Here is a 57671-nt window from a genome sequence, read left to right on the forward strand (position 1 = left end):
GCCGGGACGTCGTCACCGGCTTGCGCTTCTGCAACGCCTGCGCGAGGGACCGGGCCGAGATCTCGGTGCCTTCCTCCAGGGCCCGGTCGCCGAGCACCACCGTCAACGGCACGGAGGTGATGCGATGCCGCTCCATCGCATCCGGCGGCAAGTAAGCCGTTGAATCGGTCACGATCGCGACATGGCGGGACATGACTGGGAGGTTATCGGGGGAGGCGGCTCGCTGACCGCGCGACCCCAGCGGATGATCAATTGCCTTACGGATCATGCCCTGTTCAGACGTGGCTCAGGTCCCGTTCTCCGGCCGTGTTCCCGGGCTCAGGCCGTGTTCTCGGGACGGGTGGACTCCTGCCAGGGTTCCTGCCGAGGCTCCCGCCGAGGCTTCTGCCAGGGCTGCTGCCACGAGTGGGGCTCCGTCCGTGACGCCGCCCCGAGCGAGGGCGAAGGCGAGGACGAGGAGGAGGACGGGGGTGACGCCGGCTCCCGGTCGGCCCCGGACCCCGTCCGCGGGCCCGCCCCAGGCCCCTCCCCCGCCTCGGCCCACGGCTGCTCCGCATCCGCCGTCGTCCAGTGCCGCAGCGCCCCGGCCTCCATCTCGATCTCTTGGCCCAGCGTGTCGAGATCGTCGTGTGCCAACCGCTGTGTCCGCTCCTGCACCGCCCAGCGCAGCGAGTCGGCGGAGTGGGTGATCCGCCCGGTGCGCTGCCGCAGCTCGGGCAGTAGGGCCGCGATCCGGGCCTTGTCGGGCTCCTGCTCCAGCCGCTTCAGATCAGCGTCCAGGTCCTGCGCATGGGCGCTCAGCCGCCGGAACAGGCCCAACGACTCCGAGAGCGAACGGTCTTGCGGGGCGGCCGCCTGGAGCGCCTGCTCGGTGGCGCGCATCGAGCCGCGCAGGGAGAGCCGCAGCTGGGCGAGCTCTCCGCCCGCACCCGGCTGGGCCAGCTGCCGGGCCCGGAGTCTGGTCTCCTCCACCGTGCGGCGGGCCTGGTGCACCGTGCGGTCGATGCCGCGCTTGGCCGCTCTGACCGTTCGAACGGCCGCGTAGACCCCCAGCAGCATGATCAGGACGAAAAGCGACAACAGGATCCAGATGGCTTCCATGTGCGCTCCTTGGGGCGGCGGTCACGGCACGGTGGCGGTCGTCCTCCCAGCGTAAACGCGCCGGGCGGGCCGGGGGTTCCTGACGAACCCCCAACCCGCCCGCGAGTGGGACCCACGACGCGCCATCAGGCCGGCACGATCCGGGCCCGCCATCAGACCGAACGGACCGGCCCGATCCGGACCCGGCATCAGACCGAACGGACCCGGACCCGCCATCAGGCCGGAGGGATCCTGGCCCGCTATCAGGCCGGAACGATGTTGACCAGCTTCGGCGCCCGCACGATCACCTTACGGATGCCCGCACCGTTCAGCGCCGCCACGACCGCCGGGTCGCCCAGCGCCAGCGCCTCCAGCTCCTCGTCCGAGACCGAGGGCGCGACCTCCAGCCGGGCCTTGACCTTGCCCTTGACCTGCACCACGCAGGTGACGGTCTCGTCCACGACATACGCCGGGTCGGCGACCGGGAAGGGCACGTGGACGACCGACGTGGAGTGGCCCAGCTTGCGCCACAGCTCCTCGGCGATATGCGGGGCCAGCGGCGCGATCAGCAGCACCAGGCCCTCGGCCACCGAGCGGGGCACCTCGCGCACCTTGGTGACGTGGTTGTTCAGCTCGGTGATCTTGGCGATGGCGGTGTTGAAGCGCAGGCCCTCCATGTCCTGCCGGACACCGTCGATCGCCTTGTGCAGGGCGCGCAGCGTCGCCTCGTCGGGCTCCGTGCCGACGACGGTGACCTCTCCGGTGGCCTCGTCGACGACATTGCGCCACAGCCGCTGGAGCAGCCGGTACTGGCCGACCACGGCCCGGGTGTCCCAGGGCCGCGAGACGTCCAGCGGGCCCATGGCCATCTCGTACAGGCGCAGGGTGTCGGCCCCGTAGTCGGCGCAGATCTCGTCCGGCGTGACGGCGTTCTTCAGGGACTTGCCCATCTTGCCCAGCTGACGGGTGACCTTCTCGCCCTGGTACCAGTACGCTCCGTCGCGCTCCTCGACCTCGGCGGCCGGGACGGCGATGCCGCGGCGGTCCCGGTAGACGTACGCCTGGATCATGCCCTGGTTGTACAGCTTGTGGAACGGCTCGGCCGAGGAGATGTGCCCCAGGTCGAACAGCACCTTGGACCAGAAGCGGGCGTACAGCAGGTGCAGTACGGCGTGCTCGGCGCCACCGACGTACAGGTCGACGCCGCCGTGCGGCCGGTCCTGGGCCGGTCCCATCCAGAAACGCTCGATGTCCGGGTCGACCAGCCGGTTCTCGTTGTGCGGGTCCAGGTAGCGCAGCTCGTACCAGCACGACCCGGCCCACTGGGGCATGGTGTTGGTCTCGCGGCGGTACGGGCGCGGGCCACGGCCGTCGCCCAGGTCCAGCACCACGTTGACCCAGTCCTCGTTCCGGGACAGCGGGGTCTCCGGGGAGGTGTCGGCGTCGTCGGGGTCGAAGGTGCGCGGCGAGTAGTCCTCGACCTCGGGCAGCTCCAGGGGCAGCATCGACTCGGGCAGCGCGTGGGCCACGCCGTCCTCGTCGTAGACGATGGGGAAGGGCTCTCCCCAGTAGCGCTGACGGCTGAACAGCCAGTCGCGCAGCCGGTAGTTGACGGTGCCCTCGCCGATGGAGCGGGCCTCCAGCCACTCGGTGATGCGCGCCTTGGCCTCGACGACGCCCAGCCCGTCCAGGGTGATGCCCTCACCCGCCGAGTTGACGATCTCGGCATCGTACGAGGCGAACGCGTCGTCCCAGGTCGACGGGTCGGTGCCGCGGTCGTCCGACGGCTGGACGACGCAGCGCATCGGCAGCTCGAAGGTGCGGGCGAAGGCGAAGTCACGGCTGTCGTGCGCCGGGACGGCCATGATCGCGCCGGTGCCGTAGCCCATCAGGACGTAGTCGGCGATGAAGACCGGGACCTGTTCGCCGCTGACCGGGTTGACCGCGTACGCGCCGGTGAAGACGCCGGTCTTCTCCTTGACCTCGGCCTGCCGCTCGACGTCCGACTTGGCCGCGGCCTGCTTGCGGTAGGCGTCGACGGCCTGGGCCGGGGTGGCGTGCCCGCCGGTCCACACGTCGTGGGTGCCCTCCGGCCAGGCGGCCGGAACGATGGCGTCGACCACGTCGTGCTCGGGCGCCAGCACCATGTAGGTCGCGCCGAACAGGGTGTCCTGGCGGGTGGTGAAGACCGTGATCTTCGCGTCGGAGTGGCCGGCGACGGGGAAGTCCACCCGGGCACCCTCGCTGCGGCCGATCCAGTTGCGCTGCTGGAGCTTGATCGCCTCGGGCCAGTCCAGCGCCTCCAGGTCCTCCAGCAGCCGGTCCCCGTAGGCGGTGATCCGCATGTTCCACTGGCGCAGCTTGGCCTTGAAGACCGGGAAGTTGCCGCGCTCGGAGCGGCCGTCGGCGGTGACCTCCTCGTTGGCCAGCACGGTGCCCAGGCCGGGACACCAGTTGACGGGCGCGTCCGAGGCGTAGGCCAGGCGGTACTGGCCCAGCAGGTCGGCGCGCTCGGCCTCGGTCAGCTCGGCCCAGGGGCGGCCGTCGGGGGTCGTGCGCTCACCGGAGGCGAACTGCTCGACCAGGGTGTCGATGGGACGCGCCCGCTTCGCCTCCGGGTCGTACCAGGAATTGAAGATCTGGAGGAAGATCCACTGGGTCCACTTGTAGTACTCCGGCTCGATCGTCGCGAAGGAGCGGCGCCGGTCGTGGCCCAGGCCCAGGCGGCGCAGCTGCCGCCGCATGTTGTCGATGTTGGCCTCGGTGCTGACCCGGGGGTGGGTGCCGGTCTGCACCGCGTACTGCTCGGCGGGCAGGCCGAAGGCGTCGAAGCCCAGGGTGTGCAGGACGTTGTGGCCCGTCATGCGGTGGTAGCGGGCGTACACATCGGTGGCGATGTAGCCCAGCGGATGGCCCACGTGCAGTCCCGCACCCGAGGGGTACGGGAACATGTCCATGACGAACTTCTTGGGCCGGGCGGCGGCCTCGGGGTCGCCGGCCAGGTCTCCGCTCGGGTTGGACGCCTCATACGTGCCGTTCGCGTCCCAGAAGTCCTGCCACCGGGCTTCGATGTCGGCGGCCAGGGCGGCCGTGTAGCGGTGCGGCGCGGCCACCTCGGCCGCGGCATTGGTCTCGCTCATGGTCCTCAAAGCTCCATCGGTCGTCTCTGCCTGCGGCAACGCAGCGGATCCCTCTCGCTTCCGAAACAAAAAGGCCCCTCGCACAGGAGGGGATGCCGCGCTGATGCCGACCGGAGCTGTTCTCGGTCGGTGCTGATCAGCGCGGCCCGCTAAGCAGAAGGCGTACGGCACGCATGGGGCCAGGTTACCGCAGGGCACCGACGGCCCGCACGGAGGTGACCTCCGTCACGCAACGCCAGAGGCGGGCCGTCCTTGTCGGACGACCCGCCTCTGTGATGTGGAGCTAAGGAGAATTGAACTCCTGACCTCCTGCATGCCATGCAGGCGCTCTACCAACTGAGCTATAGCCCCAGGTCTTGCTCCGCCCGGTTTCCCCGGCGGCGACGCCTACATTACACGGATGCCCCGGCCTTCCGCCAAATCGATTCCCCGGAGGCTGGGAGCGGGGCCCCGTTACGCCGTGGCGAACGAATAGAAACGCTTCAGCGTGCAGTGCTCGTCGAGCAGCCGACCGTAGATCGGCTCCCCTTCGAGCTCGCGGTAGGTCTCGATGGGATCGCCCCGGATGATCAGCGCCCGCGCGCACTCCGCACACCAGTACTGGTAGTCGGAGTTGAGCGGCTCCATGTCGCGGACGATCGGTGTGCCGGTGCCGCACCAGTCGCACTTCCGGCTGTGGGCTCCCATCTCACTCAGCTCCAGCTATGTCCGCAGGCCGTACACACGTAGGAAACACCGCCGTTGTCACCGAGGACCTGGGCCACGTGCGCGGAGCCGCAGGACGGGCACACCATGTCCGCCGGTGCCGCGCGGGACGGGTCCTCGATCGCATCGAGGATGCTCGTCGGCATCCCACCTGCCCTCCCCATCGGACGTATCGGCCCCGTCCCCCTCCGGGTGTCCGATTCTGCCACGGGACGACGCGCAGGTCAGCGGAGATTCCCCACTGGAATCTCACCAGACTCACCAATGTGCCGCGCAGTTGAGCCGCCGCCACCCGAACTCCGCCGCGTCCGGCGCGTCCTGCCGCCTTACGGCTACCAACATCCGCGCGTCCATAGGGCCATAGGACGTAGGCCGTAGCCGAACCGGATGGAGAGCCGCGGGCGCGGCGGATCCGAGGGGCGGACCGAAAACGCGCAGAACGCAGAGATCCCGCCTCCCCCAAGGGGAGACGGGATCGTGGATCTGTGGAGCTAAGGAGAATTGAACTCCTGACCTCCTGCATGCCATGCAGGCGCTCTACCAACTGAGCTATAGCCCCGCTCTTCTCTGCGCCGGAGCGCTTCGAACGAGTAGGAGCATAGCCGGTGACCTGCCGGAAAAGGAAATCGGCTCAGTCGTCGTCACCGAGGACCGGTTCGGGCAGCGAACCGGCGTTGTGCTCCAGCAGCCGCCAGCCCCGCACACCCTCGCCCAGAACGGACCAGCAGCAGTTGGACAGGCCGCCCAGCGCCTCCCAGTTCCTGGGCTCCAGACCGAGCAGCCGGCCGATGGTGGTGCGGATGGTGCCGCCGTGGCTGACCACCACGAGCGTGCCGTCGTCCGGCAGCTTGTCGGCGCTCTCCAGCACCACCGGGGCCGCCCGGTCGGCGACCTCGGCCTCCAGCTCACCGCCGCCGCGGCGGACCGGCTCGCCGCGCTTCCACGCCGCGTACTCCTCGCCGAAGCGCTCGATGATCTCCTCGTGGGTCAGCCCCTGCCACGCGCCCGCGTAGGTCTCCCGCAGCCCCGCGTCATGCGTGACCGACAGCCCCGTGACGGTGGACAGCTCGGCGGCCGTGGCCGCCGCCCGCTTCAGGTCGGAGGCGATGATCGCGTCCGGCTGCAGGGCGGCCAGCAGCCGGGCCGCACGGTGCGCCTGCGCGACACCGGTGTCGGTGAGCTCTATGTCCAGGGAGCCCTGGAAACGGCGCTCTATGTTCCAGGCCGTCTGGCCGTGGCGCCACAGGACGATGCGGCGGCCGCGGCCGCTCGAGGTGCCGTTCAGCTCAGCTCACCGCCCGCGCCGCCGTCCGCCGCGGCCTGCGACCGCGCGTACTCCTGCGCCTTGCCGCGGGTGGCTTCGGCGTCGGCCGGGAGCTCCAGCTGCGGGCAGTCCTTCCAGAGCCGCTCCAGGGCGTAGAACACCCGCTCCTCGCTGTGCTGGACGTGCACCACGATGTCCACGTAGTCCAGCAGCACCCAGCGGGCCTCACGGTCGCCCTCGCGGCGCACCGGCTTGGCGCCCAGGTCCTTGTTCAGCCGCTCCTCGATCTCGTCGACGATCGACTTGACCTGACGGTCGTTGGGCGCCGAGGCCAGCAGGAAGGCGTCGGTGATGGAGAGCACATCACTGACGTCGTACGCGATGATGTCGTGGGCGAGCTTGTCGGCGGCCGCCTGGGCGGCGGCGTTGATGAGCTCGAGGGAGCGGTCCGTGGCGGTCACAGGCAAGGCTTTCGGTCGGTGGTACCTCGAAGGTCTGGCTCCCCCCAGGGTCTCACGCCCCACCGTCACCCCGGGCGGCCGAGGAGCGGCCGCCCGGGGTGCCCGAGGTGAACGGCTCAGCCCGTGGCGTCGTAGTCCGGGCCGAGGAGGACCGTGATGTCCGCGTTGGCCGCGCCCTTGCCCTTCCGCACCGCGGTCGCGGGCAGCCCGAGCGTCTTGGCGACCTCTTTGGCCTGCTCCGCCTGCGCGGTGTCCGCGTAGGTCACCCGCGAGGCCGACTGCGGCGTACCGCCGCTCTCGGTGGCCGCGACGACCGTGAAGCCGCCGTTGACCAGCGCCACCCGCGCGGCGCTCGACGCGTCCTCGGGACCTCCGGCGTTGGTCACGCTGACCCGGGGCCCGGTGGTGTTGTCGGTGTTCTTGACCGTGCCGCCGAGGATGTCCTTGACCACCCGGTCGGTCGCCTGGCTGCTGAGCGTCCCGTCCGGCTGGACCGGCAGCATCGCGGTGTCGTACGCGCCGCTCTTGGCCCGCTCGGCCAGCTTGGCCAGCGACGCCCCGAGCTGCTGCTCGGACAGCGAGGGGTCGGGGATCTGGGCCAGCGACTCCACGGTGCTGGTGGCGCCCTCCGCATCGCTGGAGACCTTCTTCAGCGCCGCGTGCATGACCTGCCCGAACCGCGCGAGCTGCTTGGTCTGCGCCTCGCCGGACGCCCGGTAGGTGGCGTAGGCCACGGCCGCCTGGCCGCTCAGCATCTGGTCCTTGCCCCGCTTGACCAGCGGGTCCTCGCCCTTTTCCGAGCTGGGGACGGTCGCGTCGGTATCGAGGGTGATCCCGCCGACCAGCTCGACGAGGTTCTCCAAATACGGCGTGTCCAGCCGCCAGGTGCCCTGGATCTTCGAGCCCAGCAGGGTGCTCAGGGAGTCCCGGGTGGAGTCGGAGCCCTCGTCGGTCACCGACTTGCCGAGCGTGGTGGAGGCACCGTCCTCGGTGGCGACGGCCAGCGAGTTCGGCAGCAGGACGGTGGTGCCCTTCTGGGTGGTCTCGTTGTCCACCAGCAGGGCCGTGGAGGTGCGCCCGCCCTTGGTCTCGCGCAGATGGACGACGATCACATCGCGCTTCTGCGGACCGCCCGCGGCCGCCTGGTCCCCGGAGCCGCCGGACAGCCCCGGGAGCTTGCCCGCGTACCAGAGGTAGCCGACCCCGCCCGCGACGGCGAGGACCAGGACCACCACGAGCGCGACGAGGCGGTTGCGACCCTTACGGCGGCGCTCGTCACGGCGCTCGGAGCGGGTCTCGGCGAACTTCAGCCAGTCGATGACGTCGTCGGAGTCCTCGTTCTGCTCCTCGACGAAGGAGAACTGCTCGGTGCGGTACTCCCCCTCATCGGCCTCCCCGGTCCGCTTCGGCCCAGCGGGCCGCGACTCCTCCGCCGGGGGCGTCTCGGCCCCGGCGCCCAGCTGCTCCGGGCTCAGCTCCTCATAGGGGTTGGGCTCGCGCTGCGGGGGGACGGCCGGGGCGGCGGCCGGCGGGTAGTCGTAGCCGTAGCCCTGTTGCTGTTGCTGGGGAGCGTACGGGTCGTAACCGTGCGTCTGGGTGTACTGCTGCTGGGACTGCTGGTGGTGCTCCGGCTGGGCATAGGGGTCGTAGCCATACCCGTCGTACCCGTCGTGCTGTTGCTGCCCGTACTGGGGCTGCTGCTGGGCATACGGGTCGTAACTCTGCTGCTGTGCCGCCTGCGGCTGGTACACCGGACGCCCATAGGCGTCATAGCCGTAGATCTGCGGCTCCTGGCCGTACGGGTCGTGTGCGTACGGGTCGTACGAGTCCTGCCGGTCGTTCACCGCTACCCCTTCAGCAGTCGTGCCGGTACAGCTCGCGCTTGTCGATGTAACGCACCACGCCGTCCGGCACCAGGTACCAGACGGGATCGCCATGGGCGACCCGCGCCCGGCAGTCCGATGACGAGATCGCCAGCGCCGGGACCTCGACCAGCGACACCCCGCCCTCCGGGAGTCCCGGGTCGGCCAGTATGTGCCCGGGTCTGGTCACCCCGATGAAGTGGGCCAGCGAGAAGAGTTCTTCGGCGTCGCGCCAGGTGAGGATCTGGGCGAGGGCGTCGGCCCCGGTGATGAAGAACAGATCGGCGTCACCGTTGAGCGCGCGCAGCTCCCGGAGCGTGTCGGTGGTGTACGTGGGGCCACCGCGGTCGATGTCGATGCGGCTGACCGAGAACTGCGGGTTCGAGGCGGTCGCGATGACCGTCATCAGATAGCGGTCCTCGGCCGGTGAGACCTTCTTGTGGCTCTTCTGCCAGGGCTGACCGGTCGGCACGAACACCACCTCGTCGAGGTGGAACTGCGAGGCCACCTCGCTCGCCGCGACCAGGTGACCGTGGTGGATCGGGTCGAAGGTCCCGCCCATCACGCCGAGTCGCCGCTTGCCGGACCCTTGCTGCTCTTCCATGCGTGCAGACCCTACTGGGCCCGGCCCGGAGCCGGGGCCCATAGGGGCGATCGCCCGATCAGCGGTCCCGGTTGAAGCGCGTGGTGATCCACAGCAGCAGGAAGAGGATCACCAGGGCCGCACCGCCGGTCATGAAGGGGCTGATGCTCGGGTGGGTGTCGGTGTGCTCACCGCCCTCGGCCGCGAGCGTGGTCAGGGCAGCATGTGCGGTGCTGAAAGCGGTCATCGCAGGCAATACCTATCCGGGTCTAGGCGTCACAACACGTCGGCCACATCGTATGCGAGGCGGTTTTCGGTCCTGATGTCCGTCCTGCTTCGAGCCCTGTCCCGCGTTCCGGGGGCCGCGGCCGGCCCCGGCGTCAGTCCTGCTTGTACCCGCGCAGCAGGAACCAGGCGAGCAGGGCGGCACCCACGACGCCGACCACGATGACGATGCGCAGCAGCGCTCCCGGGCCGACGTTGCTGTGGGAGGTGGCGGCGAGGGCTTCGGCGAGGCCAGTCATATCGGGCATGTCTCCACGCTAACCCCCGGCCGCCCAGGGCCTAGGCTGGGGGCCGCCGGACGAGGGGCCCGGACCGGGCGTCCCGTCGAGCGGGTAATCGGACGAGGGGGCCAGATGAGCGACACTCACGAGACCGGTGGCGGAAACGGGGCGGGGGACGCCCGGGAGCACGTGCCCGGCCGGAGCCGGCGGCGGTTCCCGGGGATCTCCTCGCGGGCGTACGAACATCCGGCGGACCGCTCCGCGCTGGTCGCGCTGCGCAAGCTGACCGGCTTCGACACGGTCTTCAAGGCGATGAGCGGTCTGCTGCCCGAGCGGAGTCTGCGGCTGCTCTACCTGTCCGATTCGGTGCGGGTCAGCGAGCGGCAGTTCGCCCATCTCCACGACATGCTGCGGGACGCCTGCTACATCCTGGACCTGGAGCGGGTCCCGGCCATGTACGTGACCCAGAGCCCGCAGCCGACCGCGATGTGCATCGGCATGGACGCGCCGATCATCGTGATCTCCACCGGTCTGGTCGAACTGCTCGACGAGGAGGAGATGCGGGCGGTCATCGGCCATGAGGTGGGCCATGCGCTGTCCGGGCACTCGGTCTACCGGACGATACTGCTGTTCCTCACCAACCTCGCGCTGAAGGTCGCCTGGATCCCGCTCGGCAATGTGGCGGTGCTGGCGCTGGTGACGGCGCTGCGGGAGTGGTTCCGCAAGTCCGAGCTGTCGGCGGACCGGGCGGGGCTGCTGGTCGGACAGGATCTGCGGGCCTCGATGCGCGGGCTGATGAAGCTCGCGGGCGGCCACCACCTCCATGAGATGAACGTGGACGCCTTCCTGGAGCAGGCGGAGGAGTACGAGTCGAGCGGCGATCTGCGGGACTCCGTCCTCAAGATCATGAACATGCTGCCGCGCAGCCACCCGTTCACCACCGTGCGCGCCGCCGAGCTCAAGAAGTGGGCCGCGACCCGCGACTACCAGCGGCTCATGGACGGTCACTACCCGCGGCGCGACGAGGACAAGGACACCTCGGTCAGCGAGTCCTTCCGGGAGTCCGCGAACCACTACGCGGAGTCGGTCCGCAGCAGCAAGGACCCGCTGCTCGCCTTCGTCAGGGACGTGGCGGGCGGCGCCGGCGACCTGGGCAGCAAGCTGCGCGACCGGTTCACCGGCGGCGGAGGCAAGCAGGGCGGGCAGGCCCCGGAGGACCGCACGCCGCCCCGGGACGAGTCCCAGGACGCCTCCTCGGACCGGCGGCCCGAGGACGGGCCGGAGGAGCGGCCGGGGGACGACGGGCCCGGGGACACCCCGCCGAAGCGCTGAGACGGCCTCTGGCTGCCCTCAGGACCGCCCGTCGAGGGCGGGCTGGGTTCCGGGAGCCAGGACGCCGCACAGCGAGACCGTGGTCCGGCCCCTGGTGTACGGGTCGGTGCCGGTCGGGGCGTCGCCCTTGGCGCTCTGACCGGCGAGCATCGGCCGCAGATAGCCGGCGGCGTTCGCGGCACATGCCTGCGGGCCCGCCAGTACGGCGCTCTGCACCAGCTCCACGTGGCGGTCGCGCAGGTCGTCACGGTCGAAGCGGAACCGTGTCTCACGGCGCACGGTGAACAGCGAGGCGTGGTCCGGTCCGCGCTCATGGGCCTGCTGGACCGCGTAGACGAAGACGTGGTCGGCGGCGACCTCCAGGGTCGCGGGGCTGCGCTCGAGGACCGTAAGGGTGCCGCGGACCCGCACCGGGGAGTCGGCCAGGGTCACCTCGGCCGGGTTGAAGCGGGTCAGCCAGCCGGTGGCCGCGTGCCGTCCGTCGTCGACCGGGCGTTCGAGGCTCTGGTCAAACTGCGTCTGCTGGGCGGGGTCCAGCAGCAGCCTTACGGCCTGCACCGGGCCGCCGGTGAGCACACCCGGGTCGAGGGCGGACTTGACCACGTACTCCTTGGCGGTGGTCAGCGCCGTCATCACCTGGCTCTCGGAGAAGTTCCGGGTGCGGCGGGCGCCGGGCACGGTGACCCCTTCGGCGCCGGTGCGGAACTCGGCGGCCGGGCTGTTGCGGAACAGCCGGTCCGGCGTCCCGCCGGGCACCTCACCACGCGGCGCGAGCGGCACCACGCTGCTGCGCAGCGGTTCCACGGCCTGCGGCTGGGGCGCCTGGTACGGGTGGCGCACCCCCATGTAGACGGCCGCGGCGAAGGCGACGGCGATCAGCAGGACGAGCGCGATGGCCTGGCGCGACGCCCCGGCCCTGGCCCAGGCGTGCCGACTGCGCACCGCCCGTGCGTGCTCGCCCATGCGCTCCTGGGCGGAGAATTCCTGGAGCCGGGCAGCACGGACGAACGACTCGTCGAATACGACGGAGCGGTACTCGTCCTCACCACCTCCCGGGACGCCATCGGGTGTCCCCTCGGGAGGGTCTCCACGCCCGGTCATATCTCAAGAGTAGGTCGCCCGGGGCGGCGGTAAACGCGGTGGTACTCCCCGACTTGGCAGCCGGGCGGGGAGGAAACCGAGGAAACCCCCCATACCCCGCGCCGCGTCCGCGACCTGCGCGGAGGTCACTGAGACGGCGGTACGGCGGAGGCGGGCGACCCCTTGGACCCGGTCGGCTCCGGGGCCGACTCCGACCCCGAGGGCTCCAGGCGCGGCTGTCCCGTGGGCGAGCCGTCGACACCGGTGGTGGCGGGCGGCGGCGCGGGGTCCTGGCGGTTGCCCGAGGCGCCCCGGTAGACGGCCGTGAAGGCCAGGGCGACCACGCCGATGCCCATCAGGACGGCCAGCAGCCAGGCCACGGGGCGGTGCCAGCGGGCATGGCCGCGGTAAGGACGCCCCGCGCTGCCGTACCGCCCATAGGGGCCGTAGGCGTCGTCCGCGTCCCGCCCGGGGCCGAAGCGCCCGTCGGGGTCGTCCGGGCCGTAGAACTCGGCCTCCGGGCCGTAGCCGTCCTCGAAGAGCTCGTCCTCGGGGGATACGCCGGCGCTGCGGCGCCGGGACGCCTCGGCCTCGGCGCGGGCCTCGGCGGCGGCCAGCATCCGCTCGATGGCGGTGGGCTCATGGATCGGGGCGGCCCGTACGAAGTCCTCGTCGAAGACCACGGCGGCGAATTCGTCGTTCGCCTCACCGTGGCTGCGGTCGTCGGGCTCGTCGCCGTTCGGGAACGGCTTGCCCCCCACGTCGTCCGGCACCCATTCAGAGTAGACCGGACGGGTCATTTTGGGCAGGGTGAAAGGGTATTCGGGGGAAGATCCGCCCCGGCGGCGCCGGGCATCGGGCATCCCCCGAACGGGTGAGTCAGCGGGTGTGGCCGTCGCCGGTGACGATGTACTTCGTCGAGGTCAGCTCGGGCAGGGCCATGGGTCCCCGGGCGTGCAGCTTCTGGGTGGAGATGCCGATCTCGGCGCCGAAGCCGAACTGCCCGCCGTCGGTGAACCGCGTGGAGGCGTTCACGGCGACCGTGGTGGAGTCCACCAGCTGGGTGAAGCGGCGGGCGGCCTGCTGGGACGACGTGACGATGGCCTCGGTGTGCCCGGAGGACCACAGGCGGATGTGGCCCACCGCGGCCTCCAGGGAGTCCACGACGGCCGCCGCGATGTCGTACGAGAGGTACTCGGTCTCCCAGTCCTCGACCACCGCCGGGACCACCGTGGCCTTGGAGCTCTCCGCGAGGGCCAGGACGCGCTCGTCGGCGTGGACCGTGACCCCGGCCTCCGCCAGCGCGTCCAGCGCGCGGGGCAGGAAGCGCGCGGCGATGTCCTGGTGCACCAGCAGCGTCTCCGCCGCGTTGCACACGCTCGGCCGCTGGGCCTTGGAGTTCACCAGGATCTCGACCGCCATGTCGAGGTCGGCGTCGGCGTCCACGTACACATGGCAGTTGCCGGTGCCGGTCTCGATGACCGGGACCGTGGACTCCTCGACGACCGTACGGATGAGGGACGCGCCGCCGCGCGGGATCAGCACGTCCACCAGGCCGCGGGCGCGCATCAGCTCGCGCACCGAGTCCCGGCTCTCGCCCGGCACCAGCTGCACGGCGTCCGCGGGCAGCCCGGCCCCGCCGACGGCGTCGCGCAGGACCTTCACCAGCGCGGCGTTGGAATGGGACGCGGACGAGGAGCCACGCAGCAGCACCGCGTTGCCCGACTTCAGGCAGAGCGCGGCGGCGTCCACCGTCACATTCGGCCGGGCCTCGTAGATGATCCCGACGACACCGAGCGGAACCCGCACCTGGCGCAGGTCGATCCCGTTGGGCAGGGTCGAGCCGCGCACCACCTCGCCGACCGGGTCGGGCAGCGCGATGACATCGCGGACATCGGAGGCGATGGCCCGTACCCGCTCGGGGGTGAGGGTCAGCCGGTCGATGATGGCCTCGCTGGTGCCGGCCTCCCGGGCCCGCTCCACATCGGCCGCGTTGGCCTCGACGATCTCCTTGGTGCGCACCTCGAGCGCGTCGGCCATCGCCAGCAGCGCGTCGTCCTTGGCGGCGCGCGGCAGCGGGGCGAGATCGGCGGCCGCGGCGCGGGCCCGGTAGGCGGCCTGGAGGACCGGGGACTTCGGCCAGGGGTCGGTGAGCGGCGACGTGGGTGCGCTGGTCATGTCCGAAGCGTACTGAGCCACGGGCCGGGAGCCACGCGCTGTTCCGCAGTTCGAGATGGTGTTCTCACATCTCGGTGGGCGCACATCCGTCCTCAGAACGGGTGCACGCCCACCGGGGAGGCCGGCGGGGGCCCGTACCCCTCCGCGACCCGCTGGTGGTACGTGTCACGGTCGATGACCTCGAGCCCCACGATCTCCCAGGGCGGCAGCCTGGCCGAGGTCCGGTGCTCGCCCCACAGCCGCAGCGCGACCGCCGCGGCGTCGTGCAGATCACGGGCCTCTTCCCAGTAGCGAATCTCGGCGTGGTCGTTGGCATAGCGGCTGGTCAGCAGGAAGGGATGGTCATGGGCCAGCTGCTCCAGGGCCCTGCGGACCTCCCGCAGCGGCGCCTCGTCCCCCGAGACGCTGAGGGTGATGTGCCACAGCCGGGTCGCCTCACCGCGCCCGGCGCCGCGCGCCGTGGCGTCACCGGCCCCGTCCCCCGCTCCGACACTGGTCAGGGTGCGCTCCGCCGCCCCTCTGGGCGACGCCCCCGGGCGCCCTCGTCTCACCGGCGGCCTCCTGTAACTCGCTGCTCCGCTCACGCGCGGGCGGAGCACTCGGGACGGTGTGCCGTGGTCGCGGCATTCCGCTCGGTCGCCGCCGCGTCTCCCACAGCGGGCGCGCTGCCCGCGCGACCCCGTTGAACAAAGTTGACCAGCCCAGGCCCGCTCGCGGGGCGCTTTTGAGGTTTTTCGGAAGCCCGGTTCAAAAGCCCGGTTCAACGGAGCCCCGGTCCGACCGTGCGGGGGCTCAGTCCAGGACCACGAGGTCGTCGCGGTGGACCACCTCGCGCTCGTAGGCCGGGCCGAGCTCACGCGCCAGGTCCCGGGTGGAGCGGCCGATCAGCTGCGGAATCTCCTTGGCGTCGAAGTTCACCAGGCCGCGGGCCACCGGGTGGCCCGCGGTGTCCCTCAGCTCGACCGGGTCACCGGCGGTGAAGTCCCCCTCCACGGCCGCGATCCCGGCCGGCAGCAGCGAGGTGCGGCGCTCCACGACGGCCCGTACCGCCCCGTCGTCCAGGGTGAGGGCGCCACGCGGCGCGGAGGCGTGGGCGAGCCACAGCAGCCGGTTCGCGGAGCGGCGGCCGGTGCGGTGGAAGAACGTGCCCGTACGGCGGCCGAGCAGGGCGTCACCGGCTCGGCTGGCGGAGGTGAGCACCACCGGAACGCCGGCCGCGGCGGCGATCCGGGCCGCCTCGACCTTGGTCACCATGCCTCCGGTGCCCACCCCGGAGCGGCCCGCGCTGCCGATGGAGACGCCCTGCAGGTCCCCGGGGCCCCGGACCTCGTCGATCCGGGAGGCACCGGGGGTCCTGGGGTCCCCGTCGTACAGGCCGTCCACGTCGGAGAGCAGCACCAGCAGATCCGCCCGAACGAGATGGGCGACCAGGGCCGCGAGCCGGTCGTTGTCGCCGAACCGGATCTCGTCCGTGGCCACCGTGTCGTTCTCGTTGACGATCGGCAGCGCGCCCATGGCCAGCAGCTGGTCCAGGGTGCGGGTGGCGTTGCGGTAGTGGGCGCGGCGGCTGGTGTCGTCCGTGGTGAGCAGCACCTGGCCGACCCGGCGTCCGTAGCGCGCGAAGGAGGCGGTGTAGCGGGCCACCAGGAGCCCCTGTCCGACGCTCGCGGCGGCCTGCTGGCGGGCGAGGTCGCGGGGGCGGCGGTCCAGGCCCAGCGGCGCCAGCCCGGCGGCGATGGCGCCGGAGGAGACCAGGACTATCTCCTTGCCGTTCGCGCCGCCCTTACCGTCGCCATCCTTGCCGCGCAGGCCCGTACCGCCGCCGTCGAGCACCTTGATGAGCACGTCGACCAGCGCGTCCACGCGGTCCGCGTCCAGGCCCCCCGCCGCCGTGGTGAGGGAGGACGAACCGATCTTGACCACGATCCTGCGGGCGGCGGCCACCTCGTCCCGTACCGCCGACCCGTCCTGCTCCGCCACGCCGCTCCCTTGCTCGTCCCCGGCTCACCACACGTCCCGAAGAAACGCATGCCCTACACACTCATCATGACAAGTGGGCAATCTACGACAGCCGGGACCTCGCCCGCCGTGGCATTTCAGCCCCCGGACACCGCCTTACGGGCCGCCGTGAGCGCCCCGGGGACACCGGGCGGTGACACCATTGACACCGATTGCGACCGGTTGGCACCGCCGCGGATTGTCACCGGGCGGGACGTCGGCATACGGTCAGGGGTCCCCCCCATCAGTCCGTCGCTCTCCTGCCAGGAGCCCACCCCGTGCCCTCTGCCGGAATCGCCCCACGTCGGGTCGTACAGCTGACGGCGCTGCTCGCGATGCTCGTGTTCTTCGCCACACAGCTCGTCGGCGCCGTGCTTCCGAACGTACCGCTTTTCATCGCCGCCTCGGCGTGCGGTCTCGCGCTCGATCTCTTCCTTCAGCACAAGCAGCCAGGTCTGCTGTCGCTGCTGGGCAAGATCCGCCTGGACGTCACGGTGCGCCAGCTGTTCCGCGACATGCTCATCATGGTCGGGCTGCTGCGCATCGAGGGCATCAATCCCCTGCACGAGCAGGCGCCGCTCACCGTCGGGCTGCTGCTGTTCTACCTGGTGCACTTCGCCTGCCAGGCGGCGGCCGTCCTGGTCCGCCGGAGTCGGCAGCTGCCGTTCGTCACGCGCAACATCGACGCGTCCGCGCTGCGGCTGAGCGACGCCCCGCCGCGGCTGTTCGCCCGCCAGCACGGGCGCCGGCTGCTGCGTCTGGCGGTGCCGGTCACCGCCGGTCTGCTGATCACGGCCGCCACCAAGAACGCCGTCTGGGGCGGTGCCGGCCTGGCGATCGCGCTGCTGGTCGGCATCGGCGGCACGGCCCACCTCGCCACCTGGGTGCTGCCGCGCAAGCGCGTGGCGAACGAGGCCGCGGCCCTGAAGTGGCTGGACAAGTGGCTGGCGGACTACAAGCCGACCGTGGGCATGTACTTCTCCGGCGGCACCACCTCGGCGTACCAGGCCAACATGTGGCTCTCCACGCTCTCCGCGCTCGACGGCAAGCCGATCATCGTGCTCCGTGAGCGGTTCATGGTGCAGAAGATCGAGGCGACGGACGTGCCGATCGTCTGCCTCCCCAAGGTCGCGCATCTGATGCGGCTGGAGCACTCGACGCTCAAGGTGCTGCTGCACCCGGCGAACTCCGGCAAGACCTCGCAGGTGCTGCGCATCCCCTCGATCAAGCACGCGTTCATCAACCACGGCGAGAGCGACAAGCTCTCCAGCTGCAACCCGTACGCCAAGGCCTACGACGAGGTGTGGGTCGCGGGCCCGGCGGCGCGCGAGCGCTACCAGCTCGCCGACATCGGCGTCGAGGACAAGGACGTCGTGGAGGTCGGCCGGCCCCAGCTGGCCCCCATCCGCCCCTACGCGGGCGTGCCCACGGGTGCCCTCGGCGGAGCCGGTGACGAGCACTTCACCACCGTGCTGTACGCGCCGACCTGGGAGGGCTGGGACGGGAACCCCGGCAACACCTCGGTGATCCTGGCCGGTGAGAACATCGTCCGCCGGCTGCTCGCCGACCCCAAGGTGCGGCTGCTCTACAAGCCGCATCCGATGACCGGCTCCGTCGACCCGCGCGCGGGCCGCGCCGACGAGCGCATCCGGGCGATGATCGCCGAGGCGAACGGCAAGCGCACCGGTGCCCGCCCCGGCCCGGAGGCCGCCGCCGAGCTGACCCGGCGCGCCGACGAGCTGAACCGGCTCACCAGCACCTCCTTCCGCCCCAGTGCGGACGAGATCGAGCGCATGAAGCTCCAGGGCGCCCCGGACGGCGACCGCGCGGCGGCCGTCGCCGCGGCCACGGCCGCCTGGGAGAGCGCGTACTGGGCCTCGCTGCCGGTCTGGGAGCACCAGATCGTCACCGGCCCGCGTCCGGGGATCTTCTCCTGCTTCAACCAGGCCGACGTGCTGATCAGCGATGTCTCCAGCGTGGTCTCGGACTACCTGACGAGCGAGAAGCCGTACGCGGTGGCGAACACCAGCGGGATGTCGGAGGAGGAGTTCCGGGCGGGCTTCCCGACGGTGCGCGCCGCCACGATCCTGACGCCCGGCGCCGAGGGCGTACCCGGGCTGCTGGAAGCGGTCCGCGACCCCGGTAAGGACACCCTCGCGGCCGCCCGCGCCGAGCTGAAGGTGCATCTGCTCGGCCCGTCCGACCCGCCGTCGCTGGTGCGCTTCAACCAGGCCACGCAGGACCTGTGCGACAAGGCCGACCAGCGCCGGGCCCGGATGGCCACCCGGCTGTCCGACGAGATCCCCTCGCAGCGCGAGGCCCGGGACGCGGCGGAGGAGGCGGAGCTGGAGTCCGGCTCTCCGGAGTCGGAGGAGACCGCGACGGTCTGACCGCGACGGTCCGAGGCCCGGGGCCGGCCACCGGCCGCACGCCGGTGACCGCGACCGCCGACAGGGCATGACGAAGGGCCCGGGAGAGATCTCCCGGGCCCTTCGTCATGCCCTCTGCCGAGCGGCCCCGAGAAGCCCGTTCACAGCCCGCGAAGGGGGTTCCGAGCGGCCGCCCGGCCCTCGGAGAGGCTTGAGCACCCCTCAGAACGGCTTGAACGCGTCGAACTCCTGCTCCACCTCGTCCCGCTCCGCATCCCGCTCGCGCCGCCGCTGAGCGGCCGGACGCGGCGCGTCGAAGCGGTGGTCCTCGCCACGGCGGCCCAGCATTTCCGCTCCGGTCGCGATGCTCGGCTCCCAGTCGAAGACGACCGCGTTGTCCTCGGGGCCGATGACGACCTCGTCACCCGAACGGGCACCCGCCTTCATCAGCTGCTCCTCGACGCCGAGGCGGGCCAGGCGGTCGGCGAGGTAGCCGACGGCCTCGTCGTTGGCGAAGTCGGTCTGGCGGACCCAGCGTTCGGGCTTCTCGCCCAGCACGCGGTAGAAGCCCTCCTCGGCGACGACCGTGAAGCCCGCGTCGTCCACGGCCTTCGGCCGGATGACGATCCGGGTCGCCTCCTCCTTCGGCTTCGCCGCCCGCGCCTCCGCGACGATCTTCGCCAGGGCGAAGGACAGCTCCTTGAGGCCGAGATGGGCGACGGCCGAGACCTCGAACACCTGGTAGCCGCGGGCCTCCAGATCGGGCCGGACGATGTCGGCGAGGTCCTGGCCGTCGGGGATGTCGACCTTGTTGAGCACGACGACCCGGGGCCGGTCGTCCAGACCGCCGTACTGGGCCAGCTCCGCCTCGATGACATCGAGGTCGGTCAGCGGGTCGCGCTCGGACTCCAGGGCCGCGGTGTCCAGCACGTGCACCAGCACCGAGCAGCGCTCGACATGGCGGAGGAACTCCAGGCCGAGGCCCTTGCCCTGGCTGGCGCCGGGGATCAGACCGGGGACGTCGGCGATGGTGTAGACGGTGGAACCGGCCGTGACCACCCCGAGGTTGGGCACCAGCGTGGTGAACGGATAGTCGGCGATCTTCGGCTTGGCCGCCGAGAGCACCGAGATCAGCGACGACTTGCCGGCGCTCGGGTAGCCCACGAGGGCCACGTCCGCGACGGTCTTGAGCTCGAGGACGACGTCCCCGGAGTGACCCGGCTCGCCCAGCAGCGCGAAGCCGGGGGCCTTGCGGCGGGGCGAGGCGAGCGCGGCGTTGCCGAGGCCGCCGCGGCCGCCCTGGGCGGCGATGTAGGTGGTGCCCTGTCCGATCAGATCGGCCAGGACGTTGCCCTTCTTGTCGAGGACGACGGTGCCGTCCGGGACCGGCAGGACCAGATCGGTGCCGTCCTTGCCGGAGCGGTTGCCGCCCTCGCCGGGCTTGCCGTTGGTGGCCTTGCGGTGCGGGCTGTGGTGGTAGTCGAGCAGCGTGGTGACGGACTGGTCCACGACCAGGATCACATCGCCGCCACGGCCGCCGTTGCCGCCGTCCGGCCCCCCGAGCGGCTTGAACTTCTCGCGGTGCACGGAGGCGCAGCCGTGGCCTCCGTTACCCGCGGCGACATGCAGTTCGACGCGGTCCACGAAGGTGGTCATGACGGGTGCCTCCAGTTACGTACGGTGTGGATGTGGTGTTACGGGCCTGACGCTCGTAACGCGCCGAGGGCGGACCCGCTTCCCGTTCCCGGGAAGAGCGGTCCGCCCTCGGTAAGGCTGTGCGATGTCGCGCCGGGCTGATTACTCAGCGACCGGGACGATGTTCACGACCTTGCGGCCCCGGCTGGTGCCGAACTGCACCGCACCGGCGGCCAGCGCGAACAGCGTGTCATCGCCGCCGCGGCCGACACCCGAGCCCGGGTGGAAGTGCGTGCCGCGCTGGCGGACCAGGATCTCGCCCGCGTTGACGGTCTGACCGCCGAAGCGCTTGACGCCGAGCCGCTGGGCGTTGGAGTCGCGACCGTTCCGAGTGGACGATGCGCCCTTCTTGTGTGCCATGTCTCCTCAGTCCCTTACTTCGCAGCCGAGTCGATGCCGGTGATCTTCAGCGCGGTGTGCAGCTGACGGTGGCCGATCCGCTTCCGGTAACCGGTCTTGTTCTTGTACTTCAGGATGTCGATCTTGGCACCCTTGTGGTGGTCAACGACCTCGGCGTGAACCTTCACACCGGCCAGCACCCACGGGTCGCTGGTGACGGCATCGCCGTCGACAACGAGCAGAGTCGAGAGCTCGACGGTGTCGCCGACCTTGCTGGTGGCCAGACGGTCGACCTCGATGACATCGCCCACGGCCACCTTCTGCTGGCGGCCGCCGGTGCGCACGATTGCGTACACGCGGTTCTCACTCTCTCGCTAGAAATCGGGACCTCTGATGCCAGCCGCCCAACACGGCCCATGGAGGGTCGTGACAACCGAGTGATCATGCGATTCACCGTCGGCCGAACGGCCTCTTCCGGCGGAGCGGAAGGGATGTGCTCAGGGGTTTGGCGTACAGACGCCGAGGGTCAAGGCTACCAGAGCCCTGAGGGGCACCCGCGCGGGTACGCGGGCGCCCCTCGGGCACCGGCTGCCGTCAGTCCTCGGCGGCGGCCGACACCGACGGCGGAGTCTGCTGCTCCGCCGCCGCGGTCTTCTTGGCCGCCGTCTTCTTGGCGGTCGTCTTCTTCGCCGTGGTCTTCTTCGCCGTGGTCTTCTTGGCGGCAGTCTTCTTCGCCGCCGTCTTCTTCGCGGCGGTCTTCTTGGCGGCCGTCTTCTTCGCCGGGGCCTTCTTGGCGGCCGCCTTACGGGCGGTCTTCTTCGCCGGCGCCTCGGTCTCGGTCTCGGTCTCGGTCTCGGCGGAAGCGTCCTCGGCGGGCGCACCCTCAGCAGGCGCGTCCTGGGACACCGCCTCCGGCTCCGGGCTCGGCTCGGGCCGCTCCGGCTCGGACGCCGGCTCCGGCTCCGCCGCGGGCGCGCTCACGACCACCACGGCCGCCTCCTCGGAGCCCGTCGGCGAGCCCGCGGGGGCGGTCACCTTACGGGTCACCCGACGCCGCGTACGCGGCGCGGGAACGGCCTCCAGCGGGGCCACGGCCTCCGGCTGGGGCGCGGCCACCGGCTCCTCGACGGGAGCGGGAGCGGGGGCCTCCACGGCCGCCTCCGGCGCCGGCTCGGGCACCGCCTGGGGCGTCTCCTTGGGCTCGTCGGCCACCACGACCACCGCGCCCTCCGGCCGCCCGGCGGCCTTCGGGGCGCCCGCCGGGGCGGTCACCTTACGGGTGGCACGGCGGCGCGTACGCCCACGGGTCGCGGCGGCCTCGGCCTCGGCGGCGCTGCTGTACAGCTCCTCGTCGGCCGCGAACACCGGCTCGGGCAGCGGCTTCGGCTGCGTGGCCTCCGCGGCGATCTCGGCCGCCGCCTCGGTGACGTCCTCGGCCTCGGCCACGGCGGCCTGCTCCGGCTCGGCCGGCTGCTGACCGGTACCGGCCGCGGCCTTCTTCTTCTTGCGCTTGCCGCCGCCGGCGGCGGACGGCTGGTCCATGTGGACGATCACACCGCGGCCGTTGCAGTGCACACAGGACTCGGAGAAGGACTCCAGCAGCCCCTGGCCGACCCGCTTACGGGTCATCTGGACCAGGCCGAGCGAGGTGACCTCCGCCACCTGGTGCTTCGTGCGGTCCCGGCCCAGGCACTCCAGCAGTCGGCGCAGCACCAGGTCGCGGTTGGACTCCAGCACCATGTCGATGAAGTCGATCACGATGATGCCGCCGAGGTCGCGCAGCCGCAGCTGGCGCACGATCTCCTCGGCCGCCTCCAGGTTGTTCCTGGTGACCGTCTCCTCCAGGTTGCCGCCCTGGCCGGTGAACTTGCCGGTGTTGACGTCGATGACGACCATCGCCTCGGTCCGGTCGATCACCAGCGAGCCGCCGCTGGGCAGCCAGACCTTGCGGTCCAGCGCCTTCATCAGCTGCTCGTCGATCCGGTAGGTGGCGAAGACGTCGACGTCCGAGGTCCACTTCTGGAGCCGGTCCACGAGGTCGGGCGCCACGTGCGAGACATAGCCGTGGATGGTCTGCCAGGCGTCGTCACCGCTGACGATGACCTTGGAGAAGTCCTCGTTGAAGATGTCGCGGACGACCCGGACGGTCATGTCGGGCTCGCCGTAGAGCAGCGACGGGGCGCCACCGCTCTTCGCCTTCTTCTGGATCTCCTCCCACTGCGCCTGTAGCCGGGCGACGTCGCGGGACAGCTCCTCCTCGCTCGCGCCCTCGGCGGCGGTGCGGACGATCACGCCCGCGTCCTCGGGGACGATCTTCTTGAGGATCTGCTTCAGCCGCGCCCGCTCGGTGTCGGGCAGCTTGCGGCTGATGCCGGTCATCGAGCCCTCGGGCACATAGACCAGGTAGCGGCCCGGGAGGGAGACCTGGCTGGTCAGCCGGGCGCCCTTGTGGCCGATCGGGTCCTTGGTGACCTGCACCAGGACGGACTGGCCGGACTTCAGGGCGGTCTCGATGCGGCGCGGGCCGCCTGCGAGCCCCAGGGCCTCGAAGTTCACCTCGCCCGCGTACAGCACGGCGTTGCGGCCCTTGCTGATGTCGACGAAGGCCGCCTCCATCGACGGCAGCACGTTCTGGACCTTGCCCAGGTAGACGTTGCCGACGTAGCTGGTCGCCTGCTCCTTGTTGACGAAGTGCTCGACGAGGACGTTGTCCTCCAGCACCCCGATCTGGGTGCGGTCGCCGTGCTGCCGGACGACCATGACCCGCTCGACCGCCTCGCGGCGGGCCAGGAACTCGGCCTCGGTGATGATCGGCACACGACGACGGCCCTGCTCACGGCCCTCGCGACGGCGCTGCTTCTTGGCCTCCAGACGCGTCGATCCCTTGATCGACTGCACCTCGTCGGCGCCGGACTCGGCCTCCTTGCCACGCCGCTCCCGCGGCTCACGGACCTTGACGACCGTACGCTCCGGGTCGTCACCGCTCGTCTCCACGTCGACGGCCTCGCCGCTGCGCCGACGGCGGCGACGGCGACGACGGCTGCTGGCGCTGGTGGTACCGCCGAGCTCGCCGGCCCCGGGGCCGGCCGCCTCGTCCTGGTCCTCGCCCTGCTCCTCGGCGCTCTCGCCCTCGGCGGCGGGCTCGTCCTCGTACCGCTCACCGGTCTCGGCCTCGGGACGCCCCTCGGCGCCCTCGGCCTCGGCGGCCTCGCCCCGACGGCGACGGCGTCCGCCCCGGCGACGGCGGCGGGCCGGACGGTCGCCCGACTCCTCCTCGCCGTGCTCGCCCTCGGGCTGGTCCGACTCGGGCTGACCGGACTCGGCCTCGGCCTCGGCCCCGGTCTCCTCTGCCTCCGGGTGCTCCTCGACGGGCTCACCGCCACGGCGGCGGCGCCGACGGCGGCTGGTGGGCGCCTCGGGCTCGACGGTCTCGGCCGTCAGCTGCTCCTGGTCTTCCTCCTCCTCGGCCTCCCGCAGCGCGGCGGCGGCGCTCTCCGGCGTCTGGAAGACCGGCTCGGTGAAGACCGGCGCCTGGAACACGGCCTTCGGCGGGCGGACCGCCCGGCGCCGCGAGCGGGGCGCGGGCTCCGGCTCCGCCTCGGACGCGGCCTCGGCAGCCGGGGCCTCAGCGGCCGGAGTCTCGACGGCGGGGGTCTCGACGGCCTGCGGCTCCGGCGCGGCGGCCGGCTCCTCGGCGGCGGGTGCGGCGCTACGGGCGGCCCGGCGGCGGGTGCGGGCGCGCGGCGCCTCCACGGCCTCCGTACCGGCGGTCTCCTCGGCGCTCTCGCTCCGCTGCCCGGCGACGGACTCCTCGGCCACGGGCTCCGCAGCCACAGGCTTCTCGGCGACGGACTCTTCGGTGACGGGCTCCTCGGCGGCCTCGGCCTGCGGCGGGCCGGCGGGGGCGGTGGCCTTACGGGTGGCACGACGACGCGTACGGGCGGGCGCCGCAGGCACAGTCTCCGCCTCGGCAGCCGCGCCGGACTCCTCCGCCTCGGCCGGCGTCTCCGCCTCCTCCGGCTTCGCCGCCTCCACGGGCGCACCCGCCGGAGCGGTCGCCTTACGGGTCGCACGACGACGCGTACGGGTCCGCGGGGTCTCGTCGGCCGGGGCATCGTCGGCTGGGGCCGTGGCCTCGTCACCAGCGGCCGCCGCAGACGACGCGTCCGCGTCGGCGGCCTCGGCCTGCGGCGGGCCGGCGGGGGCGGTGGCCTTACGGGTGGCACGACGACGCGTACGGGCGGGCGCCGCAGGCACGGTCTCCGCCTCGGCAGCCGCGCCCGACTCCTCCGCCTCGGCCGGCGTCTCCGCCTCCTCCGACTTCGCCGCCTCCACGGGCGCACCCGCCGGAGCGGTCGCCTTACGGGTCGCACGACGACGCGTACGGGCGGGCGGAGCGGCCTCGGGGGCAGCCTCCACCACGGGCTCGGTGGCGGCCTCGGCCGCCTCACCGCCACGGCCGGCGTCGGCCGGCACCACGGTCTCCGCGGCCTCCGGCGAACCCGCCGGAGCCGCCGCCTTGCGCGTCGCCCGGCGACGCGGACGGGCGGGCGGAGCGGCGGACGCGGCATCGGGGCCGGACGCGGAGCCACTCGCGGTGACCACGGCGGCATCGGCGACCGACGCGGCCTCGGACGAGCCGGCGGAACCGGCCTGATCAGCCGGTATGGCCGGTACGGAGGGCGTGGTGACCTCGGCGTCGCTCACGGCACCGGCCGGCGGGCCGGCCGGGCGGGAGGCCGCACGGCGGCGGCGCGGCGGCAGGGTGTCGCTGGGCGTGCTCTCGATGGCATCCCCGGGCGCCGCGGCACGCGCCGCTGACGGCCCAAGGGGCTGGAAAGGTTGGGTCGGCTCAATTGGTTCGAGCATGCGGGCGTTTCTCCCGTCACGCTCCCGGGCGCCGCGCCTGCCTCCGGCCGGCCACCCGCGCACTGTGCGCGGGTGCCGCCGCCCGGGGCGCGGTCGCCGCACGGGAGCTGTCGTCTCGCTCGCCGGGACCGGATATCTCGGGACCGGCGAAAGTCTCCTGGTCAGTGCGCCAGCCGGACCCGGGTGGCTCCCAAGTGCATCGGCGGCGCATCGACGGCGGTCCTACGCGGGACCTTCCGGCGCCATCGCGGCGGTCAGCTCGGCGGCCGCGGTTGGGGCGGCTTGAGCTGCCTCGCGATCGGGCGCGAGCGGGTCGGTCACCGTGCCGGACTCCTCATCGAGCAGCCCCTGCGCCAGCCTGGTCACCGCTGCGGGGACCGGCGGCGCCAGGTCGGCCGTAGCGCGGAGACCGGACAGGACGTCGTCGGGTCGCACGGCAGGTGTCAGATGCCGTACCACCAGCCGCAGTATCGCACAGCCACCGTCGCCTGGCCTATCGGACGGCGGCGGAAACGCCTCCAGCCGGGCCACCGCGGCCCGGGTGTCGAAGGTTCGCAACCCATTTTTCGTCCGGCGTTCCACCTCGACCGTGTCGGCCTCGAGGAAGGCGGCGACGGCTCGCTCGGCCTCCGCGGGGGCGACCTGGTCGAGCCGGATCTCCCATACGGACGCCTGTAGCCGGTCGGCGAGTCCCGAGGTCCGGGCCTCGACGGCGTCGATGACGTCGAGCCCCGCGGGCAGCGACTCGTCGAGGAGCGCACGCAGCTTCTCGGGGTCACGCGCCGCGGTCAGCTGGATCTCCAGGTACTCCGCCTCGCTGCCGGTGCCGGTGGGTGCGGCATTGGCGTACGACACCTTGGGGTGCGGGGTGAAGCCCGCCGAGTAGGCCATCGGCACCTCGGCGCGGCGCAGCGCCCGCTCGAAGGCGCGCTGGAAGTCGCGGTGGCTGGTGAACCGGAGGCGGCCGCGCTTGGTGTAACGCAAACGGATGCGCTGCACCGCGGGAGCGGGCGGCGGGCCTTCGGGCTGTCGCTTGCCCAGGGGACTGTCTCCTTGTACTTCCTTGCGGTCGAACACCAGGGCCGCTGGGGCCCCGGTGTCTTCCAGCCTACTTTGTGGGCGACCCGGTGAGCGGAGGGTGGCCGGACGGCCACCGCACGGCTACGTCACCGACAACGGCTACTTCACCGAGAGCGGAAGCAGCTTCCGGCCGGTGGGGCCGATCTGGATCTCGGTCTGCATCTGCGGGCAGACGCCGCAGTCGAAGCAGGGGGTCCAGCGGCAGTCCTCGACCTCGGTCTCGTCGAGGGAGTCCTGCCAGTCCTCCCAGAGCCAGTCCTTGTCGAGCCCCGAGTCGAGGTGGTCCCAGGGCAGGACCTCCTCGTAGGTGCGCTCGCGCGTGGTGTACCAGTCGACGTCGAGGCCGAATGCGGGCAGGGTCCGCTCGGCGCACTGCATCCACCGGTCGTACGAGAAGTGCTCTCGCCAGCCGTCGAAGCGACCGCCGTCCTCGTAGACGGCGCGGATGACCGCGCCCACCCGGCGGTCGCCGCGCGAGAGCAGGCCCTCGACGATGCCGGGCTTGCCGTCGTGGTAGCGGAAGCCGATGGAGCGGCCGTACTTCTTGTCGCCGCGGATCTTGTCGCGCAGCTTCTCCAGCCGGGCGTCGGTCTCCTCGGCGCTCAGCTGCGGCGCCCACTGGAAGGGGGTGTGCGGCTTGGGGACGAACCCGCCGATCGAGACGGTGCAGCGGATGTCGTTCTTGCCGGACACCTCGCGGCCCTTGGCGATGACCTTGGTCGCCATGTCGGCGATCTGGAGCACGTCGTCGTCGGTCTCGGTGGGCAGACCGCACATGAAGTACAGCTTCACCTGCCGCCAGCCGTTGCCGTACGCGGTGGCCACCGTACGGATGAGGTCCTCTTCCGAGACCATCTTGTTGATGACCTTACGGATGCGCTCACTTCCGCCCTCGGGGGCGAAGGTGAGGCCGGAGCGGCGTCCGTTGCGGGTCAGCTCATTGGCGAGGTCGATGTTGAAGGCGTCCACCCGGGTGGAGGGGAGGGACAGGCCGATCTTGTCCTCCTCGTACCGGTCGGCGAGGCCCTTGGCGATGTCGCCGATCTCGGTGTGGTCGGCCGAGGACAGCGACAGCAGTCCGACCTCCTCGAAGCCGGTGGCCTTCAGTCCCTTGTCGACCATCTCGCCGATCCCGGTGATCGACCGCTCGCGCACCGGGCGGGTGATCATGCCGGCCTGGCAGAACCGGCAGCCGCGGGTGCAGCCGCGGAAGATCTCCACCGACATCCGCTCATGGACGGTCTCGGCCAGCGGCACCAGCGGCTGCTTGGGGTACGGCCACTCGTCGAGGTCCATGACGGTGTGCTTGGACACCCGCCACGGCACTCCCGAGCGGTTCGGCACGACACGCGAGATCCGCCCGTCGGCCAGGTACTCCACGTCGTAGAACTTCGGGACGTAGACGCTGCCGGTGCGGGCGAGCCGGAAGAGCAGCTCGTCCCGGCCGCCCGGACGGCCCTCGGCCTTCCAGGCGCGGATGATCTCGGTCATGTCGAGCACGGCCTGCTCACCGTCGCCGATCACCGCGCAGTCGATGAAGTCCGCGATCGGCTCCGGGTTGAACGCGGCGTGGCCGCCCGCGACCACGACGGGGTGGTCCTCGGTGCGGTCCGCGGCGTCCAGGGGGATGCCGGCGAGGTCGAGCGCGGTGAGCAGGTTGGTGTATCCCAGCTCGGTGGAGAAGGAGACGCCGAAGACGTCGAACGCCGACACCGGGCGGTGCGAATCCACGGTGAACTGCGGCACGTTGTGCTGGCGCATCAGCTCCTCGAGGTCCGGCCACACGCTGTAGGTGCGCTCGGCGAGCACGCCCTCGCGCTCGTTGAGGACCTCGTAGAGGATCATGACGCCCTGGTTGGGCAGCCCGACCTCATAGGCGTCGGGGTACATGAGCGCCCAGCGGACGTCGCAGGAGTTCCAGTCCTTGACGGTGGAATTGAGCTCACCGCCTACGTACTGGATGGGCTTCTGCACATGCGGCAGCAGGGCCTCGAGCTGTGGGAAGACCGACTCGACAGACATCGCGGACTTTCGTGAGCTGACAGGGGTGACCCTCAAGCGTACCTGCCCCGCCGGGGTCCCTCGGCCATGGATCAGGCCCCCAGGGCCGCCCGGTGCTCGGGACGGGAGACCTCGGCCCACAGTCCGGGCAGCTCACGCTCGCGGGCGGCGGCCCGCGCCTCCTCGCGCCCGTGGAGCAGCCCGAAGGTGAAGTCGCTCTCCCCCGCGCCGTGGGCCTGGGCCGCCAGCGTCCGCAGCGCCTCGCGCGCGACGACGCTGTCCTGGTGGTCGCCGAGCACGTCCTGCACGGCCCGCATCCGGCGGGCGAACTTCTTGGCGGGCTTGCCGAGCGCGGGCCGGGCCGTCTCGGCGGCGTAGCGGACCCGCTTGGCGGCCTTGCGGGCCTGGTGGACGGCGACGTCGCGGTCCGGTCCCGGGGGCGTCTTAAGGGCGGTGGCCACCCGGCCGGCGAGCCGCTCGTAGTCGCGCAGCACGGCCTTGGCGGCCACCGGCCCGGCCGGTTTCGCGGCGGCGGGGCGCAGCGGCGGATCGGCCACCAGGGCGTCGAGGGTGTCCAGGAGCGTGAGATAGCGCTCGCTGTCCAGCGCGCGCAGGACGGTCGCGCGGGCGCCGTCGCGCCGCCCCCGCGACCAGTGGCGCAGCCGGTCCCGCACCGGGCCGCGCCGCAGGTCGTCCGGCAGCTCGGCGAGACGGCCCGCGAGCCGCTCGGTGAGCACCTCGCGGTCGCGTTCCACGCCGAGCTCACCGGCCAGCCACTTCAGCTCGTCGCCGACCGGATCGGTCACCGTACGGTCGAGGACCTTGCGGTAGGAGCGGAAGGCGCTGCGCAGCCGGCGGGTGGCGACCCGCATCCGGTGCACCGCGTCCGGCAGGTCGCGGCGCACGGCGGGGTCGAGCCGCACCAGGGCGTCGAGCTGGCGGCGCACATAGTCCAGGACGACGTCGTCGGCGCCGAGCGGCCGCCGGGCCGCCGGCGCGGCCTGTTCGACCTCACGGGCGGTCTTCGCGGGCTTCCCCGGCTTGACGGGCTTCCCGGCCTTCGCGGGCTTCCCTGCCCTCTCCGGCTTCTCCGCCCTCCCCAGCCTCCCCAGCCTCCCCGCCTTCTCCGGCTTCCCGGGCTTCGCGGGCTTCCCCGGTCCGGCGGACCGGCCCGGCCCGCCGCCTCCGCCGGTCTCGGCCGCGACCGCGCCCCTCTCCGTCTCGGCCAGGGCCTTGGCGAGCTTGGAGGGGCTGTCGGCGCGGTGCAGACCGCCGTCGCACAGCCGCGTCTCGACCGCGTCGAGCAGCCGCTCGTCATGGCCCCGGCCCTCGGCGAGCTCGACCTCGACCTCGGTCCACCGCACCGGCTCGCCGTCCTCGGGCGCCAGGCGCCGGGCCGTCACGCGGTCGACGGACACCTCGGCGAGCACGGTGCCGTCGGCGGCCACCAGGTCCTTGCGGTCCCGCTCGGTGTGCAGATGGGCGAGCGGGCGCAGCGGGTCGTGGCGGACCCGGGAGCGCAGCAGCGCGGCCATCTCGGCGGGCACCTCGCCGCCGAGCGGCGCGTGCAGCTCCTCCCGGGTGTCCGGGCCGACCGGCAGCTTCAGATGCCAGCCCTCGTCATCGCCGCCGGTGCGGCGGCGCAAGGTGATGCCGTCGGCCAGCAGCCGGCGCCCGGGGGTGTCGTAGTAGGTGGCCTCGAGGGTGGCGACACCCCGGCTCACCACGGTCGCGACCGGGCCCGCCCCGGTCAGCTCGGGCAGACCCGGCAGGTCGGGTCGCCCGGACGGACCGGCTTCCTCGGCGGTGGCCTCGTATTTGCGTTCGATCTCCTGCTTCGTGTCCACCATGGAGGTCTCGTACCCGAATTCGGACTTATCAGCCCTGAGCTCCTTAAGCGGAGACGGGCCGCTGCACCCGGATGGACTGCAACAGTCCGATCGCGATCCATACGGCGAACATCGAGGACCCGCCGTAGGAGACGAACGGCAGCGGCAGACCGGCCACCGGCATGATGCCCAGCGTCATCCCGATGTTCTCGAACGCCTGGAAGGCGAACCAGGCGATGATCCCGGCCGCGACGACGGTCCCGTACAGCTCCGTGGTGTCACGCGCGATCCGGCAGGCGCGCCACAGCACGATCCCCAGCAGCACGATGATCAGTCCGGCGCCGAGGAAGCCGAGCTCCTCCCCCGCGACCGTGAAGACGAAGTCGGTCTGCTGCTCGGGGACGAACTGACCGGTGGTCTGGGTGCCGTGGAAGAGCCCCTTACCGGTGAGACCGCCCGAGCCGATCGCGATCCGCGCCTGGTTGGTGTTGTAGCCGACCCCGGACGGGTCGAGCGCGGGGTTGGCGAAGGCGGCGAAGCGGTCGATCTGGTACTGGTCGAGGACGTGCAGCTGCCAGATGAGCAGCGCGCCGACCACGGCCGCGAGGATCAGCCCCGCGATCCAGCGGTTGGAGGCGCCGGAGGCGAGCAGCACGGCGAGCACGATCACCGCCATGACCATCACCGAGCCGAGGTCCGGCATCAGCAGCACGATCGCGATGGGCAGCGCGGCCAGGCCGAGCGACTGGACGACGGTGCGGTGGTCCGGGATGAGCCGGTCCCCGGCGTCCACGCGCGCGGCCAGCAGCATCGCCATGCCCAGGATGATCGTGATCTTGGCGAACTCACCCGGTTGCAGGGAGAAGCCGCCGCCGACCACGATCCACGCGTGCGCGCCGTTGATCGTCGAGCCCAGCGGGGTGAGCACGGCGAGGACGAGGACGACGGACAGGCCGTAGAGGACCGGGACCGCGCCGCGCAGGGTGCGATGGCCCAGCCAGATGGTGCCGATGGCGAGCACCAGCCCGATCCCGGTGTTGAGGGCGTGCCGGACCAGGAAGTAGTACGGATCGCCCTGATTGAGCTCGGTGCGGTTGCGGGTGGCGGAGTAGACGAGCGCGCCGCCGATGGCGGACAGGGCCAGCGCGGTGAGCAGCAGCACCCAGTCGAGGCGGCGGACGACCGAGTCGCGCGCCATGAGCTTGCTCCAGGTGCCGCGCTCCGGGGTGAAGCGCCGGACGGCATACCCATGCGTGGAAGCGCTCACGTCTGCCTCCCGTTCGCCCCGCCGCGGCAGCGGCCCATGTCACTGCCGCCCGCGCGGCGCGCAGGTGCGGCTTTCGCCCTCGCCTGCGGCCCGGCGGCCGCGCGTGCGTCGCTCACGTCTGCCTCCCGTTCGCCCCGCCGCGCCAGCGGCCCATGTCACTGCCGCCCGCGCGGCGCAGAGGTGCGGCTTTCGCCATCACCTGCGGCCCGGCGGCCGCGCGTGCGTCGCTCACGTCTGCCTCCCGTTCGCTTCTCCGCCCGCGCGGCGCAGAGGTGCGGCTTTCGCCATCACCTGCGGCCCGGCGGCCGCGCGTGCGTCGCTCACGAATCCGTCCCCCGCCGCCGGTCCCGGCCGGCCGCCTCGAACTGCTTGCCGAGGGGCTCGGCCTCGATGGAGCCGTCCGAGGAGATCTTCGGCAGGCTGGCCTGCGGCTTGGGCAGCAGCGCCTTCTTCTGGTCGATGTTGCCCTTGGCATCGACCCCGTACAGCGCGTTGTAGATCTTGCGCACGGCGGGACCGGAGGCACCGGAGCCGGTGCCGCCCTGGGAGATCGTCATGACGATCGAGTAGTCCTTGGTGTACGTCGCGAACCACGACGTGGTCTGCTTGCCGTAGACCTCCGCGGTACCGGTCTTGGCATGCATCGGGATCTTGTCCTGCGGCCAGCCCTGGAACCGCCAGGCGGCGGTGCCCTGGGTGGCGACGCCCGCGAGCGCGCTGTCGATCTGCTTGCGCAGCGTGCCGCTCATCGGCAGCTTGCCGTGCGACGTCGGCTTGATCTCCTGGACGTCCTTGCCGTCGGGGCTGACGATCGCCTTGCCGATGGTGGGGTCGTAGAGCGTTCCGCCGTTGCTGATCGCCGCGTAGATGGTGGCCATCTGGATCGGGGTGACGAGGGTGTCGCCCTGGCCGATGGAGTAGTTCACCGAGTCACCGGCGCGCATCTTCATCCCCTCGAGGCAGTTCTCGTAGGCGATCCGCTGGCCGTAGTTGCCGTCCTTCTTGCCGCTCTTGCACCAGGCGTCCTTGTTGGCCTCCCAGTAGTCCTTCTTCCACTGGCGGTCCGGGACCCGGCCGGTGACCTCGTTGGGGAGGTCGATGCCGGTCTCCTTGCCGAGGCCGAACTGGTGGGCGGTCTTGTAGAACCAGTCCCCCGGGTTCTTCTTGGGCTTGTTGCCGCCGTCCTTCTTCCACTCGTCGTAGGCGATGCGGTAGAAGACGGTGTCGCAGGAGACCTCCAGCGCGCGGCCGAGGCTGATCCCGCCGTAGTTCTCGGACTCGAAGTTCTTGAAGACCTGGCTGCCGATGTTGAACGAGCTGGTGCAGGCGTAGGGGCCGTTGAAGGAGTAGCCGGCGTTGACCGCGGCGGTCGTGGGCACCACCTTGAAGATCGAGCCGGGGGCCGCCTGGCCCTGGATCGCCCGGTTCAGCAGCGGATAGTTGGAGTTCTTGCCGGTGAGCTTCGCGTAGTCCTTGCCGGAGATGCCGCCGACCCAGGCGTTGGGGTCGTACGTCGGGTTGGACGCCATGGCCACCACCCGGCCGGTCTTGGCCTCCATGACCACCACCGCGCCCGAGTCCGCCTTGTAGTTGCGGCCGGTGTTCTTGTCGAACTGCTTGCGGGCGTCCTTCATCGCCTGGGCCAGCTCCTTCTCCGCGACCGCCTGGACGCGGGAGTCGATGCTGGTGACCACGTTGTCGCCGGGACGGGCCTGCTGGCTCTCCCGCTGGCCGATGACACGGCCGAGGTTGTCGACCTCGTAACGGGTCACCCCCGCCTTGCCACGCAGCTCGCTGTCGTACTGGGCTTCGAGGCCGTTGCTGCCCACCTGGTCGGAGCGGAGCAGCGGCGACTTGGTGTCCTCGGCCTTCTTTATCTGCTCATCGGTGACCGGGGAGAGATAACCGAGCACCTGGGCGGCGTTGGAGCCGGCGGGCGCGGCGTAGCGGCGCACGGCGGTGGGCTCGGCGCTGATGCCGGGGAAGTCCTCCTCGCGCTCGCGGATCTGCAGCGCCTGCTTGGCGCTGGCCTCGTCGGTGATCGGGATGGGCTGGTAGGGGGAACCGTTCCAGCAGGGCTGCGGGGTCTTGGCGTCGCACAGCCGGACCTTGTCCATGACGTCCTTGGGCTTCATGCCCAGGACGTCGGCGAGACGGGTGAGGACGGCCTTGCCGTCGTCCGGCATCTTCATCAGCTCGGTGCGGCTGGCGGAGACCACGAGACGGGTTTCGTTGTCGGCGAGCGGCACCCCCCGGGCGTCCAGTATCGAGCCGCGCACGGCGGGGTGGACGACCTGCTGGACGTGGTTGTTGGCGGCCTCGGCGGTGTACTGGTCGCCGTTGCGGATCTGGAGGTACCACAGACGTCCGCCGAGGGTCAGCAGCAGCGAGAAGACCAGGATCTGGAGGGCGACGAGCCGGACGGTGACCCGGGTGGTCCGTCCCGTCTCGGGAATGTTGCTCATGACGCCCCCCTGAGGGCAGCGGGCGACGGGAGGGCGGTGTTCACAGGCGCTTGACCCCCTTGATGCGTGCCGTCCTGTTCTTCCCCGCGCGGGCCAGCAGCCCGCCGCGCTGGCTGCCGATCCGGGCCGCCCGGCCCGGACGCCTGAGCCGGCTCATCCGGCCGGCCCGGCCGGTGCTGACACCGCCCGCGGTGCTGATCCAGCGGGACGGGCTCTCACCGCCGCCGCCCGCGCTGTCGGCCATCGGATCGTTCTCGCTCCGTCTGGCCAGCCCCATGATCAGCGGCACCGTGAAGGGCGCCAGCAGCAGGTCGTAGAGGGCGGCGGTGAACAGCAGCTTGCTCAGGCCCACCTGACGGGCGGCGTCGTCGCCGACCAGGATGCCGACCCCCGCGTACAGCAGCGTGGCACCGACGGCCGCCGCCACGACCACCAGCATCGGCCCGGTGGCCGACCTCAGCTGCCCGGTCTCCGGCTTGGCGAGCCCCGCCAGATAGCCGATGACGCACAGCACCAGGGCGTAGCGGCCGACGGCGTGGTCGGCGGGCGGGGCGAGGTCGGCGAGCAGCCCCGCGCCGAAGCCGATGAGCGCACCGCCGGTGTGGCCGTAGACCAGCGCGAGGCCGAGCACGACGAGCAGCAGCAGGTCCGGGACGGCGCCGGGCAGTTGGAGCCGGGCCAGCACACAGACCTGGACGACGAGCGCGAAGACCACCAGGCAGGTCGACAGGACGATCCGGTTGAGGTGCAGCATCGGTCAGCTCCTGTTGGCGGCCGGGCTCGTGGCGGTGGCGGAGGGGTTGGCCGTGACGGTGACCGTGGGCGTCGGCTTGGGCTTCGCGGGCTTGGGCGGCAGCACGGTGTCGCGCGGGTTGTCGCGCGGCGGCTGGACGACGACCCCGACGATGTCCAGCTTGCTGAATTGGACGTACGGGCGCACCTGGAGCGTGCGGGTGAGGTCCCCTCCGGTGGGATCGACGCGGACGACCTTGCCGACCGGAACCCCGGGGACGAACGGCTTGTCGGCCTGGGAGCCGAAGGTGACCATTCGGTCGCCCTTCTTGATCCGGGCCTTTCCGTTGAGGAGCTGTACGTGCAGCGAACGGTCGCCGCGCCCGGTGGCGAAGCCGAGCTCGCCCGACCCCTCCATCCGGGTGCCGACGGTGAAGTCCGGGTCGATGGCGAGCAGTACGGTCGAGGTCGAGGCGCCCACCGTGGTGACCCGGCCGACCAGTCCGTCGCCGTTGATGACGGTCATGTCGCGGCGGATGCCGTCATCGCTGCCCATGTCGATGGTGACGGTCCAGGAGAAGCCCTGGGCGGCGCCGATGCCGATGACCTGCGCGCCCTTGATGCCGTATTGGCCGGCGCCCGCGGTCCTGAGCAGCTTGTCGAGCTCGGCGGAGCGGGCGCGGTTGCGGTCGTCGCTGCCGAGCCGCTGCTTGAGCTTGGTGTTCTCCTCCTCCAGCCGACGGATCCGGTCGTGCCGGTCACCGGATTCCCGTACGGCCGCGACGGCGTTGCCGACCGGGTCCACGGCGGACGCGACGCTGTCCTCCACCGGCCCGAAAACCGAAGCGGCGGCCTGACGGGCGCCGTCGAGGGGGGAGTCCTCGCCGCCGCGGATATCCACCGTGATCAGCGCGAACGCGATGGCGACCAGCAGCACCAGGAGCAGCCGGCTCTCTCGTGTGTCCCTCACGTGCGGCGACGTGCCTTCCTCGTCGAAGTCGGACCGAATGCGGTGATGTGGTGTCCGGCCGGTCCAGGGGAGCCTTATGCCTGTATATCAGCGTTCCGCCGCACGGGCGGCCATCCACCCGTACGGCCGGTCCGCCGGGTTGTCATCTGCGGGGCTGGGCGTCCAGCACCTGCTGGAGCGCTTCGAACTCCTCCACGCACTTGCCGGACCCGAGCGCGACGGAGTCCAGCGGGTCCTCGGCGATGTGGATCGGCATGCCGGTCTCGCGGCGCAGCCGCTCGTCGAGGCCGCGCAGCAGCGCGCCGCCGCCGGTGAGCACGATGCCGCGGTCCATGACGTCGCCGGAGAGCTCCGGAGGGCACTTGTCGAGGGTGGTCTTGACCGCGTCGACGATCGAGTTGACCGGCTCCTCCATGGCCTTGCGGACCTCGGCGGCGGAGATCACGACGGTCTTGGGGAGCCCGCTGACGAGGTCACGGCCGCGGATCTCGGTGTGCTCCTCCTCGTCGCTCTCGAACGCCGAACCGATGGTGATCTTGATGTTCTCGGCGGTGCGCTCGCCGAGCAGCAGGCTGTACTCCTTCTTGATGTGCTGGATGATCGCGTTGTCCAGCTCATCGCCCGCCACCCGGATGGACTGGGCGGTGACGATGCCGCCCAGCGAGATGACGGCGACCTCGGTGGTGCCGCCGCCGATGTCCACGACCATGTTTCCGGTGGCCTCGTGGACCGGAAGGCCGGAGCCGATGGCCGCGGCCATGGGCTCCTCGATGATGTGCACCTGGCGGGCGCCCGCCTGGGTGGACGCCTCGATGACGGCACGGCGCTCGACTCCGGTGATACCGGACGGCACACAGACCACCACACGGGGCCGGGCGAGATAGCGGCGCTTATGGATCTTCAGGATGAAGTAGCGCAGCATCCGCTCGGTGATCTCGAAGTCGGCGATGACGCCGTCTTTGAGCGGACGCACAGCGACGATGTTGCCAGGGGTGCGGCCGATCATCTTCTTCGCCTCGGCGCCCACGGCGAGAATTCCGCCGGTGTTGGTGTTGATGGCGACGACGGATGGCTCGTTGAGGACGATCCCGCGGCCCCTGACGTACACCAGCGTGTTGGCGGTCCCGAGGTCGACAGCCATGTCACGGCCGATGAACGACATGTTGTTCCCCATGAGGATACGTCAGGCCTTCCCTGCTGGAGCGATTGCTTGCTTGAGGTCGGCAGGATGGGTATGCGCTGCGAGGCGCGGAAGCTCTCATCGTAGTCACGCCCGCTCGAACACGCTGCGGGGGTCCTCCGCCATTGTCAGCAGAACACGACCCCGCCTGCTCTTATGGTGACGACGTGTCGCGGAGACGCGTTCCCCCGATCGGGTCGCATATGCCAAGGGGCGGCCGGGTAATTCGACCGCCCCCAGGTCAGCAGGGGTAAGGCAAGCTGATGATCAAACTGATGGCCGATCAGTGAACGATCGGATCGGGATCAGGCGAGACCGGGAAAGAAAATCTTGATTTCCCGCTCGGCGGACTCCGCCGAGTCCGAGGCATGGATCAGATTTTCCCGAACGATGGTGCCGAAATCGCCACGGATGGAACCCGGCGCGGCGGCGATCGGATCGGTCGGCCCGGCCAGCGCCCGGACGCCCTCGATCACCCGCTCGCCCTCGACGACCAGCGCCACGGCCGGACCGGAGGCCATGAACTCCACCAGGGGCTCGTAGAACGGCTTGCCGACATGCTCGGCGTAGTGCTGCTCCAGGACCTCTCGGTCCAGCTGACGCAGCTCGAGGGCGCTGATCGTCCAGCCCGCCTTCTTCTCGATCCGCCCCAGAATCTCGCCCACCAGACCGCGTCGGACGGCGTCGGGCTTGAGAAGGACGAGCGTGCGCTGGCTCACGGTGCGGGCTCCTTTGGGACATGACGTGCGAGTGGGGCTGTGGAGCAGAGGCTACATGGGCGGACCACGACCACGTTACGCAGCGTCAGGTGAAGCGGCCGAGGACGCGGCGAACCGCGCCTTCGCCTCGTCGACCTTGCGGCCGAAGTGGACCGAGGCCCACCACAGCCCGGCGAAGATCGCGCCGAGGAAGAACATCGTGGACACCACGAAGCCGCTCAGCACCAGGCCGATCTGCACCGCCCAGCCGATCTGCACCGCCCCCGGACGGCTCAGCAGCCCGCACAGCAGCACACACAGAGCCATGGCGATCCCGCAGACCGTCCAGACGGTGCCCATGGACAGCCCGGACGTCTTCATCGCGACCAGCCCGGCGAAGCCGATCACGAAGAACTCCCCGATGAGAGTGGAAGCGCACAGCGTTCGCATATCAGCCCTTTCCCAGAAGCAGCCGGGCCTCGCCGACCGTGATCACCGACCCGGTCACCAGAACCCCCGCTCCGGCGTATTCGCCCTCTTCCTCCGCCAGGGTGATGGCCTCCTCCAGGGCGTCGTCCAGCCGCGGCTCGACCTGGACCCGGTCCGGGCCGAAGACCTCGACGGCGACCGCGGCCAGCTCGTCCGGGTCCATCGCGCGATGGCTGGAATTCCGGGTCACCACGACCTCGGCGAAGATCGGCTCGAAGGCTTCCAGCAGACCCCGCACATCCTTGTCGTCGCTCGCCCCGACCACACCGACCAGCCTGCTGAAACCGAAGGACTCGGTGACCGCCTCGGCCGCCGCGCGGGCCCCCGCGGGGTTGTGCGCGGCGTCCAGCACCACGGTGGGGCTGCGGCGCACGACCTCCATCCGGCCGGGCGAGGTCGCGGAGGCGAAGGCGGAGCGGACGGTGTCGATGTCGAGCGTGCGGGCGTGCTGGGTGCCGATGCCGAAGAACGCCTCGACGGCCGCCAGCGCCACCGCCGCGTTGTGCGCCTGGTGGGCGCCGTGCAGCGGGAGGAAGACATCGGGGTACTCCCCGCCGAGTCCGCGCAGGGTCAGCAGCTGGCCGCCGACCGCGACCTCCCGGGAGAGCACGCCGAACTCCATGCCCTCACGGGCGACCGTGGCGTCCACCTCGACGGCGCGCTTGAGCACCACGGAGGCGGCCTCCACCGGCTGCTGCGCGAGCACCACGGTGGCGTCCTGCTTCACTATGCCGGCCTTCTCCGTGGCGATCTGCTCCGGAGTGGTGCCGAGCCGGTCGGTGTGGTCGAGCGAGATCGGCGTGATCACCGCGACGCCCGCGTCGATCACATTGGTGGCGTCCCAGGAGCCGCCCATGCCGACCTCGACCACCGCGATGTCCACGGGCGCGTCCGCGAAGGCCGCGTACGCCATGCCGGTGAGCACCTCGAAGAAGGACAGCCGGTGCTCCTGCTGGGCGTCGACCATCTCGAGGTACGGCTGGATGTCCTGGTAGGTCTCGATGAACCGCTCGGCGGAGATCGGCGCCCCGTCCAGGCTGATCCGCTCGGTGATCGACTGGACGTGCGGGCTGGTGTAGCGGCCGGTGCGCAGCTCGAAGGCGCCCAGCAGCGACTCGATCATGCGAGCGGTGCTGGTCTTGCCGTTGGTCCCGGTGATGTGGATCGAGGGATAGGCCCGCTGCGGCGAGCCGAGGATGTCCATCAGCGCCTCGATCCGCACCAGCGACGGGTCGAGCTTGGTCTCCGGCCAGCGCCCGGCCAGCGCGCCCTCCACCTCGCGCAGCGCGCGGTCCACCTCGGGATCGGCCGGGCGGGACGGGATGCCGTCCCCCTGCGGCGGCCCGGACTGCGCGCGCAGCGTCCGGCTGCCGGCCTCGATCACCGCCAGATCGGGGTCGCGGTCGGTCTCGGCTCCGACGATCTCATCGAACTCGTCGGACTCGTTCTGGGGGCGCTCCTCGCTCACGCCGACCAGTCTACGAGGGAGGTCCGACAGGCGACGGCAGCCCCACGGGTGGCCGGAACGGATCGCCGTGAGCGGCCCGGCTACGACAGCGCCGCCTTCATCATCGCCTTGGCGATCGGCCCCGCCAGACCGCCGCCGGAGATGTCGGCGCGGGCCGCGTCGCTGTCCTCGACCACCACCGCGACCGCGACCTTGTGGCCGTCGCCCGCGTCGGCGTAACTGATGAACCACGCGTACGGGTTGGCGCTGTTGTTCTCACCGTGCTGGGCGGTGCCGGTCTTGCCGCCCACCGTCACCCCGGGGATCTTCGCGTTGGTCCCGGTGCCCTGCTCCACCACCGTCCGCATCGCGGACCGCAGCTCGGACGCGGTGTGCTCGGACATCGCCCGGCTGTAGGTCTTGGCCGAGGTGCGGTCCAGGGCGGACGCGCTGCCGTCCGTGGTGCGGTCGACCTCGTACGGGGTCATCAGCTTGCCGTCGTTCGCGACGGCCGAGGAGACCATCGCCATCTGCAGCGGGGTCGCGTTCACATCGAACTGGCCCATGCCGCTCAGCGCCGTCTGCGAGTCGTTCATCCCGCTCGGGTAGACGCTCTTCGCGGCGCGCACCGGGATGTCCAGCTCGGAGTCGCCGAAGCCCAGCTTCTTCGCCTGCGCCGCCACCTTGGACTGGCCCAGGTCCACGGCCATCTTCGCGAAGACCGTGTTGCACGAGTACTCCAGGGCGGTGCGTATCGTCGCGTTCTCGCAGGGCGCCGAACTGCTCTCGTTGTGCATATCGGTCACCGTGCCCGGCAGCCGGTACGGGTCCGGGCTCTTGGTGGGCTCGTCCACCGACGAGTACAGCCCGTTCTCCAGCGCGGCGGCGGCGACCACGACCTTGAAGGTCGAGCCCGGCGGGTACGTCTGGCGCAGCGCGCGGTTCAGCATGGGCTGCTTCTTGTCCTTCTGCAGCGCGCTCCACGCCTTCTGGTCCGCCGAGGAGGAGCCCGCGAAGCTGCCGGGGTCGTACGAGGGCGTGCTGGCCAGAGCGAGCACCTCGCCGGTCTCCGGGTCGATCGCCACGGCCGCGCCGGTCTTGTTCCCCAGCCCCTCGTAGGCGGCCTTCTGCACGGCCGGATCGATCGTGGTGATCACATCGCCGGGCTTGGACCGCTCCCGCGTCACCGCCTGGAGCGGGTTCTTCAGCCGGCTGTCGGAGCCGTCGAGGACCTGCCGCTCCAACGCCTCCAGCTGAGTGCTGCCGTAGGACTGGGAGGCATAGCCGGTGACCGGTGCGTAGAGCTTCCCGTCGGTGTAGGTGCGCTTGTACTTCAGATTGCCCTGGGTGGCGGCGGAGCCGGTGACCGGCTCGCCTCCGACCAGGATGTCGCCCAGCGGCCCGGCGTACTCGGAGATGGCCACACGGCTGTTGTGCTCGTTGTCCCGAAGGCTGCTGCCTCTGGCCAACTGCACATAGGTGACCCAGATCAGCAGGGCCATCACCAGCAGCAGGGAGAAGACGGAGGCCCTGCGCAGCGGCTTGTTCATGGAGGGTGAAGCTCCTTCCGGGACGTACGGGCGGATAACTCCTGGAAGGCTGGGTTTGGTTCCCGATGGGGCATTCCTGTGAGCTTGCTGTGGGACACTCCACGCGTATCACACATGAGCGCCCCCACCGGAATCCGGTGGGGGCGCTCGGCACGGTCGAACTCGGTCAGCCCTGGGGGAGGGCCGCCAACTGGGCGGTGATCCGGGCGATATCGGCCTCGGCGGTCGCCTGCCGGGTGCGGATCTTCTCCACGACATGGTCGGGGGCCTTGGCCAGGAAGCCCTCGTTGGACAGCTTCGCGGTCGTCTGCGCCTTGTCCTTCTCGGCCGCGGCGAGGTCCTTGGCCAGCCGCTTGCGCTCGGCCTCGACGTCGATCGCACCGGACAGGTCCAGCGCCACGGTCGCGCCCGCGACCGGCAGCGAGGCGGTGGCCGTGAAGCCCTCACCGGCCGGCTGGAGGCGCAGCAGGGAGCGCATCGCGTCCTCATGGGCGGCGAGCGAGGTGCCGGACAGCTCCAGCCGGGCCGGAACCCGCTGACCGGGCTGGAGGCCCTGGTCGGCGCGGAACCGGCGGACCTCGGTGACCACCTGCTGGAGGTTCTCGATCTCCCGCTCGGCCGCCTCGTCCCGGAAGCCGCTGTCCTGGGGCCAGTCGGCGATGACGACGGACTCCTGACCGGTCAGCGAGGTCCACAGCTTCTCGGTGACGAACGGGACCACGGGGTGCAGCAGCCGCAGCGTGACGTCCAGGACCTCGCCGAGGACGCGCCGCGAGGCGTCGGCCTCCGCACCGCCCTTGGCGAAGGTGGTCTTGGACAGCTCGACGTACCAGTCGAAGACCTCGTCCCACGCGAAGTGGTAGAGGACGTCGGAGAGCTTGGCGAACTGGTAGTCCTCGTAGTACGCGTCGACCTCGGCGACCACCGCGTTCAGCCGGGACAGGATCCAGCGGTCGGTGGCGGACAGCCGCTCGGGGGCGGGCAGTTCGCCCTCGACCGTCGCGCCGTTCATCAGCGCGAAGCGGGTCGCGTTCCAGATCTTGTTGGCGAAGTTCCGGGACGCCTGGACCCAGTCCTCGCCGATCGGGACGTCCACACCGGGGTTGGCGCCCCGGGCCAGGGTGAAGCGGACCGCGTCCGATCCATAGGTGTCCATCCAGTCCAGCGGGTTGACCGCGTTGCCGAAGGACTTGGACATCTTCTTGCCGAACTGGTCACGGACCATGCCGTGCAGCGCGATGGTGTGGAACGGCGGGGTGCCGTCCATGGCGTACAGGCCGAACATCATCATCCGGGCGACCCAGAAGAAGAGGATGTCGTAGCCGGTGACCAGGACCGAGTTCGGATAGAACTTCTCCAGGCTCTCGGTCCGCTCGGGCCAGCCGAGCGTGGAGAACGGCCACAGTCCGGACGAGAACCAGGTGTCCAGGACGTCGCTGTCCTGGTGCCAGCCCTCGCCGCCCGGCGGCTCCTCGTCCGGTCCGACGCAGACGACCTCGCCGTTCGGCCCGTACCAGACCGGGATGCGGTGGCCCCACCACAGCTGGCGCGAGATGCACCAGTCGTGGAGGTTGTCGACCCAGTCGAAGTAGCGCTTCGACATGTCCTCGGGGTGGATCTTCACCCGGCCGTCGCGGACCGCGTCGCCCGCCGCCTTGGCCAGCGGGCCGACCTTGACCCACCACTGCATGGACAGCCGCGGCTCGATGGTCGTCTTGCAGCGCGAGCAGTGGCCCACGGAGTGGGTGTACGGGCGCTTCTCGGCGACGATCCGGCCCTCGGCGCGCAGGGCGCCGACGACGGCGCTGCGCGCCTCCAGGCGGTCCAGGCCCTGGAAGGGGCCGTGGGCGGTGATGACCGCGTGCTCGTCCATGACGGTCAGGTTCGGCAGGCCGTGCCGCTGCCCGATCTCGAAGTCGTTCGGGTCATGGGCCGGGGTGACCTTGACCGCGCCGGTGCCGAACTCGGGGTCGACGTGCTCGTCGGCGACGATGGGGATCCGGCGGCCGGTGAGCGGCAGCTCGATCTCGGTGCCGACGAGGTGGCGGTAGCGCTCGTCGTCGGGGTGGACGGCGACCGCGGTGTCGCCGAGCATCGTCTCGGCACGGGTCGTCGCCACGACGATGGACGCGTCGCCCTCGCCGTACCGGATCGAGACGAGCTCGCCGTCGTCGTCGTCGTACTCCACCTCGATGTCCGAGATGGCCGTGAGACAGCGCGGGCACCAGTTGATGATGCGCTCGGCGCGGTAGATCAGCTCGTCCTCGTAGAGCCGCTTGAAGATCGTCTGGACGGCCTTGGAGAGCCCCTCGTCCATGGTGAAGCGCTCACGGTTCCAGGCGACGCCGTCGCCCAGGCGCCGCATCTGGCCGGAGATCTGCCCACCGGACTCGCGCTTCCACCGCCACACGCGCTCCACGAACGCCTCGCGTCCCAGGTCGTGGCGGGAGACGCCCTCCTTGGCCAGCTCGCGCTCGACCACGTTCTGCGTGGCGATACCGGCGTGGTCCATACCGGGCTGCCAGAGCGTCTCAAAGCCCTGCATTCGCTTGCGCCGGGTGAGCGCATCGATGATCGTGTGCTCGAAGGCATGGCCGAGGTGGAGCGAGCCGGTCACATTGGGGGGCGGGATGACAATGGTGTAGGGCTCTTTGCCGCTCTTCGCGTCCGCCTCGAAGTAACCGCGCTCTACCCAGTGCTCGTACAGCTGCCCCTCTACGTCGGCCGGCGCGTACTGGGTCGGCAGTTCGGGGTGGCTGTTCGGCCCGCTCGGGGGGCGCTGCGAAGAGTTCTCGGTCACGCCCGCAGTCTAAAGGGCCGCCGCCTTCCGTTACGAACCCGTTGTGGCCCCGGCGCCAAGGCGCCCCGGGGCGTCGGGAAGGATGTTGGAACCTGTCATGCGCATAAGGAGAGGCACATGAGCCATCAGCAGCCGCCGCCGCAGCCCGGCCCCTATGGGGGGCAGCCGGGGCCGTACGGCGCCGGTCAGCCGCCGGTGCCCAATCCGTACGCGCAGTCGCCGGCTCCGGGGTACGGACAGCCGCCGCAGGGCGGCTACGGCTACCCGGGGACCTACGGCCAGTCCGGCGGCTACGGACAGCCCCAGCAGCCCGCGAACCCTTACGGGCAGCCGCCCCAGCAGGGTCCAGCGCCCCAGCAGCCCGCGAACCCCTACGGACAGTCGCCCCAGCAGGGCCCGGCGCCCCAGCAGGGGCCCGGCTACTACGGCGGCCCCCAGGCGCCGCCCCCGGCCCCGGGACCGCGGGCGGGCTCCGGTGGCGCCGGTAAGGGCAGGAAGGTGGCTCTCGCGGTCGGCGCGGTGGTGGTCGTGGGGGCCCTGGGTGCGGGGGCGTACGCGCTGTTCGGCGGCAGCGGCGGCCCGTACAAGCTCACCACGCCCAAGACGGTCGCCGCGGACTACCAGCGCCAGGGCTCGGGCACGGACGACAGCGATCTGTCCGCGGCGGGCAAGAAGGACCTCCAGCAGGTGCCGGTCGTCAAGGACCCGCACCTGGTGGCGGCCGACTACCAGACCTCCGGCAAGGAGATGCTGAAGTTCACCGGCGTCTGGGGCGAGGTGACCGACCCGGAGCGGGGCGCGGACCTGGCCCTGGCGGTCATCGTCAAGACGCTCCAGGACAACGGCACCGCGCAGGCCAAGGGCAGCCCCCAGGCGTTCTCCCCGGACGGCTTCGACGGGGACGTCCTGAAGTGCCAGTCCATGAAGTTCACCTCGGATCAGGGATCCATGGAGGCGCCCGCGTGCGTCTGGGGCGACAAGGACACCCTGGGTGTCACGGTCATGGCGGACCCGGCGGCAGCGGTGCTCGGCGGTGGCATGTCCCTGAAGGACGCCGCCGAGATCACGGCCAAGGTGCGCGAGGACGCACGCGTCGAGATCGACGGCTAGATCCACGGCTGGCCCGCGACCGGCGCACAGCGACACAACAGCAGTTTCACCAACGAGGGATACAGATGAGCTACAACCAGCCGGGCCCCTACGGCCAGCAGCCCCAGCAGCCGGGTCCCTACGGACAGGGCGGAGCGGCCGGCCAGCCCGGCTACGGCTACCCGCAGCAGCCGGGCCCCTACGGACAGCCGCCCCAGCCGCCCCAGCCGGGCTACGGCTTCCCCCAGCAGCCGCAAGGGCAGCCGAACCCTTACGGCCAGCCCCAGCAGCCGGGCCCCTACGGGCAGCCCGCGAACCCTTACGGGCAGCAGCCCTACGGCCAGCCGGGCATGCCGGGCCCGTACCAGCCGGGTCCGGGCCAGGGCGGCGGCAAGAAGAAGGGCCTGATGGCCGCGATCGGCGTGGTGGTCGCGGTGGCCGCGATCGTCGGCGGTGTCCTGGTGTTCAAGGGCGGGGACGACGGCGACAGCGGTGGCAGTGGCGGCGGCGGTAAGGAGACCGTCGCCGACGACGGCAAGCGGTACAAGCTCACCACTCCCGAGACGTTGGCCGACGGCTACACCAAGAGCGGCTCCGGCGGCGGGCTCACCTCCTCGGACGCCGACGACTTCGAGAGGTTCGGCGTCACCAACCCCGAGACCGTGAGCGCGGAATACGAGTCCGGCGAGGGCATGAACGCCAAGCAGTTGCAGCTCAACGGCGTCTGGGGCGAGGTGGAGGACCCCGAGGCGGTCGTCGACGCCGCCTTCGCGAAGATCGCCGAAGAGGCCGCGAAGGACCCCTCGACCAGCGGTGGGATGAAGGCCGAGCTCGTGGGCAGCCCGGCGCCGGTGACGCCCAGCGGCCTCGATGACGCCGTGATGAAGTGCCAGAACACCAAGTTCACCCCGGACTCCAGCGCCAGTTCGAGCGGCATCACCAAGAGCTTCACGATTCCGATCTGCATGTGGGGCGACCACAGCACGGTGGGGTACGTGATCGTCTCCGACGCCGCCGCGGCGCTGGCCGGTGACGGCATGTCGCTCGACGACGCCGGCGAGATCACCGCGAAGGTCCGCGACGACGCGCGGGTGGAGATCAACTAGCCGAGCGGGCCACCCAGTTCCAGGCCACAGCCGATCCGGAGGGGATCTCACACCCATGAGCCACAACCAGCCACCGCCACCGCCGGGGCCCTACGGCGGCGGGCCCGGCCCGTACGGAAGCGCTCAGCCCAATCCGTACGGCGGCGGGCAGCAGCCCCCCGCGGAGCCCAACCCGTACGCGCAGACGCAGGGTTACGGCTATCCGCAGCAGCAGCCGCCGCAGGGCTACGGCTACCCGCAGCAGGCGGCGGGTCCCTACGGCCAGCCGCCCTACCCCGCGCCGCCCGCGGCCGGCGGGGGCGGCAACCGCACCAAGATCATCGCGGTGACGGTGGCCGGGCTCGTGGTGCTGGGCGCGATCGTCACCGGCGCCGTGGTGCTGACCGGCGGCGAGGACGGTCCGAAGGCGATGAAGCTCGTCACTCCCAAGACGCTCGACGACGGCACCTACACGCTCGACAAGGGCACGGACGACCTCGACAACGAGGGCACCAGCGTGCAGGACAGCATGCCCGAGGGCGCGACCTCCGTCCTGGCCCAGTACAAGCGGTCGGACGACGACAACTCGGGGCTGGCCTTCTCCGGTATGTACGGGAAGATCAGCGACCCCGACACGGTCCGGGACCAGATGTTCAAGGGCTTCTCGGGCGGCGACGGCTCCCCCACGGTGGAGAAGAAGCGCAAGCAGTTCCAGCCGGAGGGCGCCGACGGTCCGTCGGTGGAGTGCGAGGTCGTCAAGTTGTACGACCGGATCTACGCCCCGGCCTGCGTCTGGGCGGAGGAGACGGACGCGGCGATGGTGCTCGACGTCAACGCCGAGAACACCTCGGCCTCGGACGCCGACATGGAGTCCTTCGCCAAGGTGACCGCGGGCATCTACAAGGACACCCGCAAGCCCGCCTGAAGCGCCCACAAGGCGCCACAGGGCGCGTACGACACGAAGAGGGCCCCGGGGACCGGGGCCCTCTTCGTATGCTCCCTACGGGGCGCTCAGGCGCTCTTCTCGTGCCGCTCACCCGGCTCGGTGCCACGGCTGCGGGGCACCAGCGTGGGGTTCACGTTGGAGTGCACGACATCCTCGGTGATGACGACGCGGGCCACGTCCTTGCGGGACGGCACCTCGTACATCGCCGACATCAGCACCTCCTCGATGATGGCGCGCAGGCCCCGGGCCCCGGTGCCGCGGAGAATCGCCTGGTCGGCGATGGCCTCCAGGGCCGGACGGTCGAAGTCCAGCTCCACACCGTCGAGTTCGAACAGCCGTTGGTACTGCTTCACCAGGGCGTTCCGCGGCTCGACCAGGATCTGGAGCAGCGCCTCACGGTCGAGGTTGTGGACGGAGGTGATGACCGGGAGGCGGCCGATGAATTCCGGGATCATTCCGAACTTCACCAGGTCCTCGGGCATGACCTCCTGGAACTGGTCGCTCGCCTCGATCTCGCGCTTGGAGCGGATCGTGGCGCCGAATCCGATGCCCTTGGCACCGGCCCGCGCCTCGATGATCTTCTCCAGACCGGCGAAGGCACCGCCCACGATGAACAGCACATTCGTGGTGTCGATCTGGATGAACTCCTGGTGCGGGTGTTTCCGTCCGCCCTGCGGCGGCACCGACGCCGTGGTGCCTTCCAGGATCTTCAGCAGCGCCTGCTGAACGCCCTCGCCGGAGACATCGCGGGTGATCGAGGGGTTCTCGCTCTTACGGGCCACCTTGTCGATCTCGTCGATGTAGATGATGCCCGTCTCGGCCTTCTTGACGTCGTAGTCGGCGGCCTGGATCAGCTTCAGGAGGATGTTCTCCACGTCCTCGCCGACATAGCCCGCCTCGGTGAGCGCGGTCGCGTCGGCGATGGCGAAGGGGACGTTGAGCATCCGGGCGAGGGTCTGCGCGAGCAGGGTCTTGCCGGAGCCGGTGGGGCCGAGCAGCAGGATGTTGGACTTGGCCAACTCGATGCCGTCGTCGCGGTTGTGGCCGCCGTTCTCCCCCGCCTGGACCCGCTTGTAGTGGTTGTAGACGGCGACCGAGAGCGCCTTCTTCGCGGCCTCCTGGCCGACCACATAGCCCTCGAGGAATTCATAGATCTCGCGCGGCTTGGGGAGTTCCTCCCAGCGCACCTCGGAGGTCTCGGCGAGCTCCTCCTCGATGATCTCGTTGCAGAGATCGATGCATTCATCGCAGATGTACACACCCGGGCCCGCGATGAGCTTCTTCACCTGCTTCTGGCTCTTCCCGCAGAACGAGCACTTGAGCAGGTCGCCGCCGTCACCGATGCGTGCCACGAGGTGCTTCCCCTTCGCCTTGGATCCGCTGCGCTCCGCGGAACCGGGTGCTTGCGCTGCGCTTTCTGCTTCTTATTTCCCGGGGCCGGGGCCCCCAGCCTTCTATGACGGTACCTTGCCGGGCCCCCGGTTCGGGCCCCCCTTGGACCTACTCGGTCCAAGGGGGTGGTGCCATCGATGATTCAGCCGAGACCGACCGACGTCTTGCGGGTCGAGACGATCTGGTCGACAAGACCGTACGCCAGGGACTCCTCGGCCGTGAGGATCTTGTCCCGCTCGATATCGTCGCGGATCTTCTCGATGGGCGTGGTGGAGTGCTTGGCCAGCATCTCCTCGAGCTGCGAGCGCATGCGCAGGATCTCGTTGGCCGCGATCTCCAGGTCGGAGACCTGGCCCCGCCCGGTCTCACTGTACGGCTGGTGGATCAGCACCCGGGCGTTGGGCAGGGCCATCCGCTTGCCCGGCGTACCGGCGGCGAGCAGCACGGCCGCGGCGGACGCCGCCTGGCCCATGCAGACCGTCTGGATGTCGGGCTTGACGAACTGCATCGTGTCGTAGATGGCGGTCAGCGCGGTGAACGAGCCGCCGGGCGAGTTGATGTAGACCGAGATGTCGCGGTCCGGGTCCATCGACTCCAGGCACAGCAGCTGCGCCATGACGTCGTTGGCCGAGGCGTCGTCGATCTGGACGCCCAGGAAGATCACGCGCTCTTCGAAGAGCTTGGCGTACGGGTCGTACTCGCGAATGCCCTGGGAGGTGCGCTCGACGAAGCGCGGAACGACATAGCGGGATTCGGCCATCGGGCCGGTGTACAGGCCGCTGCCGGGGAAGTTGCTCATCTGGGTGTTCACCATCCTGTGGCGATCTGGGGGCTGGAGGTCGGCTACGGGACGGCGGGACTCAGGCCCCAGTGCCGCCACCGCCCGGAACGCTGGAGGCGGTCGTCATGACGTCGTCGATCAGGCCGTACTCCTTGGCCTCCTCGGCGGAGAACCAGCGGTCGCGGTCGGAGTCACGGACGATCTGCTCCACCGTCTGGCCGGTGTGGAAGGCGGTGAGCTCGGCCATGCGCTTCTTGGTGTGCAGCAGCCGCTCGGCGTGGATCTTGATGTCCGAGGCGGAACCCGCCAGGCCCGCGGAGGGCTGGTGGATCAGGATCTCGGCATTGGGGAGCGCGAAGCGCTTACCCGGGGTGCCGGCGCTCAGCAGGAACTGGCCCATCGATGCGGCGAGGCCCATGGCGATGGTGACCACGTCGTTCTTGATGTACTGCATGGTGTCGTAGATCGCCATGCCGGCCGAGATCGAACCGCCCGGGGAGTTGATGTAGAGGTAAATGTCCTTGTCCGGATCGGCGGCGAGCAGGAGCAGCTGTGCCGTGATCTTGTTGGCGATGTCGTCGTCGACCGGCTGGCCGAGGAAGATGATCCGCTCGCCGAGCAGCCGGTTGTAGACCTGGTCGCCGAGGCCACCGACGGTCGGCTCGCCGGCGGCGGAAGGCATCGTATTCGTCACGTATCCACCTGCTCGTCTCTGACGGCTTACTGGCCGTCTCAGCGTCTTCTTCTGGGTCGGGAGCGCGGCCGCCGGTGCGGCCCCGGCGGGCTTGCGAGACTCCCCTGCCCTCGTACTTACGGACCCTAACGCGCTGGTCGGCGGGCGCCATCCCGCATCAGGAACTGTTCGCTCTGAGCGCATGTCCCGGCGCCGGGAGGGCGCCGCGGAACACGAACGGGCCCGGACGCGTGCAGACGTTCGGGCCCGTTCGTACGGGCTGTGAGCGGACCGGGGTCAGCTCTCGGCCTTGTCCTGCTTCTCCTGGGACTCCGCGGGCTCCTCGGCGGCCTCGGCCTTGGCGGGCTCCTCGGCGGCCTCGGAGGTGGCCTCGACCTTCTCGCCGGTCTCGTCCTCCTCGTCGTCCAGGTCGACGGTCTCGCCCTTGTCGTCGACGACCTTGGCGGCCTCGACCACCACGGCCAGCGCCTTGCCGCGGGCGACCTCGCCGACGAGCATCGGCACCTGGCCGCCCTCGACGACGGCCTGGGCGAACTGGTCCGGGCTCATACCGGAGGACTGGGCACGGCGCATGAGGTGCTCGGTGAGCTCCTCCTGGCCGACGGACAGCTGCTCCTTGTTGACCAGCTCGTCCAGGACGAACTGGGTCCGGATGCCCTTCTCGGCCTGCTCCTTGAGCTCGGCGTCGAACTCCTCGGCGGTCTTGCCCTGCATCTGCAGGTAGGAGTCCAGGTTCAGGCCCATCTGGCCGAGCTGGTGGTGCTCCAGGTTGTGCTTGCGGGTGTTGATCTCCTCCTCGAGGAGCTTCTCGGGGATCGGCACCTCGACCAGGGCCAGCAGGGCGTCCAGCACCTTCTCCTGGGCCTGGGTGGCCTGCTCGAACTTCTTCGACCGCTCCAGGCGCTTGCGGCTGTCCGCGCGCATCTCCTCGAGGGTGTCGAACTCGCTGGCCAGCTGGGCGAAGTCGTCGTCGAGCTCCGGCAGCTCACGGGCCTTGACCTCGGAGACCTTGACCGTGACCTCGGCCTCCTTGCCCTGGGCGGAGCCGCCCTTGAGCTCGGAGGTGAAGGTGGCCTCGCCACCCGCCTCCAGGCCGGTCACGGCCTCGTCGATGCCGTCCAGCAGCTCGCCCGAGCCGATGGTGTAGGTGACGCCATTGGCGACACCGTCCTCGAGGACCTCGCCGTCGACCTTGGCCTCGAGGTCGATCACGACGACGTCGCCCTCGGCGGCGGCGCGCTCCACGGCCGAGGTGGTGGCGAAGCGCTCGCGCAGCTGCTCGACGGACTTGTCGATGTCCTCATCCGTGACCTCGACGGAGTCGACGGTGACCTCGATGCCGGAGTAGTCCGGGATCTCGATCGTCGGCCGGATGTCGACCTCGGCGGTGAAGGTCAGCAGCTCGTTGTCCTTGAGCTCGGTGATGTCCACCTCGGGCTGGCCGAGCGGGTTCAGCTCACCCTCGTTGACCGCGTCGGTGTAGAACTTCGGGAGCGCGTCGTTGACGGCCTCCTCCAGCACCGCGCCGCGGCCGAACCGCTGGTCGATGATGCGGGCCGGGATCTTGCCCTTACGGAACCCAGGCACCGTGACCTGCTGGTTGATCTTCTTGTACGCCGCGTCGAGGCTGGGCTTGAGCTCCTCGAAGGGCACCTCGACAGTGAGCCGAACCCGGGTCGGGTTCAGGTTCTCCACGGCGCTCTTCACGGTTCGGTCTCCTTGGGGGCTGACGTGTGGTGTTCGGCTGCGGTGCGCTGTCGCGTCGCAGCGGATTCGCGTCCGGTTAAAAGACACAGACACGCAGCTTGCATAGTAACCGCAAGCATGACGGGCCCCACAACGCGATCTTGACGTATGTGGTTGGTCGGGGTGGCCGGATTCGAACCGACGACCTTCCGCTCCCAAAGCGGACGCGCTACCAAGCTGCGCCACACCCCGTCGGTGCGACACGTAGGGTACATGCCCGCGGACGCCCCGGCTGCCGGTTATTCGACTGGTGGGCAAGGGTGTGCGGGGAACGGTGCAGACCCGCTACGATGCATCCCGTGCCGCGGTCCGGGCGATCATGCCCGGCCCAGGGTGTCCGGGTGACCGGTGCATCCGCGTACGCGGTGCGTGCGGGCGTAGCTCAATGGTAGAGCCCCAGTCTTCCAAACTGGCTACGCGGGTTCGATTCCCGTCGCCCGCTCCAATGCTTTCGGCCCGGTACGGGGAGTTTCCCGGACCGGGCCGTTCGCTTATACCGCCGCGTACGCGGCCGGGCCGCCCATAGGCGGCGGCCAGGTCGGAGGGGTCTCTCAGAGGCTGATGTCGGCAATCGCCTCGGCGGCCGAGTCGAGGAAGTCCTGAATGTCCGGTGCGATGTCGGACGAGGCGAGCAGGAACCCGAAGAGCACCGCGACGAGCGCCGGCCCCCACTTGACTCGGCCATTGCGGATCATCAGCACCAGGATGATGCCCACCAGCAGCACCAGTGACAGGGAAATGGCCACAACATCCCACCCTCGGTCGCACACGTCTCACCGGCCCGGAAGCACGCGACCCCGCACACCCCCGCAGCCACCATCGTGCCATCAACTTCCGCCGGTCAGCAGCGGGCTGGAGCGATAAACGGTCACCGGTGCACATGGCACCCACCTCTCCGGTACCCGCCCGGTAAGCGTTCATTCAATCCGTCATGGGTGATGCTGCCCACAACTCGACAGGGTCCCCGATTGATGAATTCCGACCGCCTCCGCATGACCTCGGACGGGAATTCGGAATTCACCAGACGGTCCCTCGCCGGGGCGACAAAGCACTAATGAATCAGACATTCCACCAGAGCCCGCCGGGGGGCATATGCCCCAATTAAGCGGGATGAAGGCCAACAGAACGGACAGCATGAACCCGGATATCGAATGATCGCATCGCTTTGTCGACTCACCGGGTCGACTTCCCCGGGCCGGCTATCGGCCGCGCTCCGAAGACCAAGCGCGGAAAAAACTGAACGAGGTTTTACGGCACACAGGTTTCAGCGCTATCGTCCTTCAGATGTTTCACGCTGCCATGCCCCCTCCACGCGCAGTGAGGTCCCGGGTACTCTCCCCCAGTTCCTGGTGGGAGGGCCTGTGACCAACTCCCTGCGCCCGCACGACTCCCAGCGGACTCCTCTGCCCCAGCAGACGGCGTCCACTCCCCCCACGTCGCGGGACGAAGAAGCCGGGCAGCAGGGGACCACCCCGCCCGCCCCCAGCACCCCCAGCGCCCCCGCCCGGCAGAAGCCGAAACAGCGGGACGCGTTCTTCGACAACGCGAAGTACCTCGCGATCGTGCTGGTCGCGATGGGGCACTCCTGGGAGCCGCTGACCGACTCCAGCCGCACCGCGGAAGCGCTGTACATGACCGTGTACACCTTCCACATGCCGGCCTTCATCATCATCTCCGGCTACTTCTCGCGCAGCTTCGACATGCGGCCGGACCGGCTCAAGCGGCTGATCACCGGGGTCGCGGTGCCCTACCTGATCTTCGAGATCGCGTACACGCTCTTCAAGCGCTGGGCGGACGACGACCCCACGTACGACTTCAGCCTGCTCGACCCCTGGTACCTGACCTGGTTCCTGATCGCGCTGTTCGTATGGCGGCTGTCCACCCCGATCTGGAAGCTGGTGCGCTGGCCGCTCCCGCTCGCGCTGGCGATCGCCACGCTCGCCTCCGTCTCGCCCGACATCGGCGACGACCTGGACATGCAGCGGGTGCTCCAGTTCCTGCCGTTCTTCGTCCTGGGGCTGTGCATGAAGCCCGAGCACTTCCAGCTGATGCGCCGCCGCGCGGTGCGGATCGCGGCCGTGCCGGTCTTCGCCTGCGCCCTGGTGTTCGCCTACTGGGCGGCACCGCGGATGAACTCGGCGTGGTTCTACCACCGCGACAGCGTCCAGGAGCTCGGTGCGCCCCCGTGGACCGGCCCGGTGATGACGCTCGCCCTCTTCGGCTGCTCCATCGTGCTCGTCAGCTGCTTCTTCGCCTGGGTGCCGCGGCGGCACATGTGGTTCACCGTCCTGGGCGCCGGGACGCTCTACGGCTACCTGCTGCACGGCTTCCTGGCCAAGGGCTCCCGCTTCTGGGGCTGGTTCGACAACGAGTGGCTCCACAAGCCGCTGGGCGAGATCGTGGTCACGGTCATCGCCGGCACCGTGATCACCGTGCTGTGCACGCCTCCCGTCCAGCGCGTCTTCCGCTTCGCCATGGAGCCGAAGATGGCCTGGGCGTTCCGTAAGGACCCCGCCGAACAGGCCCGCAGCCGCACGACAACGGCGGCCTGACGGCCTGCGCGGCCACGAACGCGGAGGGGCTGGACCGTGGATCCCACGGTCCAGCCCTTTTTGCTGCGCCCGTCCAGGTTTCGCCGCGCCCGCCCAGGCGGATGACTTGGGGAGCAGATGGTGCGGAGGTGTGGATCAGATGGCTTGAAACAGTCGCCGAACCGGGTTCACTGGCCGCGGATCAGGCTCACTGGCGGCAGATCAGCAACAGGGCCCGGTCGTCGTTTACGTCCTTCGCGACCGTCTCGATCAGGTGCCAGGCCGCGCCCTGGAAGCCGGAGCCGACGTAGCGGTCCGCTTCGCCGGTGAGGCGGTCGATGCCCTCGCTGATGTCCCGGTCGGCGGTCTCGACGAGGCCGTCGGTGAAGAGCATCAGGACGTCGCCGGGGCGCAGCGTGCCCTTGGTGGGGTCGAATTGGGCGCCGTCGTAGACGCCCAGCAGCGGGCCCTCGGCGGACTTCTCCTCCCACTTGCCGGTGCCCGCGCTCAGCTGGAGCGCGGGCAGATGCCCGGCGGAGAAGAGTTCGAAGTCGCCGCTGTCGAGGTCGAGGACGAGATGGATGGAGGTCGCGAAGCCCTCGTCCCAGTCCTGGCGCAGGAGATAGCCGTTGGCGGCCGGGAGGAAGCCGTGCGGGGGCAGGGAGCCGAGGAGGCCGCCGAAGGCCCCGGAGAGCAGCAGGGCGCGGGAGGCGGCGTCCATGCCCTTGCCGGAGACGTCGGTGAGGACGACTTCGAGCGTGCGGCCGCCGCCGGTGCGGGCGGCGACGACGAAGTCGCCGGAGAAGGACTGCCCGCCGGCCGGGCGCAGCGCCATCTCGCGGTGCCAGCCGCGCGGCAGACCGGGCAGCTTGCTCTGGACGCGGATGCGCTCGCGCAGGTCGAAGAGCATGGTGCCGCCGCGCCGCCAGGGCACCCCGACGCGGCTGCGGAACTGGGCGATCAGCAGGCCGAAGAAGCCGACGGCGGCGACGACCAGGATGGTGCCGGGGGTGACCCGGGAGGAGGCGTCCTCCTCGGTGTACGGGCCGAGCACGGCGGACTCCACGATCAGGGCCGTGGCGGCCGCCGCGTACAGGGCGAGCAGGCTGGCGGGGCGCAGCAGCAGCCCGCCCGCGACGATGGGCAGGACGAGGGCGGACGGCGAGCACCAGTCGGGCTGGGCGATGGTGCCGCCGGCGATGGCGGGGACGCCGAGCAGCAGTGCGGTCAGGGCGAGCCGGTCGGAGCCCTCACCGCGGAAGTAGTCGACTCCGGCTTTGCGCACGCCTGTGCGAGCCCGGTGCAGAGCTCTGCGCATCCGGGCCAACGGAGTGTCCACGCCGCCAGTCATTGCATCGGGACCCTACCCACCCGTTCGGACGCGCGTCGATTCGTGGCGCGTTGAACCACCCAGCCAGGGGGGCAATCGTAAGCGAAATTCGTTCGCGCGTGCGGGAAGCGGCTGCTAGGGATGGGAATATGAGGACTGAGCTGCGCGTGCTCGACCCATCGATTTGGGACGATTGGTACGGAAAGCTGACGCTCGCGTTCGGAGGGGTTCCCGAAGCACCCGAGGAATCCGCGCTCTGGCGGGAGTTGACCGAATGCGAGCGCTCGATCGGCGCCTGGGACGGTTCCGACATCGTCGGCACGGCGTCGCTGATCAGCTTCCGGCTGTCGGTGCCGGGCGGTGCGATCGTCCCCGCGGCCGGTGTCACGATGGTGAGCGTGCAGGCCACCCACCGTCGGCGCGGGGTGCTGCGGGCCATGATGCGGCGCCAGTTGGACGACATCCGCGCGGCGGGCGATGAGCCGCTGGCCGTCCTGACCGCGTCCGAACCGGACATCTACGGGCGGTTCGGCTACGGGGCGGCCACACAGACCGCCTACGCCGAGATCGACACCACCCAGGTGCGGCTGAGCGTCCCCGAGGGCACCGATGACGTGACGCTGCGCGCCGTGGCCCCGGAGGCCGCCGTCGAGGCGTGCGAGGCCGTCTACGCCCGGCGGGTACCCGCGCGGCCGGGCATGCTGGAGCGGCTCCGCGGCTGGGAGCGGGTGCCGCTGCTGGACCCGCCGGGCGAACGCGCGGGGGCGTCCCCGCTGCGCTGTGTGCTGGCCGAGTCGGGCGGCGAGGTGAGCGGCTATGTGCGCTTCGCGGTCAAGCCCGACTGGGATCTGGCGGGGCCCAAGGGCGCCGTCGTCCTGCGCGATCTGGAGGCCCTGGACCCGGCGTCCTACGCGGCGCTGTGGCGCTTTCTCTTCGATCTCGACCTCACCTCGGTGATCCGGACCGGACCCCGTCCGGTCGACGATCCGTGGCAGCACCTGGTCTCCGACATCCGGCGGTGCGCCGTAAGGCTGCGCGACTCGCTGTACGTCCGCCTGGTGGATGTGGGGGCGGCGCTCGCGGCGCGGACGTACCCGGCCCCGGTGGACGCCGTCCTGGAGGTCACGGACCCCTTCTGCCCGTGGAACGAGGGACGCTGGCGGCTGAGCGGCGACGCCAAGGGCGCCTCCTGCGAGCGCACGACGGACGCGCCCGATCTCCGGCTGGGCGCGCGGGAGCTGGGAGCGGCGTATCTCGGCGGCGTCCCGCTGACCGCGCTGGCGGGTGCGGGACGCGTCCAGGAGGTTCGTCAGGGCGCCCTTACGGAGGCCGCGACCGCCTTCGCCTCCCCGGTCGCTCCTTGGCTGCCGCACAACTTCTGACGGCTGCGGAACGGCCGGTAGCCGCCTAGGGCGTGTTTCGAAAGTAGCGCCGTCCGCCCGGAGGGCGGGCCCCGCGGCGTCTGGTGCGTGTGATCGCAAGGCGGAGGGTCGTCCTCGTAGTGGGCCTACTCGGACGATCCCGACAACGCAGCGAGCGCGCGTGCCAGGCGTCGTGGGGCAGGCGGGACTTTCGAAACACGCCCTAGAGGACATCGGCCGTCCCAAGGACGCCGGCCGCCTTAAGGACGCTGGCAAGCGGGGCACCAGAAGAGGTTGCGCGCGGCGAGGTCGGCGGTGCGGATCTCGCCACCGCAGACATGACACGGCTGTCCGGCACGCCGGTAGACGTAGACCTCACCGCCGTGGTCGTCCACACGCGGCGGGCGGCCCATCGCCTCGGGGGTGTGCTCGGGGCGGACGGTGTCGATCCGGTTGTTCCGCACCCCCTCGCGCATCAGCGCCACCAGATCGGCCCAGATCGCGTCCCATTCGGCACGGGTCAGCGCACGGCCGGGCCGGTACGGGTCGATGCCGTGCCGGAAGAGCACCTCGGCGCGGTAGACGTTCCCGACGCCGGCGATCACCTTCTGGTCCATGAGCAGCGCGGCCACGCTGACGCGGCTGCGGGAGATCCGGGTCCAGGCCCGCTCGCCGTCGTCCGCCGGACGCAGCGGATCGGGGCCCAGCCGGTCGTGGATCGCCTGCTTCTCCTCGTCGGTGATGAGC

Annotated in this window: 47 protein-coding genes and 4 tRNA genes (2 of these 51 running past the window's edge); 8 read left to right on the forward strand and 43 right to left on the reverse strand. The window is 70.7% G+C overall.

Annotated elements, in window-relative coordinates; translation table 11 throughout:
• From PS467_RS14885 to PS467_RS14945, 13 genes are all read right to left on the reverse strand, one after another.
• Positions 1–193: the beginning of a DegV family protein gene (locus PS467_RS14885; RefSeq protein WP_311035691.1), read on the reverse strand. Its footprint begins 653 nt before the window's first position; 193 of the gene's 846 nt are visible here — the first part of the coding sequence; its start codon is at positions 191–193; its stop codon lies beyond the left edge, outside the window.
• A 125-nt stretch (positions 194–318) separates the two neighbouring features.
• Positions 319–1101 carry a hypothetical protein gene (locus tag PS467_RS14890; RefSeq protein ID WP_311035692.1) on the reverse strand — a complete coding sequence of 261 codons (783 nt, stop codon included), beginning with the start codon at positions 1099–1101 and terminating at the stop codon, positions 319–321.
• Positions 1102–1343: 242 nt separating this feature from the next.
• On the reverse strand, positions 1344–4220 hold the full coding sequence (gene leuS / locus PS467_RS14895; RefSeq protein WP_311035693.1) for a leucine--tRNA ligase: 2877 nt from the start codon (positions 4218–4220) through the stop codon (positions 1344–1346).
• Between the two features lie 278 nt (positions 4221–4498).
• Positions 4499–4571 (reverse strand) — tRNA-Ala (locus PS467_RS14900).
• Positions 4572–4673: 102 nt separating this feature from the next.
• On the reverse strand, positions 4674–4907 hold the full coding sequence (locus PS467_RS14905) for a hypothetical protein (RefSeq protein ID WP_030835565.1): 234 nt from the start codon (positions 4905–4907) through the stop codon (positions 4674–4676).
• Between the two features lie 5 nt (positions 4908–4912).
• Entirely contained in the window at positions 4913–5071 is a 159-nt protein-coding gene (locus PS467_RS14910) for a hypothetical protein (RefSeq protein WP_268971991.1), read from the reverse strand.
• Between the two features lie 340 nt (positions 5072–5411).
• A tRNA-Ala gene (locus tag PS467_RS14915) sits at positions 5412–5484 on the reverse strand.
• A gap of 72 nt (positions 5485–5556) precedes the next feature.
• Complete coding sequence (locus tag PS467_RS14920; RefSeq protein WP_311039858.1) at positions 5557–6210, reverse strand: histidine phosphatase family protein; 654 nt, start codon at positions 6208–6210, stop codon at positions 5557–5559.
• Positions 6207–6650 carry a ribosome silencing factor gene (gene rsfS, locus PS467_RS14925; protein WP_268971992.1) on the reverse strand — a complete coding sequence of 148 codons (444 nt, stop codon included), beginning with the start codon at positions 6648–6650 and terminating at the stop codon, positions 6207–6209. The genes PS467_RS14920 and rsfS overlap by 4 nt, the downstream gene beginning before the upstream one ends.
• 116 nt (positions 6651–6766) lie before the next feature.
• Entirely contained in the window at positions 6767–8494 is a 1728-nt protein-coding gene (locus PS467_RS14930; RefSeq protein ID WP_311035694.1) for an LCP family protein, read from the reverse strand.
• A gap of 10 nt (positions 8495–8504) precedes the next feature.
• Complete coding sequence (gene nadD / locus PS467_RS14935; protein WP_268971995.1) at positions 8505–9116, reverse strand: nicotinate-nucleotide adenylyltransferase; 612 nt, start codon at positions 9114–9116, stop codon at positions 8505–8507.
• A gap of 58 nt (positions 9117–9174) precedes the next feature.
• Positions 9175–9342 (reverse strand): hypothetical protein, encoded by a 168-nt coding sequence (locus tag PS467_RS14940; protein WP_268971997.1) that lies wholly within the window; start codon positions 9340–9342, stop codon positions 9175–9177.
• A 133-nt stretch (positions 9343–9475) separates the two neighbouring features.
• A complete protein-coding gene (locus PS467_RS14945) occupies positions 9476–9628 on the reverse strand; it encodes a hypothetical protein (RefSeq protein WP_311040112.1) in 153 nt (50 codons plus the stop codon).
• A gap of 105 nt (positions 9629–9733) precedes the next feature.
• Here PS467_RS14945 and PS467_RS14950 point away from each other — a divergent pair, with 105 nt between their 5' ends.
• A complete protein-coding gene (locus PS467_RS14950; RefSeq protein ID WP_268971998.1) occupies positions 9734–10933 on the forward strand; it encodes a M48 family metallopeptidase in 1200 nt (399 codons plus the stop codon).
• 18 nt (positions 10934–10951) lie between these two features.
• Here the strand turns inward: PS467_RS14950 and PS467_RS14955 are convergent, their stop codons facing one another.
• The 5 genes from PS467_RS14955 to proB form a co-directional block, all read right to left on the reverse strand.
• Positions 10952–12034 carry an SCO2583 family membrane protein gene (locus tag PS467_RS14955; protein ID WP_311035695.1) on the reverse strand — a complete coding sequence of 361 codons (1083 nt, stop codon included), beginning with the start codon at positions 12032–12034 and terminating at the stop codon, positions 10952–10954.
• A 125-nt stretch (positions 12035–12159) separates the two neighbouring features.
• Positions 12160–12786, reverse strand: a complete 627-nt coding sequence (locus PS467_RS14960; RefSeq protein ID WP_311035696.1) for an SCO2584 family spore wall biosynthesis protein — start codon at positions 12784–12786, stop codon at positions 12160–12162.
• Between the two features lie 106 nt (positions 12787–12892).
• Positions 12893–14191, reverse strand: coding sequence for a glutamate-5-semialdehyde dehydrogenase (locus PS467_RS14965; protein ID WP_311035697.1), 1299 nt, complete (start codon positions 14189–14191; stop codon positions 12893–12895).
• A 92-nt stretch (positions 14192–14283) separates the two neighbouring features.
• Positions 14284–14742, reverse strand: coding sequence for a DUF8830 family protein (locus tag PS467_RS14970; protein WP_311035698.1), 459 nt, complete (start codon positions 14740–14742; stop codon positions 14284–14286).
• Positions 14743–14983: 241 nt separating this feature from the next.
• Positions 14984–16135, reverse strand: a complete 1152-nt coding sequence (gene proB / locus PS467_RS14975; protein WP_311039859.1) for a glutamate 5-kinase — start codon at positions 16133–16135, stop codon at positions 14984–14986.
• 332 nt (positions 16136–16467) lie between these two features.
• Here proB and PS467_RS14980 point away from each other — a divergent pair, with 332 nt between their 5' ends.
• Positions 16468–18579, forward strand: coding sequence for a hypothetical protein (locus PS467_RS14980; protein WP_311035699.1), 2112 nt, complete (start codon positions 16468–16470; stop codon positions 18577–18579).
• Positions 18580–18780: 201 nt separating this feature from the next.
• On the opposite strand, the gene obgE is transcribed toward PS467_RS14980, so the two are convergent.
• The 17 genes from obgE to PS467_RS15065 form a co-directional block, all read right to left on the reverse strand.
• A complete protein-coding gene (gene obgE, locus PS467_RS14985) occupies positions 18781–20214 on the reverse strand; it encodes a GTPase ObgE (RefSeq protein ID WP_311035700.1) in 1434 nt (477 codons plus the stop codon).
• 141 nt (positions 20215–20355) lie between these two features.
• A complete protein-coding gene (rpmA, locus tag PS467_RS14990) occupies positions 20356–20613 on the reverse strand; it encodes a 50S ribosomal protein L27 (protein ID WP_268972007.1) in 258 nt (85 codons plus the stop codon).
• Positions 20614–20627: 14 nt separating this feature from the next.
• On the reverse strand, positions 20628–20948 hold the full coding sequence (gene rplU / locus PS467_RS14995) for a 50S ribosomal protein L21 (protein ID WP_268972008.1): 321 nt from the start codon (positions 20946–20948) through the stop codon (positions 20628–20630).
• Between the two features lie 238 nt (positions 20949–21186).
• Positions 21187–25461, reverse strand: coding sequence for an Rne/Rng family ribonuclease (locus tag PS467_RS15000; protein WP_311035701.1), 4275 nt, complete (start codon positions 25459–25461; stop codon positions 21187–21189).
• Positions 25462–25683: 222 nt separating this feature from the next.
• The gene (locus PS467_RS15005; protein WP_311035702.1) at positions 25684–26460 is read right to left on the reverse strand and encodes a TIGR03936 family radical SAM-associated protein; all 777 of its coding nucleotides are present in this window, start codon (positions 26458–26460) and stop codon (positions 25684–25686) included.
• 180 nt (positions 26461–26640) lie between these two features.
• Positions 26641–28563, reverse strand: coding sequence for a TIGR03960 family B12-binding radical SAM protein (locus PS467_RS15010; RefSeq protein ID WP_311035703.1), 1923 nt, complete (start codon positions 28561–28563; stop codon positions 26641–26643).
• A gap of 71 nt (positions 28564–28634) precedes the next feature.
• Positions 28635–30392 (reverse strand): CYTH and CHAD domain-containing protein, encoded by a 1758-nt coding sequence (locus tag PS467_RS15015; RefSeq protein ID WP_311035704.1) that lies wholly within the window; start codon positions 30390–30392, stop codon positions 28635–28637.
• A 43-nt stretch (positions 30393–30435) separates the two neighbouring features.
• On the reverse strand, positions 30436–31569 hold the full coding sequence (gene rodA / locus PS467_RS15020) for a rod shape-determining protein RodA (protein WP_311039860.1): 1134 nt from the start codon (positions 31567–31569) through the stop codon (positions 30436–30438).
• 389 nt (positions 31570–31958) lie between these two features.
• Positions 31959–34103 (reverse strand): penicillin-binding protein 2, encoded by a 2145-nt coding sequence (gene mrdA, locus PS467_RS15025; protein ID WP_311035705.1) that lies wholly within the window; start codon positions 34101–34103, stop codon positions 31959–31961.
• A 40-nt stretch (positions 34104–34143) separates the two neighbouring features.
• On the reverse strand, positions 34144–34857 hold the full coding sequence (gene mreD, locus PS467_RS15030; protein WP_432280584.1) for a rod shape-determining protein MreD: 714 nt from the start codon (positions 34855–34857) through the stop codon (positions 34144–34146).
• Positions 34858–34860: 3 nt separating this feature from the next.
• On the reverse strand, positions 34861–35805 hold the full coding sequence (gene mreC, locus PS467_RS15035) for a rod shape-determining protein MreC (RefSeq protein ID WP_311035706.1): 945 nt from the start codon (positions 35803–35805) through the stop codon (positions 34861–34863).
• A 142-nt stretch (positions 35806–35947) separates the two neighbouring features.
• Entirely contained in the window at positions 35948–36967 is a 1020-nt protein-coding gene (locus tag PS467_RS15040) for a rod shape-determining protein (RefSeq protein WP_268976960.1), read from the reverse strand.
• A gap of 323 nt (positions 36968–37290) precedes the next feature.
• Positions 37291–37704: a nucleoside-diphosphate kinase gene (gene ndk / locus PS467_RS15045; RefSeq protein ID WP_137977951.1), complete on the reverse strand. Its 414-nt coding sequence runs from the start codon at positions 37702–37704 to the stop codon at positions 37291–37293.
• Positions 37705–37779: 75 nt separating this feature from the next.
• Positions 37780–38133 (reverse strand): DUF4233 domain-containing protein, encoded by a 354-nt coding sequence (locus PS467_RS15050; protein WP_268972016.1) that lies wholly within the window; start codon positions 38131–38133, stop codon positions 37780–37782.
• A gap of 1 nt (position 38134) precedes the next feature.
• Positions 38135–39640 (reverse strand): bifunctional tetrahydrofolate synthase/dihydrofolate synthase, encoded by a 1506-nt coding sequence (gene folC / locus PS467_RS15055; protein WP_311035707.1) that lies wholly within the window; start codon positions 39638–39640, stop codon positions 38135–38137.
• 80 nt (positions 39641–39720) lie between these two features.
• Positions 39721–41169, reverse strand: coding sequence for a peptidoglycan D,D-transpeptidase FtsI family protein (locus tag PS467_RS15060; RefSeq protein WP_311035708.1), 1449 nt, complete (start codon positions 41167–41169; stop codon positions 39721–39723).
• A gap of 166 nt (positions 41170–41335) precedes the next feature.
• Positions 41336–43969: a valine--tRNA ligase gene (locus tag PS467_RS15065; protein WP_311035709.1), complete on the reverse strand. Its 2634-nt coding sequence runs from the start codon at positions 43967–43969 to the stop codon at positions 41336–41338.
• A 117-nt stretch (positions 43970–44086) separates the two neighbouring features.
• Between PS467_RS15065 and PS467_RS15070 the strand changes: the two genes are divergently transcribed.
• From PS467_RS15070 to PS467_RS15080, 3 genes are all read left to right on the forward strand, one after another.
• Complete coding sequence (locus PS467_RS15070; RefSeq protein ID WP_311035710.1) at positions 44087–45079, forward strand: hypothetical protein; 993 nt, start codon at positions 44087–44089, stop codon at positions 45077–45079.
• A 65-nt stretch (positions 45080–45144) separates the two neighbouring features.
• A complete protein-coding gene (locus PS467_RS15075; protein WP_311035711.1) occupies positions 45145–46164 on the forward strand; it encodes a hypothetical protein in 1020 nt (339 codons plus the stop codon).
• A gap of 55 nt (positions 46165–46219) precedes the next feature.
• On the forward strand, positions 46220–47068 hold the full coding sequence (locus tag PS467_RS15080; RefSeq protein WP_311035712.1) for a hypothetical protein: 849 nt from the start codon (positions 46220–46222) through the stop codon (positions 47066–47068).
• A gap of 86 nt (positions 47069–47154) precedes the next feature.
• On the opposite strand, the gene clpX is transcribed toward PS467_RS15080, so the two are convergent.
• The 5 genes from clpX to PS467_RS15105 form a co-directional block, all read right to left on the reverse strand.
• Positions 47155–48441: an ATP-dependent Clp protease ATP-binding subunit ClpX gene (gene clpX / locus PS467_RS15085; protein ID WP_069865840.1), complete on the reverse strand. Its 1287-nt coding sequence runs from the start codon at positions 48439–48441 to the stop codon at positions 47155–47157.
• Between the two features lie 182 nt (positions 48442–48623).
• The gene (locus tag PS467_RS15090; RefSeq protein WP_268972023.1) at positions 48624–49280 is read right to left on the reverse strand and encodes an ATP-dependent Clp protease proteolytic subunit; all 657 of its coding nucleotides are present in this window, start codon (positions 49278–49280) and stop codon (positions 48624–48626) included.
• Positions 49281–49341: 61 nt separating this feature from the next.
• Complete coding sequence (locus tag PS467_RS15095; protein WP_268976961.1) at positions 49342–49944, reverse strand: ATP-dependent Clp protease proteolytic subunit; 603 nt, start codon at positions 49942–49944, stop codon at positions 49342–49344.
• A 288-nt stretch (positions 49945–50232) separates the two neighbouring features.
• Positions 50233–51663: a trigger factor gene (tig, locus tag PS467_RS15100; RefSeq protein WP_311035713.1), complete on the reverse strand. Its 1431-nt coding sequence runs from the start codon at positions 51661–51663 to the stop codon at positions 50233–50235.
• Positions 51664–51817: 154 nt separating this feature from the next.
• Positions 51818–51894, reverse strand: a tRNA-Pro gene (locus tag PS467_RS15105).
• A gap of 179 nt (positions 51895–52073) precedes the next feature.
• On the opposite strand from PS467_RS15105, the gene PS467_RS15110 reads away from it, so the two are divergent.
• Positions 52074–52147 (forward strand) — tRNA-Gly (locus PS467_RS15110).
• A 106-nt stretch (positions 52148–52253) separates the two neighbouring features.
• Here the strand turns inward: PS467_RS15110 and PS467_RS15115 are convergent.
• Positions 52254–52448 carry a hypothetical protein gene (locus PS467_RS15115; RefSeq protein WP_268972025.1) on the reverse strand — a complete coding sequence of 65 codons (195 nt, stop codon included), beginning with the start codon at positions 52446–52448 and terminating at the stop codon, positions 52254–52256.
• A 615-nt stretch (positions 52449–53063) separates the two neighbouring features.
• On the opposite strand from PS467_RS15115, the gene PS467_RS15120 reads away from it, so the two are divergent.
• Entirely contained in the window at positions 53064–54254 is a 1191-nt protein-coding gene (locus PS467_RS15120) for an acyltransferase family protein (RefSeq protein WP_311035714.1), read from the forward strand.
• Between the two features lie 187 nt (positions 54255–54441).
• On the opposite strand, the gene PS467_RS15125 is transcribed toward PS467_RS15120, so the two are convergent.
• On the reverse strand, positions 54442–55584 hold the full coding sequence (locus PS467_RS15125; RefSeq protein WP_268972027.1) for a PP2C family protein-serine/threonine phosphatase: 1143 nt from the start codon (positions 55582–55584) through the stop codon (positions 54442–54444).
• A gap of 128 nt (positions 55585–55712) precedes the next feature.
• Here PS467_RS15125 and PS467_RS15130 point away from each other — a divergent pair, with 128 nt between their 5' ends.
• On the forward strand, positions 55713–56945 hold the full coding sequence (locus tag PS467_RS15130; RefSeq protein WP_311035715.1) for a GNAT family N-acetyltransferase: 1233 nt from the start codon (positions 55713–55715) through the stop codon (positions 56943–56945).
• A 239-nt stretch (positions 56946–57184) separates the two neighbouring features.
• Here the strand turns inward: PS467_RS15130 and PS467_RS15135 are convergent, their stop codons facing one another.
• A protein-coding gene (locus PS467_RS15135) for an Fpg/Nei family DNA glycosylase (RefSeq protein ID WP_311035716.1) crosses the window boundary here: on the reverse strand, positions 57185–57671 show its 3' portion. 323 nt of this gene lie beyond the right edge of the window; 487 of the gene's 810 nt are visible here — the last part of the coding sequence; the start codon falls outside the window, past its right edge; it ends in the stop codon at positions 57185–57187.

This window comes from Streptomyces luomodiensis (genome assembly GCF_031679605.1).
GTDB classification, from domain to species: Bacteria; Actinomycetota; Actinomycetes; order Streptomycetales; family Streptomycetaceae; genus Streptomyces; species Streptomyces luomodiensis.

Bases quoted from the DNA above. Each gene is read 5' to 3' on its own strand.
- PS467_RS15000 (WP_311035701.1), bottom strand. From the start codon at position 25,461: ATGCTCGAACCAATTGAGCCGACCCAACCTTTCCAGCCCCTTGGGCCG.
- mreD (WP_432280584.1), bottom strand. From the start codon at position 34,857: ATGCTGCACCTCAACCGGATCGTCCTGTCGACCTGCCTGGTGGTCTTC.
- PS467_RS15095 (WP_268976961.1), bottom strand. From the start codon at position 49,944: ATGCCTTCCGCCGCCGGCGAGCCGACCGTCGGTGGCCTCGGCGACCAG.
- nadD (WP_268971995.1), bottom strand. From the start codon at position 9,116: ATGGAAGAGCAGCAAGGGTCCGGCAAGCGGCGACTCGGCGTGATGGGC.
- PS467_RS15070 (WP_311035710.1), top strand. From the start codon at position 44,087: ATGAGCCATCAGCAGCCGCCGCCGCAGCCCGGCCCCTATGGGGGGCAG.
- PS467_RS14910 (WP_268971991.1), bottom strand. From the start codon at position 5,071: ATGCCGACGAGCATCCTCGATGCGATCGAGGACCCGTCCCGCGCGGCA.
- PS467_RS15080 (WP_311035712.1), top strand. From the start codon at position 46,220: ATGAGCCACAACCAGCCACCGCCACCGCCGGGGCCCTACGGCGGCGGG.
- PS467_RS14955 (WP_311035695.1), bottom strand. From the start codon at position 12,034: ATGACCGGGCGTGGAGACCCTCCCGAGGGGACACCCGATGGCGTCCCG.
- PS467_RS14890 (WP_311035692.1), bottom strand. From the start codon at position 1,101: ATGGAAGCCATCTGGATCCTGTTGTCGCTTTTCGTCCTGATCATGCTG.
- PS467_RS14965 (WP_311035697.1), bottom strand. From the start codon at position 14,191: ATGACCAGCGCACCCACGTCGCCGCTCACCGACCCCTGGCCGAAGTCC.
- rodA (WP_311039860.1), bottom strand. From the start codon at position 31,569: ATGGCGCGCGACTCGGTCGTCCGCCGCCTCGACTGGGTGCTGCTGCTC.
- PS467_RS14905 (WP_030835565.1), bottom strand. From the start codon at position 4,907: ATGGGAGCCCACAGCCGGAAGTGCGACTGGTGCGGCACCGGCACACCG.
- PS467_RS15090 (WP_268972023.1), bottom strand. From the start codon at position 49,280: ATGAGCAACTTCCCCGGCAGCGGCCTGTACACCGGCCCGATGGCCGAA.
- PS467_RS14950 (WP_268971998.1), top strand. From the start codon at position 9,734: ATGAGCGACACTCACGAGACCGGTGGCGGAAACGGGGCGGGGGACGCC.
- mrdA (WP_311035705.1), bottom strand. From the start codon at position 34,103: ATGAGCAACATTCCCGAGACGGGACGGACCACCCGGGTCACCGTCCGG.
- PS467_RS15060 (WP_311035708.1), bottom strand. From the start codon at position 41,169: ATGAACAAGCCGCTGCGCAGGGCCTCCGTCTTCTCCCTGCTGCTGGTG.
- leuS (WP_311035693.1), bottom strand. From the start codon at position 4,220: ATGAGCGAGACCAATGCCGCGGCCGAGGTGGCCGCGCCGCACCGCTAC.
- rpmA (WP_268972007.1), bottom strand. From the start codon at position 20,613: ATGGCACACAAGAAGGGCGCATCGTCCACTCGGAACGGTCGCGACTCC.
- obgE (WP_311035700.1), bottom strand. From the start codon at position 20,214: ATGACCACCTTCGTGGACCGCGTCGAACTGCATGTCGCCGCGGGTAAC.
- PS467_RS15050 (WP_268972016.1), bottom strand. From the start codon at position 38,133: ATGCGAACGCTGTGCGCTTCCACTCTCATCGGGGAGTTCTTCGTGATC.
- PS467_RS14945 (WP_311040112.1), bottom strand. From the start codon at position 9,628: ATGCCCGATATGACTGGCCTCGCCGAAGCCCTCGCCGCCACCTCCCAC.
- PS467_RS15075 (WP_311035711.1), top strand. From the start codon at position 45,145: ATGAGCTACAACCAGCCGGGCCCCTACGGCCAGCAGCCCCAGCAGCCG.
- PS467_RS15040 (WP_268976960.1), bottom strand. From the start codon at position 36,967: ATGTCGTTCATCGGCCGTGACATGGCTGTCGACCTCGGGACCGCCAAC.
- PS467_RS15010 (WP_311035703.1), bottom strand. From the start codon at position 28,563: ATGTCTGTCGAGTCGGTCTTCCCACAGCTCGAGGCCCTGCTGCCGCAT.
- PS467_RS15130 (WP_311035715.1), top strand. From the start codon at position 55,713: ATGAGGACTGAGCTGCGCGTGCTCGACCCATCGATTTGGGACGATTGG.
- PS467_RS14940 (WP_268971997.1), bottom strand. From the start codon at position 9,342: ATGACCGCTTTCAGCACCGCACATGCTGCCCTGACCACGCTCGCGGCC.
- PS467_RS15015 (WP_311035704.1), bottom strand. From the start codon at position 30,392: ATGGTGGACACGAAGCAGGAGATCGAACGCAAATACGAGGCCACCGCC.
- PS467_RS15125 (WP_268972027.1), bottom strand. From the start codon at position 55,584: ATGACTGGCGGCGTGGACACTCCGTTGGCCCGGATGCGCAGAGCTCTG.